The sequence below is a fragment of the Anoxybacillus mongoliensis genome (assembly GCF_014201515.1).
In the GTDB taxonomy this organism is placed as follows: domain Bacteria; phylum Bacillota; class Bacilli; order Bacillales; family Anoxybacillaceae; genus Anoxybacillus; species Anoxybacillus mongoliensis.
In genome coordinates, this window is record NZ_JACHEQ010000003.1 from 173014 (window position 1) to 230684 (window position 57671).

Annotated in this window: 65 protein-coding genes and 1 other annotated feature (1 of these 66 running past the window's edge); of the genes, 6 read left to right on the forward strand and 59 right to left on the reverse strand. The window is 43.6% G+C overall.

The genetic code is table 11. The features are described 5' to 3' along the window. Positions 1–95 precede the first annotated feature (95 nt). The 38 genes from HNR43_RS04495 to HNR43_RS04680 form a co-directional block, all read right to left on the reverse strand. Positions 96–1388 (reverse strand): solute carrier family 23 protein, encoded by a 1293-nt coding sequence (locus HNR43_RS04495; RefSeq protein ID WP_183241667.1) that lies wholly within the window; start codon positions 1386–1388, stop codon positions 96–98. Positions 1389–1506: 118 nt separating this feature from the next. Beyond that, positions 1507–2043: a bifunctional pyr operon transcriptional regulator/uracil phosphoribosyltransferase PyrR gene (pyrR, locus tag HNR43_RS04500; RefSeq protein ID WP_183241669.1), complete on the reverse strand. Its 537-nt coding sequence runs from the start codon at positions 2041–2043 to the stop codon at positions 1507–1509. A 363-nt stretch (positions 2044–2406) separates the two neighbouring features. After that, on the reverse strand, positions 2407–3318 hold the full coding sequence (locus tag HNR43_RS04505) for an RluA family pseudouridine synthase (protein WP_183241671.1): 912 nt from the start codon (positions 3316–3318) through the stop codon (positions 2407–2409). Beyond that, positions 3293–3781 (reverse strand): signal peptidase II, encoded by a 489-nt coding sequence (gene lspA / locus HNR43_RS04510; RefSeq protein WP_183241672.1) that lies wholly within the window; start codon positions 3779–3781, stop codon positions 3293–3295. The genes HNR43_RS04505 and lspA overlap by 26 nt, the downstream gene beginning before the upstream one ends. 75 nt (positions 3782–3856) lie before the next feature. Next, on the reverse strand, positions 3857–6613 hold the full coding sequence (ileS, locus tag HNR43_RS04515; protein WP_183241673.1) for an isoleucine--tRNA ligase: 2757 nt from the start codon (positions 6611–6613) through the stop codon (positions 3857–3859). Positions 6614–6658: 45 nt separating this feature from the next. Then, positions 6659–6874 (reverse strand) — a binding site (T-box leader). Positions 6875–6918: 44 nt separating this feature from the next. Then, a complete protein-coding gene (locus tag HNR43_RS04520) occupies positions 6919–7422 on the reverse strand; it encodes a DivIVA domain-containing protein (protein WP_032101523.1) in 504 nt (167 codons plus the stop codon). Positions 7423–7485: 63 nt separating this feature from the next. After that, complete coding sequence (locus HNR43_RS04525; RefSeq protein WP_183241674.1) at positions 7486–8259, reverse strand: YlmH family RNA-binding protein; 774 nt, start codon at positions 8257–8259, stop codon at positions 7486–7488. Continuing rightward, entirely contained in the window at positions 8259–8531 is a 273-nt protein-coding gene (locus tag HNR43_RS04530; RefSeq protein WP_032101525.1) for a YggT family protein, read from the reverse strand. Before HNR43_RS04530 ends, HNR43_RS04525 begins: the two co-directional genes overlap by 1 nt. 2 nt (positions 8532–8533) lie before the next feature. Further along, entirely contained in the window at positions 8534–8956 is a 423-nt protein-coding gene (locus HNR43_RS04535) for a cell division protein SepF (protein WP_035046585.1), read from the reverse strand. Then, positions 8956–9639 (reverse strand): YggS family pyridoxal phosphate-dependent enzyme, encoded by a 684-nt coding sequence (locus HNR43_RS04540; RefSeq protein ID WP_183241676.1) that lies wholly within the window; start codon positions 9637–9639, stop codon positions 8956–8958. Before HNR43_RS04540 ends, HNR43_RS04535 begins: the two co-directional genes overlap by 1 nt. Positions 9640–9643: 4 nt before the next feature. Beyond that, positions 9644–10447: a peptidoglycan editing factor PgeF gene (gene pgeF, locus HNR43_RS04545; RefSeq protein WP_183241679.1), complete on the reverse strand. Its 804-nt coding sequence runs from the start codon at positions 10445–10447 to the stop codon at positions 9644–9646. 69 nt (positions 10448–10516) lie between these two features. After that, entirely contained in the window at positions 10517–10759 is a 243-nt protein-coding gene (locus HNR43_RS04550) for a YlmC/YmxH family sporulation protein (RefSeq protein WP_183241681.1), read from the reverse strand. Positions 10760–10874: 115 nt separating this feature from the next. Continuing rightward, positions 10875–11654, reverse strand: a complete 780-nt coding sequence (gene sigG / locus HNR43_RS04555) for an RNA polymerase sporulation sigma factor SigG (protein ID WP_006321470.1) — start codon at positions 11652–11654, stop codon at positions 10875–10877. A gap of 65 nt (positions 11655–11719) precedes the next feature. After that, positions 11720–12439 (reverse strand): RNA polymerase sporulation sigma factor SigE, encoded by a 720-nt coding sequence (sigE, locus tag HNR43_RS04560; RefSeq protein WP_129000088.1) that lies wholly within the window; start codon positions 12437–12439, stop codon positions 11720–11722. A gap of 47 nt (positions 12440–12486) precedes the next feature. Then, positions 12487–13380 (reverse strand): sigma-E processing peptidase SpoIIGA, encoded by an 894-nt coding sequence (gene spoIIGA / locus HNR43_RS04565; RefSeq protein WP_183241683.1) that lies wholly within the window; start codon positions 13378–13380, stop codon positions 12487–12489. A gap of 130 nt (positions 13381–13510) precedes the next feature. Continuing rightward, positions 13511–14629, reverse strand: coding sequence for a cell division protein FtsZ (ftsZ, locus tag HNR43_RS04570; RefSeq protein WP_183241685.1), 1119 nt, complete (start codon positions 14627–14629; stop codon positions 13511–13513). A gap of 26 nt (positions 14630–14655) precedes the next feature. Continuing rightward, a complete protein-coding gene (ftsA, locus tag HNR43_RS04575; RefSeq protein WP_183241687.1) occupies positions 14656–15936 on the reverse strand; it encodes a cell division protein FtsA in 1281 nt (426 codons plus the stop codon). An 80-nt stretch (positions 15937–16016) separates the two neighbouring features. Next, a complete protein-coding gene (locus tag HNR43_RS04580; RefSeq protein WP_006321460.1) occupies positions 16017–16376 on the reverse strand; it encodes a small basic family protein in 360 nt (119 codons plus the stop codon). A gap of 5 nt (positions 16377–16381) precedes the next feature. After that, positions 16382–17098, reverse strand: a complete 717-nt coding sequence (locus tag HNR43_RS04585) for a DUF881 domain-containing protein (protein ID WP_183241689.1) — start codon at positions 17096–17098, stop codon at positions 16382–16384. An 11-nt stretch (positions 17099–17109) separates the two neighbouring features. Beyond that, the gene (locus tag HNR43_RS04590; RefSeq protein WP_183241691.1) at positions 17110–17823 is read right to left on the reverse strand and encodes a DUF881 domain-containing protein; all 714 of its coding nucleotides are present in this window, start codon (positions 17821–17823) and stop codon (positions 17110–17112) included. Continuing rightward, positions 17786–18568, reverse strand: coding sequence for a cell division protein FtsQ/DivIB (locus tag HNR43_RS04595; RefSeq protein WP_183241693.1), 783 nt, complete (start codon positions 18566–18568; stop codon positions 17786–17788). Before HNR43_RS04595 ends, HNR43_RS04590 begins: the two co-directional genes overlap by 38 nt. 131 nt (positions 18569–18699) lie before the next feature. Beyond that, the gene (murB, locus tag HNR43_RS04600; protein WP_183241695.1) at positions 18700–19608 is read right to left on the reverse strand and encodes a UDP-N-acetylmuramate dehydrogenase; all 909 of its coding nucleotides are present in this window, start codon (positions 19606–19608) and stop codon (positions 18700–18702) included. A 40-nt stretch (positions 19609–19648) separates the two neighbouring features. Further along, positions 19649–20740, reverse strand: a complete 1092-nt coding sequence (murG, locus tag HNR43_RS04605) for an undecaprenyldiphospho-muramoylpentapeptide beta-N-acetylglucosaminyltransferase (RefSeq protein WP_183241697.1) — start codon at positions 20738–20740, stop codon at positions 19649–19651. 55 nt (positions 20741–20795) lie between these two features. Next, complete coding sequence (gene spoVE / locus HNR43_RS04610; RefSeq protein ID WP_183241699.1) at positions 20796–21896, reverse strand: stage V sporulation protein E; 1101 nt, start codon at positions 21894–21896, stop codon at positions 20796–20798. A 32-nt stretch (positions 21897–21928) separates the two neighbouring features. Then, positions 21929–23263: a UDP-N-acetylmuramoyl-L-alanine--D-glutamate ligase gene (murD, locus tag HNR43_RS04615; RefSeq protein ID WP_183241701.1), complete on the reverse strand. Its 1335-nt coding sequence runs from the start codon at positions 23261–23263 to the stop codon at positions 21929–21931. Then, a complete protein-coding gene (gene mraY / locus HNR43_RS04620) occupies positions 23263–24237 on the reverse strand; it encodes a phospho-N-acetylmuramoyl-pentapeptide-transferase (protein WP_183241703.1) in 975 nt (324 codons plus the stop codon). Before mraY ends, murD begins: the two co-directional genes overlap by 1 nt. Before the next feature lie 23 nt (positions 24238–24260). After that, positions 24261–25727 carry a UDP-N-acetylmuramoyl-L-alanyl-D-glutamate--2,6-diaminopimelate ligase gene (locus HNR43_RS04625; RefSeq protein ID WP_183241812.1) on the reverse strand — a complete coding sequence of 489 codons (1467 nt, stop codon included), beginning with the start codon at positions 25725–25727 and terminating at the stop codon, positions 24261–24263. Positions 25728–25792: 65 nt separating this feature from the next. After that, entirely contained in the window at positions 25793–27709 is a 1917-nt protein-coding gene (locus HNR43_RS04630) for a stage V sporulation protein D (protein WP_183241705.1), read from the reverse strand. Between the two features lie 64 nt (positions 27710–27773). Then, entirely contained in the window at positions 27774–29951 is a 2178-nt protein-coding gene (locus HNR43_RS04635; protein WP_183241707.1) for a penicillin-binding protein, read from the reverse strand. 6 nt (positions 29952–29957) lie between these two features. Beyond that, positions 29958–30320: a cell division protein FtsL gene (gene ftsL, locus HNR43_RS04640; protein ID WP_183241709.1), complete on the reverse strand. Its 363-nt coding sequence runs from the start codon at positions 30318–30320 to the stop codon at positions 29958–29960. 17 nt (positions 30321–30337) lie between these two features. Beyond that, complete coding sequence (gene rsmH, locus HNR43_RS04645; RefSeq protein ID WP_183241711.1) at positions 30338–31270, reverse strand: 16S rRNA (cytosine(1402)-N(4))-methyltransferase RsmH; 933 nt, start codon at positions 31268–31270, stop codon at positions 30338–30340. Between the two features lie 148 nt (positions 31271–31418). After that, positions 31419–33029, reverse strand: coding sequence for a bacillithiol biosynthesis cysteine-adding enzyme BshC (gene bshC / locus HNR43_RS04650; RefSeq protein WP_183241713.1), 1611 nt, complete (start codon positions 33027–33029; stop codon positions 31419–31421). A gap of 19 nt (positions 33030–33048) precedes the next feature. Next, positions 33049–33444 (reverse strand): DUF3397 domain-containing protein, encoded by a 396-nt coding sequence (locus tag HNR43_RS04655; protein ID WP_183241715.1) that lies wholly within the window; start codon positions 33442–33444, stop codon positions 33049–33051. Then, complete coding sequence (locus tag HNR43_RS04660; RefSeq protein WP_183241717.1) at positions 33441–34334, reverse strand: 2-dehydropantoate 2-reductase; 894 nt, start codon at positions 34332–34334, stop codon at positions 33441–33443. The genes HNR43_RS04655 and HNR43_RS04660 overlap by 4 nt, the downstream gene beginning before the upstream one ends. A 68-nt stretch (positions 34335–34402) precedes the next feature. Further along, positions 34403–34849 carry an RsfA family transcriptional regulator gene (locus tag HNR43_RS04665; protein ID WP_221248173.1) on the reverse strand — a complete coding sequence of 149 codons (447 nt, stop codon included), beginning with the start codon at positions 34847–34849 and terminating at the stop codon, positions 34403–34405. A gap of 60 nt (positions 34850–34909) precedes the next feature. Further along, the gene (locus HNR43_RS04670) at positions 34910–35662 is read right to left on the reverse strand and encodes an enoyl-CoA hydratase/isomerase family protein (RefSeq protein WP_246346242.1); all 753 of its coding nucleotides are present in this window, start codon (positions 35660–35662) and stop codon (positions 34910–34912) included. Positions 35663–35764: 102 nt separating this feature from the next. After that, the gene (gene rpmF / locus HNR43_RS04675) at positions 35765–35938 is read right to left on the reverse strand and encodes a 50S ribosomal protein L32 (RefSeq protein WP_003395111.1); all 174 of its coding nucleotides are present in this window, start codon (positions 35936–35938) and stop codon (positions 35765–35767) included. Positions 35939–36001: 63 nt separating this feature from the next. Continuing rightward, a complete protein-coding gene (locus HNR43_RS04680) occupies positions 36002–36517 on the reverse strand; it encodes a YceD family protein (RefSeq protein WP_183241719.1) in 516 nt (171 codons plus the stop codon). Positions 36518–36658: 141 nt separating this feature from the next. Between HNR43_RS04680 and HNR43_RS04685 the strand changes: the two genes are divergently transcribed. Next, a complete protein-coding gene (locus HNR43_RS04685) occupies positions 36659–37864 on the forward strand; it encodes a nucleotidyltransferase (protein WP_183241722.1) in 1206 nt (401 codons plus the stop codon). Here the strand turns inward: HNR43_RS04685 and HNR43_RS04690 are convergent. Both HNR43_RS04690 and HNR43_RS04695 read right to left on the reverse strand, forming a co-directional pair. After that, positions 37856–38869, reverse strand: a complete 1014-nt coding sequence (locus HNR43_RS04690; protein ID WP_183241724.1) for a SepM family pheromone-processing serine protease — start codon at positions 38867–38869, stop codon at positions 37856–37858. The two genes, HNR43_RS04685 and HNR43_RS04690, sit on opposite strands and share 9 nt — an antisense overlap. Beyond that, the gene (locus tag HNR43_RS04695; protein ID WP_183241726.1) at positions 38866–39642 is read right to left on the reverse strand and encodes a patatin-like phospholipase family protein; all 777 of its coding nucleotides are present in this window, start codon (positions 39640–39642) and stop codon (positions 38866–38868) included. Before HNR43_RS04695 ends, HNR43_RS04690 begins: the two co-directional genes overlap by 4 nt. 99 nt (positions 39643–39741) lie before the next feature. Between HNR43_RS04695 and ylbJ the strand changes: the two genes are divergently transcribed. Next, on the forward strand, positions 39742–40947 hold the full coding sequence (ylbJ, locus tag HNR43_RS04700) for a sporulation integral membrane protein YlbJ (protein ID WP_183241728.1): 1206 nt from the start codon (positions 39742–39744) through the stop codon (positions 40945–40947). On the opposite strand, the gene coaD is transcribed toward ylbJ, so the two are convergent. From coaD to HNR43_RS04715, 3 genes are all read right to left on the reverse strand, one after another. Beyond that, a complete protein-coding gene (gene coaD, locus HNR43_RS04705) occupies positions 40944–41441 on the reverse strand; it encodes a pantetheine-phosphate adenylyltransferase (protein WP_183241730.1) in 498 nt (165 codons plus the stop codon). The two genes, ylbJ and coaD, sit on opposite strands and share 4 nt — an antisense overlap. Positions 41442–41443: 2 nt before the next feature. After that, positions 41444–42010: a 16S rRNA (guanine(966)-N(2))-methyltransferase RsmD gene (gene rsmD, locus HNR43_RS04710; RefSeq protein ID WP_183241732.1), complete on the reverse strand. Its 567-nt coding sequence runs from the start codon at positions 42008–42010 to the stop codon at positions 41444–41446. A gap of 265 nt (positions 42011–42275) precedes the next feature. After that, positions 42276–43604, reverse strand: coding sequence for a hypothetical protein (locus HNR43_RS04715; RefSeq protein ID WP_183241734.1), 1329 nt, complete (start codon positions 43602–43604; stop codon positions 42276–42278). Positions 43605–43748: 144 nt separating this feature from the next. Between HNR43_RS04715 and HNR43_RS04720 the strand changes: the two genes are divergently transcribed. After that, entirely contained in the window at positions 43749–44138 is a 390-nt protein-coding gene (locus HNR43_RS04720; protein WP_035046511.1) for a DUF7147 family protein, read from the forward strand. Positions 44139–44208: 70 nt separating this feature from the next. Here the strand turns inward: HNR43_RS04720 and HNR43_RS04725 are convergent, their stop codons facing one another. From HNR43_RS04725 to HNR43_RS04755, 7 genes are all read right to left on the reverse strand, one after another. After that, positions 44209–44475, reverse strand: coding sequence for a YlbG family protein (locus HNR43_RS04725; protein ID WP_183241818.1), 267 nt, complete (start codon positions 44473–44475; stop codon positions 44209–44211). A 22-nt stretch (positions 44476–44497) separates the two neighbouring features. Further along, the gene (locus tag HNR43_RS04730; RefSeq protein ID WP_183241736.1) at positions 44498–44947 is read right to left on the reverse strand and encodes a YlbF family regulator; all 450 of its coding nucleotides are present in this window, start codon (positions 44945–44947) and stop codon (positions 44498–44500) included. 71 nt (positions 44948–45018) lie between these two features. Further along, entirely contained in the window at positions 45019–45390 is a 372-nt protein-coding gene (locus HNR43_RS04735) for a hypothetical protein (protein WP_221248175.1), read from the reverse strand. Between the two features lie 32 nt (positions 45391–45422). After that, the gene (locus HNR43_RS04740) at positions 45423–45665 is read right to left on the reverse strand and encodes a YlbE-like family protein (RefSeq protein WP_032101556.1); all 243 of its coding nucleotides are present in this window, start codon (positions 45663–45665) and stop codon (positions 45423–45425) included. Positions 45666–45676: 11 nt separating this feature from the next. Then, entirely contained in the window at positions 45677–46006 is a 330-nt protein-coding gene (locus HNR43_RS04745) for a YlbD family protein (protein ID WP_183241740.1), read from the reverse strand. A 65-nt stretch (positions 46007–46071) separates the two neighbouring features. Further along, positions 46072–47082, reverse strand: coding sequence for a CAP domain-containing protein (locus HNR43_RS04750; protein ID WP_183241742.1), 1011 nt, complete (start codon positions 47080–47082; stop codon positions 46072–46074). A gap of 102 nt (positions 47083–47184) precedes the next feature. Further along, positions 47185–47601, reverse strand: a complete 417-nt coding sequence (locus HNR43_RS04755; RefSeq protein ID WP_183241743.1) for a CBS domain-containing protein — start codon at positions 47599–47601, stop codon at positions 47185–47187. Between the two features lie 131 nt (positions 47602–47732). Between HNR43_RS04755 and HNR43_RS04760 the strand changes: the two genes are divergently transcribed. Next, the gene (locus tag HNR43_RS04760; protein WP_183241745.1) at positions 47733–48092 is read left to right on the forward strand and encodes a YugN family protein; all 360 of its coding nucleotides are present in this window, start codon (positions 47733–47735) and stop codon (positions 48090–48092) included. A 6-nt stretch (positions 48093–48098) separates the two neighbouring features. Here the strand turns inward: HNR43_RS04760 and HNR43_RS04765 are convergent, their stop codons facing one another. Continuing rightward, entirely contained in the window at positions 48099–48359 is a 261-nt protein-coding gene (locus HNR43_RS04765) for a hypothetical protein (RefSeq protein ID WP_183241747.1), read from the reverse strand. On the opposite strand from HNR43_RS04765, the gene ytvI reads away from it, so the two are divergent. Continuing rightward, positions 48346–49464 carry a sporulation integral membrane protein YtvI gene (gene ytvI / locus HNR43_RS04770; protein WP_183241749.1) on the forward strand — a complete coding sequence of 373 codons (1119 nt, stop codon included), beginning with the start codon at positions 48346–48348 and terminating at the stop codon, positions 49462–49464. The genes HNR43_RS04765 and ytvI overlap by 14 nt on opposite strands. A 24-nt stretch (positions 49465–49488) precedes the next feature. On the opposite strand, the gene HNR43_RS04775 is transcribed toward ytvI, so the two are convergent. The 7 genes from HNR43_RS04775 to cyoE form a co-directional block, all read right to left on the reverse strand. Then, positions 49489–49953, reverse strand: coding sequence for a DUF420 domain-containing protein (locus tag HNR43_RS04775; RefSeq protein WP_183241751.1), 465 nt, complete (start codon positions 49951–49953; stop codon positions 49489–49491). 21 nt (positions 49954–49974) lie between these two features. After that, on the reverse strand, positions 49975–50844 hold the full coding sequence (gene ctaG, locus HNR43_RS04780) for a cytochrome c oxidase assembly factor CtaG (RefSeq protein WP_183241753.1): 870 nt from the start codon (positions 50842–50844) through the stop codon (positions 49975–49977). 83 nt (positions 50845–50927) lie between these two features. Continuing rightward, positions 50928–51260, reverse strand: coding sequence for a cytochrome c oxidase subunit IVB (gene ctaF, locus HNR43_RS04785; protein WP_183241755.1), 333 nt, complete (start codon positions 51258–51260; stop codon positions 50928–50930). Positions 51261–51264: 4 nt separating this feature from the next. Continuing rightward, complete coding sequence (gene ctaE / locus HNR43_RS04790; protein WP_055440205.1) at positions 51265–51885, reverse strand: cytochrome c oxidase subunit III; 621 nt, start codon at positions 51883–51885, stop codon at positions 51265–51267. Next, positions 51885–53753: a cytochrome c oxidase subunit I gene (ctaD, locus tag HNR43_RS04795; RefSeq protein ID WP_183241757.1), complete on the reverse strand. Its 1869-nt coding sequence runs from the start codon at positions 53751–53753 to the stop codon at positions 51885–51887. Before ctaD ends, ctaE begins: the two co-directional genes overlap by 1 nt. Before the next feature lie 29 nt (positions 53754–53782). Continuing rightward, the gene (gene coxB, locus HNR43_RS04800; RefSeq protein WP_183241759.1) at positions 53783–54847 is read right to left on the reverse strand and encodes a cytochrome c oxidase subunit II; all 1065 of its coding nucleotides are present in this window, start codon (positions 54845–54847) and stop codon (positions 53783–53785) included. Between the two features lie 87 nt (positions 54848–54934). Then, positions 54935–55840, reverse strand: coding sequence for a heme o synthase (gene cyoE, locus HNR43_RS04805; RefSeq protein WP_183241761.1), 906 nt, complete (start codon positions 55838–55840; stop codon positions 54935–54937). Between the two features lie 379 nt (positions 55841–56219). Between cyoE and HNR43_RS04810 the strand changes: the two genes are divergently transcribed. After that, entirely contained in the window at positions 56220–57167 is a 948-nt protein-coding gene (locus HNR43_RS04810; RefSeq protein WP_183241763.1) for a COX15/CtaA family protein, read from the forward strand. Positions 57168–57191: 24 nt separating this feature from the next. On the opposite strand, the gene pyc is transcribed toward HNR43_RS04810, so the two are convergent. Next, positions 57192–57671: the 3' end of a pyruvate carboxylase gene (gene pyc / locus HNR43_RS04815; RefSeq protein ID WP_183241765.1), read on the reverse strand. Its footprint extends 2961 nt past the window's final position; 480 of the gene's 3441 nt are visible here — the last part of the coding sequence; its start codon lies beyond the right edge, outside the window; it ends in the stop codon at positions 57192–57194.

Consider the following 57671-nt stretch of genomic DNA (forward strand, 5'->3'; position numbering starts at 1 on the left):
GTGTTTCAAAAGCATGAGGAAAGAGACCGTTTCAATGAACGGATTTCCTCTAGCACACCTTTGTAAGCCTCGCTGGACTTCTTTTAAAAGGTGTGTTATGCGACATCATGTTTTTGTTCAAATACGCTATCCGACACTTTCGGACGACCTGGCAAAATGAGGTTTAACACAATACCTGTGATGGCCGCAAGCGCCATACCGTGCACTTCAAATTGTTCTGACACTTTCACAACGGCATCCCCGATGCCAATGACGAGAATAACAGATGAAATGACTAAGTTTCGTTTGTCTCCAAAGTCGATTTTACTATCGACAAGCATGCGCAAACCAGAAGAGGCGATAATTCCAAATAATAAGATGGATACACCGCCCATGACCGGCGTCGGAATCGAGCTAATGAGCGCTGTCACTTTACCTAAAAATCCGAACGCGATCGCAAGGACCGCTGCACCAGCTAACACGTACACGCTATATACGCGCGTAATCGCTAATACGCCGATATTTTCGCCGTATGTCGTCTTTGGCGGGCCACCGATGAGCGCCGAAATCATCGTCGCTAATCCGTCACCAAAAATCGAGCGATGTAACCCCGGCTCTTTAATGTAGTCGCGCCCAACGACTTTGCTTAATACGAGCTGATGACCGATATGTTCAGATAATGTCACGATGGCGACAGGCACCATCAAAAGCACAATATCGAGCGTCACGCGCACATCGTAATGAACGAACGGCAATAAGAAATCTGGCATTTCAATCCATTTTGCTTTTGCCACCCCTGATAAATCGACGACACCGACAGCTAACGCGTACACGTAGCCAACGATAATGCCCATCAGAACAGGTACGAGACTAAACATTCCTCTTGATAAAATCGAAAACATAATCGTTGCAGCAAGCGTCACAACTGCAACAGAAAAGTGCGTCAAGCTATATTTTCCGTCTGGACCGTTCATCGCCATGCTGACAGCGACGTTCGCTAATCCTAAGCCGATGACAATAATGACCGGACCGACGACGATTGGTGGAAGTAAATTCATAATCCAACGATACCCTGCTTTTTTAATCGCTAAAGCGACGATGCCATATACGAGTCCCGCTAAAAAGCTTCCGATCATTGCTGCACCCGGACCACCTGCTGCTTTTGCTGCAATAATTGGCGTAATAAACGCGAACGATGAGCCGAGGTAAGCAGGCACTTGCCATTTTGTGACGATTAAAAAGGCGAGTGTGCCGAGCCCGCTTGAAATAAGCGCCATCGCTGGGCTTAATCCGACTAAATACGGCACTAAAATCGTTGCACCAAACATTGCAAATAAATGTTGTAAACTAAGTGTAACAAGCTGCCCAAAAGAAGGGACATCCTTCACGTCTAATACTGGTTTGTTCATCTTCTCTCTCCCTTTCTTTTATATAAAAAACCCTCTTTGTCCGTACGAAAGCACAAAGAGGGTGTAGGAAACGAATCCCCTTTGTCAGCCTCGCTGGACTGCCTTTAAAAAGGGTGCTTTATTCATGTATGCTGACTTGATCGATGTCGTCTACTTCTTTTAACTCGACGACGATCATTTCCGAGCTTGACGTCGGAATGTTTTTGCCGACGAAATCGGCGCGAATCGGTAGTTCACGATGACCGCGATCAACGAGCACCGCTAATTGAATTTGTGCCGGACGCCCAAGATCCATCACAGCATCCATTGCTGCGCGCACCGTTCGACCTGTAAACAACACGTCATCAACTAAAATGACTTTTTGATTTGTAACGGAAAACGGGACGTCCGTTCCTTTTACAAGCGGTTCATGATCGTCTGTTTTTACCGTTAAATCATCGCGATATAACGTAATGTCTAGCTCACCAACAGGAATGGATGTTCCTTCAATTTGTTCAATGCGTTCGGCTAATCGTTTTGCTAAGTAAATGCCGCGCGTTTTAATGCCGATGAGCACACATCCGTCAATCCCTTTATTGCGCTCAATAATTTCGTGGGCGATGCGCGTCAATGCGCGTCGAATCGCTTGTTCATCTAATACGATCGCTTTTTGCATCGTTTCACCTCCATAAGAAAAGCGCAAAGCGCCCTAATTTCGCCTAAAGGCAGCCCGCATCCTGCGGGCAACGGCGAAATGTCGCCATCCTTGGCTCCGCGAAGAGCGCACAAGCCCCACCGAGGAGGCTGTCGCCGCAGTGTGGGGCGGAGCGACTCGAGCCGATGGCGCTTGGAGCTAGACAGCTCCCTAAATCTGAAATTTTATACTTTCTTGTCTTTTACAAAAAACCCCTCTCACCGTTTGGCGAGAGGGTACATGTAGGCATACGTCACCTAGATCCGACACCTTCTCAGCCTCACGGGACTGAACTTAAAGGTCTTTGCTCACTTGAATTCATTTTACGTTTCCTTGTTTCATTTGTCAACGATTATTTCGCAACATGTCGAGCAATCGTTCAAATTCATGAGGAATCGGAGCTTCAAACTGCAAATATTCGCCTGTGCGCGGGTGATGAAACCCTAATACACCGGCATGAAGCGCTTGCCCGTCAATCGGTAACGTTTTGCGCGGACCGTATTTCGGATCACCCGCCAGCGGATAGCCGATATATTTCATATGGACGCGAATTTGATGCGTTCGCCCAGTTTCGAGTTGACACTCCACAAACGTATAATGTTCAAATCGTTCGAGGACGCGAAAATGCGTCACCGCTTCTTTTCCATTTTCAACAACGGCCATGCTTTGACGATCGCGTGGGTCGCGCCCGATCGGTGCGTCAATTGTCCCGTAATCGTGCGGAATGACGCCGTGAACAATCGCGACGTATTTGCGCGTCACCGTTTTGTTTACAAGTTGATTGACGAGCGATTCGTGCGCCAAATCGTTTTTTGCGACCATTAATAAACCAGACGTATCTTTATCGATGCGATGAACAATGCCCGGTCGCAATACACCGTTAATGCCCGAAAGGTCTTGACAATGAGCAAGCAAGGCGTTGACAAGCGTCCCGTGCATATGTCCCGGCGCTGGATGAACGACCATGCCGCGCGGCTTATTGACAACGAGCACGTCCGCATCTTCGTAATAAATGTCGAGCGGAATTGGCTCTGGTTCCACATCTAACGGCTCCGGATCAGGAATGGAAATGATCACTTCATCATCGATATGGCATTTGTAGTTCGGTTTCACCGCTTTGCCATTGACAAGCACATGCCCTTCTTTTAACCATTGTTGTACTTGAGAACGCGACCATTGTTCATTTAATTCGGCAATGACTTTGTCAATGCGTTCCCCATCATGTTGTTCTTCAATCGTGAGTTGAATTTGCTCCATCGCTCATTCCCTTTCGTTGTTTTTCTTCGATCCATGTATAAATAAACATGAGCGCAACACCAATCGTTAATGCTGCATCGGCGACGTTAAAAATCGGAAAGCTATAATTGAAAATATACGTATGCACAAAGTCGACGACTTCTTTTCGAAACACGCGATCAATAAAGTTGCCGAGCGCGCCCCCAAGCATAAGTCCAAGGGCGATACCAAATAGTCGCTGCGTCGGCTGCAACCGTTGAATGTATATGACGATGCCGACAACAACGACGAGAGTAATGACATAAAACAGCCAAAACTGTCCTTGCAACATCCCCCATGCCGCTCCACGATTGCGGTGCGACGTCATGTATAAGACGTTTTCAATAATTGGAATGCTTTCCCCTAATTCCATATAGCGAACGACGAGCCATTTCGTCCATTGGTCGATGACAATGACGACAAAAGCAAGCAAATAATATAACATCATACCCCTCCAAAGCAAAATTCTTTTTCATTTTATCATAAACAATCCCCCCTTGAAAGCTAGGGGGGATATGTGTTATTGCTTGACAATTGTCGCACAACGCGGACATAGCTCTGGGTGGTCTGCATCTTCTCCTACTGTTGGTGTAACAACCCAGCAGCGCGCGCACGTTTTTCCTTCTGCTTGTTTAACGACAATCGCTGTTTTAGTGAATGTTTGCGCCTCGCTCGGTGCTTCTGTAAATGCGCCGCCAATTGAAAACGCTGAAACGATTAATAGCTGTTTCATATCTTCTTCAATCGAATCGATGAGCGCCTTCGTTTCATCGGTCGGATATAAAATGACATGTGCTGTAAGCGACTTACCGATCAGTTTTTCATTGCGCGCCACTTCTAGCGCTTTTAATACTTCATCGCGCAATTCCATAAACGCATCCCATTTTTTAACGATGCGATCTGCATCATCAATATGCACTGCTTCCGGCATATCGACAAGCTGCACGCTTTCTTCTTGGACGTGCGGAATGTACGCCCATACTTCATCTGCTGTATGCGGTAAAATCGGCGCAACAAGTTTTGTTAACGCAACAAGCGTTTCATACAACACCGTTTGAATCGAGCGACGTTCATGATTGTTTGCCGCTTCGATGTACAATACGTCTTTGGAGAAGTCGAAATAAAATGCGCTTAAATCAACAGTACAGAAGTTATTTACTTCATGGTAAATCGTCGCAAATTCATACGTTTCATACGCTTGTTTTACTTTTTCAATTAAACGATTCAGTTTAATGAGCATATAGCGGTCGACTTCGCGCAATTGATCGATCGCGACCGTATGTTCCGCAGGATTGAAATCGAATAAGTTACCGAGCATAAAGCGGAACGTGTTGCGAATTTTGCGATACACTTCTGCGACTTGTTTTAAAATGTTGTCAGAAATGCGCACGTCTGCTTGATAGTCGACAGAAGCAACCCAAAGACGCAAAATGTCGGCGCCGAGTTGTTCCATTACTTTCGCAGGCACGACGACGTTACCGAGCGATTTGCTCATTTTTCGTCCTTCGCCATCTAACACGAATCCGTGGCTTAATACGCCTTTATACGGCGCTTTTCCAGTCACCGCAACCGCTGTGGAAAGCGATGAGTTAAACCAACCGCGATATTGGTCGGACCCTTCTAAATAAAGATCGGCTGGACGTTGTAAATCGTCACGTTCTTCCAATACCGCTTGATGAGAGGAACCAGAGTCGAACCATACGTCCATAATGTCCGTTTCTTTCGTAAACCGTCCGTTCGGGCTACCTGGATGTGTAAATCCTTCTGGAAGTAACTCTTTCGCCTCACGTTCAAACCAAACGTTTGAACCGTATTGGCGGAACAAGTTGGAAACATGTTCAATCGTTTCATCTGTAATAATTGGCTCGCCGTTTTCCGCATAAAAGACCGGGATTGGTACGCCCCATGCGCGTTGGCGCGAAATGCACCAGTCGCCGCGATCGCGAATCATGTTATGGATGCGAATTTCACCCCATGCTGGCACCCATTTTGTTTCTTCGACCGCTTGTAACAATTGATCGCGAATTTTATCAATGGACGCAAACCATTGAGCTGTCGCACGGAAAATCGTTGGTTGCTTCGTCCGCCAGTCGTGCGGATATGAGTGCGTAATAAACGATAGTTTTAATAAAGCACCTACTTCTTGTAGCTTTTCTGTAATCGCTTTGTTTGCGTCATCGTAAAACATGCCGGCAAACCCTGGCGCTTCTTCCGTCATATAGCCGCGCTCATCGACAGGGCAAAGAACGCCAAGGCCGTATTTTTGACCGACGATAAAGTCGTCTTCCCCGTGTCCTGGCGCCGTATGAACGCAACCGGTTCCGGCGTCTGTTGTGACGTGTTCGCCACAAATGACGAGCGAATCACGGTCGTAAAACGGATGTTTCGCCACGACGTATTCGAGTTCGCTTCCTTTGACTGTTTTTAATACCGTGACATGTTCCCAGCCAATTTCTTTTTGTACAGACTGTAACAACTCTGATGCAACGACATATTTGCCACCGTCTGCCTCAACAACGCTATATTGCAACTGTGGATGAACAGCGATGCCTAAGTTCGCTGGAATCGTCCATGGGGTTGTCGTCCAAATGACGATTTTTTCATCGCCTTCAAGCACCCCTTTTCCGTCTTTGACAGGGAATGCAACGTAAATCGATGGCGAGCGTTTATCTTTATATTCAATTTCAGCTTCAGCAAGCGCCGATTCGCTCGATGGAGACCAGTAGACAGGTTTTAATCCTTTATAAATTAATCCTTTTTTCGCCATTTCGCCAAATACTTTAATTTGTTGTGCCTCGTATTCTGGCGTTAACGTAATGTAAGGATTGTCCCAATCGCCGCGCACGCCGAGCCGTTTAAATTGCTCGCGCTGGCGGTCAATTTGCTCGTACGCATATTGTTCACATAGCTTACGAAATTCGGCAACGCTCATTTCTTTTCGATTGACGCCTTTATTTTTCGTGAGCGCCGTTTCAATTGGTAAACCGTGCGTATCCCATCCCGGCACGTATGGTGCACAATAACCGCTCATTGATTTATAGCGCACGATAAAGTCTTTTAAAATTTTATTAAGCGCATGACCCATATGAATGTCGCCATTCGCATACGGAGGTCCGTCATGTAACACAAACAGCGGACGATCTTTCGTGCGCTCTTGCACTTTACGATAAATGTCCATCTCTTCCCATTTCGCTTGCATTTGTGGTTCCCGTTGCGGAAGATTGCCACGCATCGGAAAATCGGTCTTTGGCATAAGTAACGTATCTTTGTAGTCCATTTGTTTACCTCCTTTTTATGTAAATAAAAAAACCTTCTCATGCCCAAAAGGGACGAGAAGGTCTCGCGGTACCACCCTTATTGACTATGTAAACATAGTCCACTCAACATTCGTAACGGGAATGACGCGCCGTGTCCTACTACTCGTTCAGCACGGAACTCTGGGGTGATGTTCATTCTTTCGCTTATGCCGAGCTTCCACCGCCCTCGGCTCGCTGTAATAAGCTGATGAAAGAACTACTGTCCCCTTCATCGTTTTTGCGATATAACTGTAATCGATATTATAGGCAATAACAATGTCATCCGTCAAGACTCGGTTATTTCTTGCACCGCTTCATCATCAAGTTTGTAATCTAATAAATGATCCCAATCGCCGTTGTTTAACATATCGAGCTGTGCTTCAATTAACATTTTAAAACGATTGCGAAACACTTTCGCTTGACGTTTTAATTCTTCCACTTCCATCGCGATTTTCCGCGTTTTAGCGAGCGCTTCACTAATGATGCGATCTGCGTTTTTCTCCGCCTCTTTAATGATGAGCTTCGCTTCTTTTTGCGCGTTTCGCTTCACTTCTTCTGCTGTTTCCTGGGCGATTAAAATCGATTTATTTAACGTTTCTTCAATATTTGTAAAGTAGTTGAGTCGTTCTGTCAGCTCTTTCACTTTTTCTTCAAGCTGTTTTTTTTCACGCAAGATCATTTCGTAATCTTTAATGACTTGGTCTAAAAACTCATTTACTTCATCTTCATCATATCCGCGAAAGCCTCGGCTAAATTCCTTATTATGAATATCTAACGGCGTTAACGGCATGCAGCCCACCTCCATCTTATGTACGTACCGTATGTTTCGACATGTTTTGCGAAAATCCTGCTTTTATTTTGCTTTTTCGACAACGATGCGCCATTTTTCTTTTTTTGTTTGCCCAACAATCGCTTGCAGTCGGCAGCGTCCATACCCGCGCAACGAAAGCAAATCCCCTTCTTGACACTCCATATGAGCTTGGTCGACCGTTTTCCAATTTACTTTTGCATAGTTTTGGGTAATGAGCGCTTGCGCTTTTTGTCGTGATATTCGGAAACATTGCGCTAAAATGGCATCAAGTCTCAAAGAAGAAACAGTAAACGTCTCTTCCTCCCATTCCTCTTTCACAACAAGAAGTTGCGAAAGCGGTTGTTCTTCTAACGATACTTTTGCTTTTCCAATCGAAGTTACGTTCATTTTTACAAACGGTGCAATTTCTTTGGCGACGACAAATTGAATGACATCGTCAACGATGACGATGTCGCCAAACTTTTCACGCTTCACACCGAGTGACAAAAGGGCACCGAGCACGTCACGATGCCCGAGCGTCACAAACTTTTTCGGGTAGCGAACGGAAAACAACGATAGTTGAAAATCATCTTCATTCGGTTGCATGTACGGCGGATATAATAGCGCACGCTTTCGCTCAACAGATGATGAACCGCCAAAAAAAGCAACGTGCACCTCGTCGTTGTTGCCGACAATCGAGCGGGCGATTTGTTGTTCGCGCGGAGTTAAAAAGTCCGTGAGTTTCGGAGCATATTGTTCCGTCACAAGCCGTTTCCATTCGCACACGAGATCGATAAAATGATGCTCTTCTTTTCGAAAATGTTGATAAATATCCATTACAATCCTCGACTTACCATATCGACTAATCCGTAAACGCCTGCCGTCGCAAAGCGTAACACAAGCAAGGCGACGATCGGAGAAATGTCGATCATGCCAATCGGTGGAATGAAGCGACGAAACGGCTCTAAATACGGCTCACAAATGTTAGCGAAAAATTGCCCCACTTTCGTTTCGCGCGCATTTGGAAACCAAGACATTAAAATGTAAATAATAATCGCATATGAATATACTTCAATGACTGTTGCGACAAAGTTTGCTATTTGATACACATTTACCACCTCTTTATTGTCGGTTCATCATCAGAGACAATCGAAATTGAGCCGCTCACATCAACGTTATCCGGCGTGCATAAAAAAATAGTAGAGCCGACTTGTTGAATGTCTCCGCCAATCGCATATACCGTTCCGCTTAAAAAGTCAACGATGCGTCGCGCTTGATCGCGGTCGACACGATGGACATTAACAACGACGGCACGCCGATTTTTTAAATGGTCGGCAATTTCTTGTACTTCCGCGTAAGCGCGCGGCTCAAATAAAACGAGCTTGGACGATTTTTGTACGCTTTGTAAACTGACGACATTTTGCTTTTGTTCGGCTTTTGGTTGTTGGGCAACTTCTTCTTGCTCGTATTCATCCTCTTCCCATTTTTCTTCATCTAAATCAAAAAAATCGCGAATTTTTTTCACAAATCCCATCATTCCACCTCCTCTTCACCGACAAGACATGTGCCGAGTCGAAGAAACGTAGCTCCTTCTTCAACGGCAATGATATAATCGTTTGACATTCCCATCGACAGTTGTGTACATGGAGCGTGCGGAAATTGTTTTTCTTCCACGCGCTCTTTTAACTCACGTAGCGTTCGAAAACAACGACGAATCGTCTCCTCATCATCCGTATATGGTGCCATCGTCATCAATCCAACAACTTGAATACGCGAAAAAGCGGATAATGTTTCAATAAACGGCAATACGTCTTCTGGCGCTAATCCGTGTTTAGACGTCTCTCCTGATACGTTCACTTGCACAAAACATTTCATTGTTCGATTCGCTCGTTTGTCGATTTCTTCCGCTAACGAAAGACGATCAAGCGAATGAATGTAGTCGACGTAATCGATGATTTGTTTTACTTTTCTTGATTGCAACGTACCGATAAAATGCCACGTCGCTTCTTTTCCGATTGCTTCATATTTCTGTAAAAAACCGTCGGCACGACTTTCACCTAAATGAACGATGCCTGCTTCCACCGCTTCGTTTGCGCGTGCGATGCTTACGTATTTTGTCACTGCCACGATTTGAACGTCTGCGGCGTTGCGTCCTGTCTTTTCACACGCTTCAGCAATATGTTGTTGAATCGTTTGTAACCGTTGTTTCACAGACATGTCATCACCTCCAGCCAATAAGCGCCATCATTCTTCCTGTTTTGCCACCGTCGCGGCGGTGAGAGAAAAATAATGACTGCTCACAGCTTGTGCAATACGATGAAATAGCGATGTGTTCGCTCGGAACACCTGCTTGCTGCAAAAGCTGTTTATTCATTTCTTTTAAATCGAGCGCATACTGTCCCTTACTTGTTTCATTATAAAGAGATTGAGACGAGTTGACTAGCGCCTTTTGAACGAATGTGATGACGCGATCATCGACGATATAACAACAGCGACCAATCGACGGTCCAATGACGACATACATATCACGCACATTTACTCCTTCTTCACTCCACCGCTTCACCATTTCACCAGCGATGTTATGCACCGTTCCTTTCCATCCGGCATGTGCAAGTCCAATGAGCTTTTTACTTGGGGCAAAAAAGTAAAGTGGAACACAATCGGCAAAACAAAGCGCTAACATGAGCTGTTGCTCGCTCGTGTACAGCCCGTCTGTATGCGGCACAGCGGTATCATACGTGCGCACCCCTTTGCCCGCATGTTCGCTCGTCACTTTTTCGATGTGTACACCATGCACTTGATCGGCACATACCCAGCGATCAAGCGAAACGTTCAACTGCTCGGCTACTTTTTTCCGATTTTCACACACCGCATGTCGATGATCGTTGACGTGCATGCCAACGTTTAACGTTGCAAACGGTCCGGTGCTTACTCCACCTCGTTTTGTTGTAAACGCAACAATGACGTTTTCCCAGTCATCAAACATAAGCAATGACTCATGCGCTTGGCGAAATATATCATTCATCATTCGACATCCTTTGTACAATTTTATCACTTTTTTTCCTATTTTATCACAGCTTGCCGAAAACCTGAACTATTCATCGCCATCTAATCGAACGAGAATGACATCAGCACCGACTTTGACAATATCGCGCCACGGAATGATGATTTCATCCGTCCGTCCGAATAAGCCGAGCACTTTTCCCGTACCGATAATAATGATAGCTTCAATTTGACCGGTCGTTAAATTAATATCAATATCTCCAATATTTCCGAGACGTTTGCCGTTGGCAACATTGACGACGTCTTTTTGTTGTAGTTCAGAAATTTTCACCATGTTCCCCCGCTCCTTTTCTTCGTTCTATCTCCTATATGTATGCATAAGCTGTTCGTTGTAGTCATATGAAGCACATAGAAAAGCCCCCACCTGTTTACGTCGGTGGAGGCGTAAATTACCACTGAATATTTTTATTCATTTGTTTAATGGCGGCTTTTTCTAAACGAGATACTTGTGCTTGTGAGATGCCGATTTCTTCGGCAACTTCCATTTGTGTTTTTCCTTGAAAAAATCGTTTGCGAATAATCATTTTTTCACGTTCATTTAATCGGCGAAGCCCTTCTTTGAGCGCGATTTCTTCAATCCAATTTGTATCGCGGTTTTTCTCATCGCTCAGCTGATCCATCACATAAATCGGATCGCCGCCATCGTTGTAAATCGGTTCAAATAGCGAAACAGGATCTTGGATGGCATCTAATGCAAATACAATTTCTTCGTGCGGGACATCTAAAATTTTCGCAATTTCTTCCGCTGTCGGTTCTTTTGCTGTTTCACTCATCATTTTTTCGCGCACTTGTAACGCTTTGTATGCAATGTCGCGCAGCGAACGGGACACGCGAATCGGGTTATTGTCACGTAAATATCGGCGAATTTCACCAATAATCATCGGTACGGCATACGTGGAAAATTTCACGTTTTGACTTAAATCAAAGTTATCAATCGATTTCATAAGTCCAATACAGCCGACTTGAAACAAATCGTCGACATATTCACCACGATTGTTAAATCGTTGGATGACGCTTAATACGAGCCGTAAATTCCCGTTGATTAATTTTTCGCGTGCGGATATGTCACCGGCTTGCATTTGCCGAAATAATTCACGCATTTCTTCGTTTTTTAGTACGGGAAGTTTCGATGTATCAACGCCGCAAATTTCAACTTTGTTTCTTGCCATGTCTTTCCCTCCTTACAGGAGATGCTGTCAGCTTTCAGTATCTCCTTCGAAGGGAAAAATATGCATTACATCATTTTGTTAAATTCTTTTCGCAATCGTTTAATAATTCGCTTTTCTAGACGGGAAATGTACGATTGGGAAATGCCTAATAAATCCGCAACATCTTTTTGTGTTTTTTCTTCTCCACCACTTAGTCCGAAGCGAAGTTCCATAATTTGTTTCTCTCTGTCACTCAATTGGTCAAGGGCACGAAATAGTAAGTTCCGGTCAATGTTTGCCTCTAAATCTTTCGTAATGACGTCATCTTCTGTGCCTAATACGTCCGACAACAACAGTTCGTTACCGTCCCAGTCAATGTTTAACGGTTCATCAAACGATACTTCCGAGCGCACTTTATTGTTGCGCCGTAAATACATTAAAATTTCATTTTCAATACAGCGCGACGCATATGTAGCGAGCTTAATTTTTTTTTCCGGATTGAACGTATTGACCGCTTTAATTAATCCGATCGTACCAATGCTAATTAAATCTTCAATGTTAATGCCGGTATTTTCAAATTTTCGAGCAATGTAAACGACGAGGCGAAGATTTCGTTCGATAAGTAGTGAACGCGCCGTTTCATCTCCGGAAGGAAGTTTTTTTAAGAGCATTTCTTCTTCCTCTTTGGTGAGCGGAGGTGGCAACGCTTCGCTTCCACCGATGTAATAAATTTCGTCCGCTTTGAGCCCTAATTTTTTTAGTAGTTTGTACCATAAATACGTGAGGCGCAATTTGAATAACTTCATAAAATCCCCCTTCTATTTCGGCACGATCGGCCGTATGATAATAATAATTACGACGCTTGCGACATGACCATATGCGGATGGACGATGCAATTGTACTCTCCGTCAGCGGAAAGCGACGACGGGTGAAAACCAACAAGCACTTTTGTAACAGATGTCCATTGTTTTCCGTCCGACCATTGCACGTCGTCTAGTTTCATTGCAATTAATAGCTGTTGCTCGACACCAACGGCTCGATATGGAACGAAACGTATACGACTAACCCATTCGCTCGGGATGTCATCTGTGTACGTCCGGTTGTGAATCATTTGTAGAACGGTTGGAGGAAATATATGTGCGAACGGTTGCAATTCCACAATCATGACCGGTGTGTTTGTTAACGGGTCGCGCAACTGGTTTCCGCTATCAACTAATCCTTTTAAACATACCGTTTGTCCAAAACATGTCACACGTACGTCAATGACATGTTCAAAGCGTAATTTTTTCTCCCGAATCGCTCCCATTTGCATCTTAGATAATAACCATAAAATCGGAAACATCATAACGACAAACAACCAGCTAATCGAAGTGGAATGCAAAAGCCATTGTGATGAATAAGCTGTTATTTCACTTTGTAGTAAAAAGTGAAATGCAATGAGCCCTCCGCCCATCATAAACGTTGCAAAATAAAAAGCGAGCACATTTTCGATAAAAAAACGAAAACGATGAAAGCCAAAACAAATCCAAACGATGAAAAAAGAGACGATGAGTTTTGTTGCGATATGAGACATCATATAGGCAAAAGGCGTGAAAAGAAGCAAGACGAGCAATGAGCCGAATAATGCCGCAAGCATAAGCCGCCATAACCGAACGCGGCGCTTTAACATAATCGCCACGAGCCATAGTAACATCGCATCAAAACAAAAATTTAATAACCATACGAGATCGGCATAAATCAGCGGCATCCCCTCCTTATCTTGAAACTAGTATATAGCACTTTCGATAGAAAAGTATGTCAAACGATGACGTCATTTCTTTAGAGATTTTGTCAGATGATGAAAATAAGAAAAACGCCCACACGTAGTGAGCGTTTTTTTAACGGCGACGATTGCGGTTGCGCAGGAAAGCTGGAATGTCAAGCGGGTCTTCTGCTTGTTGTCCGCGCGTTGGCGAGTAGTCAATCGGCTCTTCTTTTTTCTCGCGTTTGACGCCAACGTTCGGTTTGACAACCGCTTGTCGTGTTGCTTTCGCTTGGTTCACTTCTTCGTTAAATCCAGTCGCGATGACAGTCACGATAATTTCGTCTTTTAAGTTTTCGTTAATGACCGAACCAAAAATCATATTGACATCTTGGTCGGCAGCTGATGCGACGATATCTGCTGCTTCTTGCACTTCGTACAAGCTTAAGTTCGTTCCACCTGTAATGTTCATTAGTACGCCTTGTGCACCGTCGATGGACGTTTCTAATAGCGGGCTAGAGATCGCTTTTTTCGCTGCTTCTGCGGCGCGGTTTTCTCCTGTTGCTACACCGATTCCCATAAGAGCTGAACCTTTATTCGACATAATCGTTTTCACATCAGCAAAATCTAAGTTAATTAATCCCGGTACAGCAATTAAGTCGGAGATGCCTTGTACCCCTTGACGAAGCACGTTGTCTGCTTCGCGGAATGCTTCTAACATCGGCGTATTTTTGTCAACAATTTCTAACAGACGATCGTTCGGAATGACGATGAGTGTATCGACTGCTTCTTTCATCGCCGCAATACCGCTTGCCGCTTGCATCGCACGCTTTCTTCCTTCAAATGTAAACGGGCGTGTGACGACGCCAACAGTAAGGGCACCTAAATCACGCGCGATTTGAGCGATGACTGGAGCCGCCCCCGTTCCTGTTCCTCCGCCCATGCCGGCTGTAACGAATACCATATCGGCACCTTTGAGCGCCTCTTCAATTTGCTCTTTACTTTCTTCCGCTGCTTTTTTTCCTACCTCTGGATTTGCTCCTGCACCTAATCCACGCGTCAATTTCGCACCAATTTGTAGCTTAATTGGTGCCTTTGATAAGTTTAACGCTTGGGCGTCTGTATTGACTGCAATAAATTCAACACCTTGTACTCCGTGTTCAATCATGCGATTGACAGCGTTATTTCCGCCGCCGCCGACACCAATTACTTTAATTGTCGCTAACTGATCAACAGTCGTGTCAAACTCCAACATGATAATCCTCCTAGCCATTCAAATTGTCATTCAAAAAAGTATCCGAAAAATTTCTTGACTTTATGTGCTAAATGTTCTTCTTTCTGTTTTGGTTTTGCTGGCGCTTTATGCACCTTTTTCTCCGCTTGGAAATCGTTTGACGCGCTAGAAGAAAGAACGGGAACGTGTCTTCCTTGTAACTTCGCATTTTTATAAGCGAATTGAATTAAACCGACACCGTTTGTGTATTGTGGATCGCGAACACCAATATAATCCGGCATCGCGACGCGAACAGTGTGTCCAAAAATCGCTTCGGCAAGTTCTAATACGCCCGGCATATTGACTGTTCCACCGGTTAACACATATCCGCCAGCCAAATCGCGAAATCCGCGTCGACGAATTTCTGCTTGTGCCATTTGTAAAATTTCTTCTACACGCGCTTCAATCATATCCGCAATTTCCAATTGGCTAAATTGTTGATGTTGGTCAGTTCCGATAATAGGAACGCTAAATACTTCTTCTTCAGAAGCAAGATCGTAAAATGCATGTCCATGTTTTAGTTTAATGCGTTCTGCATCTTCTGTCGACGTACGCATGCCGATCGATAAATCTTTTGTAATATGTTCCCCACCGATTGGAAGCACGGTCGTTGCTTGTAAAAATCCTTGTTCAAACACAGCGACCGTCGTTGAACCGCCACCGATATCAATAAGTGCCACACCTAAGTTTTTTTCATCTTTCGATAGGGCAATTGAGGCTGCCGCTAGCGGTTGAAGACATACATCAAGCACTTCTAACCCCGCTCGTTCAACACAGCGAAGCACGTTATGTAAAGCCGTTTTTGATGCGGTAATCATCGTTCCTTCCATTTCTAATCGCACACCTAACATGCCGCGCGGATCGTTAATTCCATCAAGTCCGTCAACGATAAACTGTTTTGGAATAACATCAATAATTTCGCGCTCTGGTGGGACGGAAACGACTTGGGCTGCTTCGATGACGCGCGTGACGTCTTCATTCGTAATTTCTTTATTTTCGCTTGATACAGCGACAATCCCATGACACGGTTGAAGTTGAATATGATTGCCGTTTACTCCGACAATGGCGCCTTTAATCGTTACGCCGACCATCCGTTCCGCTTGTTCAATCGCTCGTTTAATCGATTGTACCGTTTCATCTATATCAATAATGGAGCCTTTTTTCAGCCCTTGCGATTTCACATTGCCGACACCGATAATGTTTAACTGATCGTTAATCATTTCGCCAATGATGACTTTTACACTGGACGTACCGATGTCAAGACTAACATAAAAATCGTTGCTGTTCATTCTGGTGGCACCTCCTTTACAAAATGAACGTTGTTATGTATATCAACACTATATTCCACATCCGAACAGCATTCCCTTTTTTATAAACGATTTTTTTGGCGGCTTTCTAACCATTTCGTCAGCAAAATTCGGCGGATGACAGCGATGTTTTGAAACAGGCGCACGCCGAACGCAAATACAGCTGCTAAATACAAGTCTACACCAAGATGCACACCGAGAAAAGCTAAACTTGTTGCTAAAATAATATTAAAAAAAAATCCAGATACAAATACGTGCTCGTCATAAATATTTTGCAAATGTGCACGAATGCCACCTATGAGCGTATCAAACGCTGCGAGCACCGCGATTGATAAATAGTTCGCATATTCGCTCGGAATGCGCCAATCCGTCAACAATCCGAGCAATATGCCAATGACGAGGCCGAGCAACGGAAGCCACATCATGTTCACCTCCTAGCATCTTCGACTGCTTCCATTTGTTTGACGCGCACCGTCCCATCGTATGGAGGGATAACGACACGTTGTTGTGGCTCTGAAATCGTGAGAAGTAGATTTTCAAGGGCAAAGTCATCGGCAATCGTCGAAGCTTTGAGCCGGTTGTACATTTTTTCTGCGTCCGCCGCAATGACTTTGATTTCAAACGGGAAAGAGCGTAGCGGGTACGAATCCACTTTCGTCACACCGTTAATGTCGCGAATGACCGTCGTGTTGACGATGCGTTGGTCAGCAATCGATACATATTGAGCGCCATACATATTTAATTCGTTCATGAGCCGGCGAAGCAACTCCGCAGACACTGTATCGCTAACCGGACCGACGTACGATTCATCATACATTTGTTCGACATAAAGCACGACACCTTCCCCGACCACTTCCGTTAGCCCCGCTTCTTTTTTTAATTCCTCTACCGTTTGGCGAAGAATCGCTCCTTTGTTTTCCGACCGTTGTTGTTCATATTTTTCTAACGTTTCTTCATACTTTCGTATTTCCTGCAACAGTTGTTTATGTAACTCTTGCTCTTTTTTTAAATCTTGTCGTATTTCCCATATGTCACGTGTGTCCCGCACATCTGGTTCATGGCTCGTTTGAAATTGGATCGCCAACATGAAACCGATAATAAGCGACACAAACGTAAAATGCCATGTCGTTTTTCGCGTCAACATCGCTCCTCCTCTTATTTTTGCATCAGCGGTTCCATTGTAATTTCTGATTTTTCTACAATATCAACAACAATATGGTCGCTCGTTAGTTGGTCTTTGACGCCACCAGCGATCGTTAATGCAGGGATCAGTACGTTCGGATCGCCAATCGCTTGAATAACGAACGGGGCTGGGTGTTGCATCCCATCAATTTCAATGACTGGACCATTACAAACGATATACGATTGGTGCGATAATCGTTGTCCGTTAATCGACACCGCAGACGCCCCCGCAATCAATAGTTCATTGACGACTTGAAACACATGTTGTTCGTGAACAATGTAGTTCGTGGCGTTCGCTTCGGAAGGAATGTATGAAGCATCAGATAGCGTCACTTCTACCCCTTTCCCTTTTACTTTCACTTTGCCAAGATACATGCGCAACCGTTCCGCATCTTCGACAAGGTTAAAATAAACTTGCTCCTCGCTTGCTAATTGTTTTTCCATTTCACGAACGCGTTGCTGTTTTTTAAACAATTCGGCTTGTAGCTTTTGGTTTTGCTCTTGCTGTTCAATGAGCTGTTGACGATACTCATATTCTTTATTCCATTGACGTTCAAGTTGGCGATTAGCCGTCTCTTTTTTCGTCAGTTGATAAGAGAAGGCCAACATAAAGCCTAAAACTAAACAAACGAACGACAAAATGACATGGCTACCGTTCATTTTCATCGTTTTTGTCATTCCCTTCATCTGCTTCGTACGGTTTGAAATATGTGCTCATCTCTAAATGAAGGACGCCTTTTGCCCCCGGCTGTAATTGGCTGACGATCGAAGGATAATGAACAATTTTTTCCGAAAAACGATCGACGGTAGCACTCACTTCTATGCCATCATTCATATAGACAGTAATATGCCTTTGGTCCGATGAGTTTGGGGTATAATGAATTTCTGAGATGAGGTTTAAAATCGAACTTGGCGTGTTTGCCAATTGGGTGGCCATCTCTTGAATAGCCTCTCCTTCTTTCCATCCGACTAAAATCGGGGCATCGCTTGGAATCGCTCGTTTTGCATGCGTCAACACCTTTCCGTTATCTAAAATCGGCAAAAAGGAATGCTTGTCCAAAATGTAAGCGATCCGCTTTCGTTCAACGACAACGATGTCAATGCGATTCGGAATTCGTTTTTTGACATGTACTTCTTCCACTTCGGGATGTTGTTTAATTCGCTGTTCCACTTCCGCTTTTTTTACTTTCCAAAAGCTCGTCTTTTTCGTCACGCCACTTAATTGAATAATATCTTTGGAAGCGATATGATGATTTCCTTCGACGTGGATGACGGCAACGTTGCTTAGTGGCGACTGCGCGTACACGACGCCTAACAAAAGCATAAAAAATAAAGCGATATATGCAATGAGTAAGCGATTCGCGCGTTGTCTTCGCTGCTCTTTTAATTTTGGCACACGTTCTTCAAGAACAACAACTTTTCCTTTTCCCATTCACTCCACCTCGGTCGATGGACCAAATCAAAATAACAAGAAAACTAACGGCGCATATGAGCAACCGTTAGTTCATTGTCTCTATTTTTATTATAGCATAATATAGAAAAAATTAGGATGGGGAAAATGTATTACTTCCGCCCAACAATTTCAACTTCTGTTTGCAATGATACGCCGTATAAGTCATAAATCGTCTTTTTCACATAATCGATGAGCTCGAGCACATCTTTTGCCGTTGCTCCGCCGGCGTTGACGATAAAATTCGCATGTTGTTCAGAAATTTTTGCTCCGCCGATCGTATATCCTTTTAGCCCCGCTCGTTCGATCAACTGACCGGCGTATTTTGGAAGGGGGTTGCGAAAAATGCTTCCCGCACATGGGTAGTTCCACGGTTGTGTTTCGCGGCGATAATCTTTATTTTTTTGCATCGCTGCCACAATTTCATCACGGTTTCCTTTTTTCATTTCAAGCGTGGCTGCGACGCAAATGCCTTTTCGCTTCGTTTGTAGGACGGACGTCCGATACGAAAATTCCATCTCTTCATTTGTTAACCATTCAATCGTTCCGTCTTCAAACAAAATTTGTGCTTTCTTCACGATGCGCGACATATCTGAACCGTGAGCGCCAGCGTTCATATATACCGCTCCACCCACCGTTCCCGGAATGCCTCCCGCAAACTCCAGCCCGGACAGTCCTTGTTTACTAATGACTGTCGCCAGTTTAATGAGCGAATATCCTCCGCCAACTGTCACTTCTGTATCATGAATGTATAAATCATCTAATCCTTCACCAAGTTTAATGACAACACCTGCAATGCCTTCATCTAACACAAGTAAGTTCGAACCGCGACCGATCGCACGCCAAGGTACATCATATTTTCGGACGATTTCCATCGTCTTTTTTAAGCTATCTATATTTTTCGGCTCAACAAAAAGGTCAGCAGGTCCGCCAATTTTGATCGTCGTATGACTTGCCATACGTTCGTTTTCTTTCACTGTTCCGACGTTCGCTTGCAAGAGCTCTTCACGTAGTTTTTCCAATGTTCTACCTCCTCTACCTCTTTCCTATATCGTATGCAATTTATGAAATCATCTCCACCATGACGCGATATAAACGTTCTGCCGCATCGCGAATGCCTAATTGAAACGCCGCTTCCTTCATGTTAGTCAACGTTTGTTCGTCTAACAAAATGCGGTCGATATCGTCAAGCAAACGCGCACCTGTCAATTCGCTTTCTAAACGAACGATCGCTGCCCCTTTTTTCTCAAGCGCTCGGGCATTTTTTTCTTGGTGATTATTTGTCACATATGGGCTCGGAATTAAAATGCTCGGAATGCCAAGCGCTGTAATTTCTGCAAGCGTCGTTGCACCTGCACGCGCAACGATGACATCGACCCCACCTAACACTTCCGGCATATTGTGAATAAACGGACGAATGATGACGTTTGGCGGATTGCCGACATCGTTCACCGCCTTTATTACTTTATCATAATGAACGTCGCCTGTAACATACAAAAATTGATACGGTTTTTGTTCGACTTCATGAAGCACTTGTAAAAACGCCTCATTAATCGGACGGGCACCGCGACTGCCACCGACAATGAGTACCGTCTTTTTCTGCTCATCTAATCCGAGCGACCGTCTCGCTTCTCGTCCGTCTTTTCCTACGACTTCTGACGCGCGCGGGTTTCCTGTTAATACAACTTTTTTGTTTGGAAAATAGTTCTTTGTTTCTTCGAAGCAAATGGCAACTTTATCGGCATAGCGGCTTAAAAATGTATTCGTCAATCCCGGAATGCTGTTTTGTTCATGAATGATCGTCGGGATGCCTAATTTCGCTGCTGCATACACGACAGGTCCGCACACGTATCCCCCTGTGCCGAGCACAACGTCCGGTTTGTATTGTTTCAATAGTTTTTTGCATGCGCGCACACTTTTTATAAAACGAACGAGCGTTTTGACGTTTTCCAATGAAAGACTACGTTTTAATCCGCTAATGTCAATCGCATGAAATGGGATGTTTTCTCTTGGAACGATCTTGCTTTCTAACCCTTTTTTCGTTCCAATGTACAATACATCGACGTTTGGATGTTGTTTTTTCACTTCATGAATAAACGCAAGCGCAGGATAAATATGACCTCCTGTTCCGCCACCACTCACTACAATTTTCATCGTTTTTCCCCCTCATCGAAAGTAACAGAAGAAGCTGACTTCCGTGAAGTCAGCCTTAATATCGCGCATAACGGCTAATGTTTAACAAGACGCCAATCGCCATGAGCATAAGCGTCAATGACGAACCGCCATAGCTTAAAAACGGCAATGTAATGCCCGTCACCGGCATTAATCCGGTCACGACTCCAATATTAATCATGACTTGAATGGCAACCATCGCAATGATGCCGACAGCTAAAAAACTGCCGTACAAATCCGGCGCCCCTAAGGCGATGCGAATGCCACGCCAAAGCAATAAACTGAACAGAAGCAACACGAGCGAACCGCCGATAAATCCGAGTTCTTCTGCTAAAATGGCAAAAATAAAATCGGTTTGCGGCTCAGGCAAGTAAAAAAACTTTTGGCGGCTTTGCCCGAGTCCAAGCCCAAACAGCCCGCCCGGCCCGATCGCATAAAGCGATTGAATAATTTGAAAACCGCTACCTAGCGGATCTTCCCATGGGTTTAAAAATGACGTAATGCGCTTGATGCGATACGGAGCGGATAACACAAGCCCAGCAAATCCTGCCAATCCGAGCAAACCGAGGACGAGGAAATGGCTCATGCGCGCGCCAGCGACAAAAATCATGACGACGCACGTGCCGACCATGACCGTTCCCGTCCCTAAATCCGGTTGTAACATAATCATCCCGAATGCGATAAACACGAGCGTTAATGATGGAAGTAACCCTTGTTTAAACGAGGCGATTTTTTTTTGGTTTTCAGATAAATATTTTGCTAAAAATGCGATCATCGCCATTTTCATAAATTCAGATGGCTGAATAGAAAATGCACCAATGCCAATCCAGCTGCGCGAACCGTTGCGCACCATGCCGATACCTGGAATTAAGACGAGAACGAGAAGTATAAAACAAACAATGAGCAACACTTTCGCCCACGTGCGCCACGTCCAATAGTCGATGTTCATGAAAAAAAACATCGCTACAATGCCAATCCCTGCAAACAATAGTTGGCGTTTCGCAAAGAAAAACGAATCATGAAACTTGTAATCCGCCCAAATGGCGCTAGCGCTATACACCATAATAAGCCCGATCGCCAACAACGAAAACGTGATGATCATTAACAAAAAATCAGGTGCAGACTTTTTTCCATGCAATGCGGAACACCTCAATTTACTTAAAATTCGTCTTATTTAAGCTTATGCACCGCATGTACAAACATGTCCCCACGTTGTTCGAAAGTTTTATATTGATCCCAACTTGCACACGCTGGGGAAAGTAAAATGACATCGCCCGGCGACGACCATTCATATGCGGCAAAAGCTGCTTGTTCCACATTATCGACACGTTTCACTTGCTGTATTCCTGCTTCGCGTGCAATGCGTTCAATTTTTGGCGCCGTCTGTCCGAACGTGATGACGGCTTTCACATGCTTAAAGTACGGCAGTAACTCATCGAACTCGTTGCCGCGATCTAACCCACCGGCAAGTAAAATAACCGGCTCATGAAAAGCGCTTAACGCTTTTTGCGTCGCTAATATGTTTGTCGCTTTTGAATCGTTGTAAAATTTTCGTCCATTGATTTCAGCAACAAACTGCAAGCGATGCGCAACGCCTGTAAACGTCGTTAATACGCGACGAATCGAGTCATTGTCTGCACCTGCGAGTTTCGCTGCGGCAACAGCGGCTAATATATTTTCAAGATTGTGCGTCCCGCGTAACGCCACGTCGGTGATGTCGATAATTCGCTCGTTATGAAAATAAATCGCTCCCTCTTTTACCGTTGCCCCGTACGATAATGGCGTAGTTGCTGAAAACGGCACTTTTTGTGCGCGGCTTTTTCCCGCTAATTGCATGACAATCGGATCATCCGCATTGACGACAGCGTAGTCCGTTTCCGTTTGATTTTTAAAAATGTTTCCTTTCGCTTCTGCGTATGCTTCTTTCGTCCCGTGATAATCTAAATGCGCATCGAAAATGTTTAACAATACAGCGATGTGCGGACGAAAACGGATCGTTCCGAGCAGTTGAAACGAAGATAATTCCATCACGATGACATCATCTTTTGTCGCATGTTTGGCAACTTCACACGCCACTGTTCCAATATTTCCAGCAATGAGCGGTCGACGTTTCGCTTCTTGCAACATGTGATAAATCAAGGTCGTCGTCGTCGTTTTTCCGTTTGAACCTGTAATGCCGATAATAGGGGCTTTTGACGTTTCATACGCAATTTCAACTTCTGTAATAATAGGAATGTGTTTGTCGAGCGCTTTTTGGACGAGCACATTTGAGTACGGAATGCCGGGATTTTTTACGACGAAATCAAACGGCTCATCGAGCAACTCAAGCGGATGACCGCCACATACGAGACGGACGCCAAGCGCTTCTAACTCTTGTTTTTCCTGCTCACTCGGTTCATTGCGATCGTTGACAACAACATCGGCACCGAGCTCACGAAGCCGTTTTGCTGCTGCCCATCCACTTTTGGCTAAACCTAATACGAACACTTTTTTTCCGTTGTACATTATACCCACACCTCAATATAAATTCCTAAAATGGCAAACAATAAACCGACCGCCCAAAACGTCACGACAACACGCCACTCTGACCAGCCGATTAACTCGTAATGATGGTGCAACGGACTCATACGAAACACGCGTTTCCCTGTCGTTTTAAACGAAATGACTTGAATGATGACCGATAACGTTTCAATGACGAATACGCCACCGATAATCACCAATAATATTTCAAGTTTCGTTAAAATCGCAATGGCGACAATCGCCCCGCCAAGCGCAAGCGAACCAGTATCACCCATAAACACTTTCGCAGGGTGCGCGTTAAAGACGAGAAATCCAAGCACCGAACCAACGACAGCAACGCTAAAAATGGCGATGTCATATTGCCCTTGATTCCATGCTAATACAGCATATGCACCAAACGCAATCGCCGCCGTTCCTGCTAGCAACCCGTCTAAACCGTCCGTTAAATTGACCGCATTGGAGCCGCCAACAAGCATAAAAATAATAAGCAAAATATAAGCGGCACCTAAGTCTATGGACATGTTCGTCCCAGGAATCGAGACGACCGTTGAAATGCTGTAATGTTGAAAGAAAAAGTAAAAGATGAGCGCAATCAATAATTGTCCCGCTAGTTTTTGCTTGCTCGTTAAACCAAGGTTACGTTTCATGACCACTTTAATGAAGTCATCAATAAAACCGAGCAATCCGTAGCCAAGCGTCACAAACAACAATAAATACGTTTGTGGCGTCCGTTCAAAAAATATATCGCTCATGATCCATGTGGTGATAGAAAGCGACAATAAAATCATTAATCCGCCCATCGTCGGCGTACCTGATTTTTTTTGATGAGATTTTGGTCCTTCTTCGCGAATACTTTGCCCGAATTTTAATCGCCTTAAAAACGGAATGAAAATCGGCGATAACACAACCGTAATCATAAAGGCAACTCCTGCCGTGAACAAAATCACTTTTTCGTTCATGATCGTTGCACCTTCCTCATCTTCTATTGATCTGTTCTTCGTTGAATAGCTTCGCGTGCGACGACACGATCATCAAAATATAACACGTCTTTTCCGATGATTTGATACGTCTCATGACCTTTTCCCGCAATTAAAACGACATCGTCTTTTTCGGCTTGTTCAATCGCATATGTAATTGCCTCTTTTCGATCGACAATGCATACGACGTCTTCAGCTACTCCTTGTTTCATATCGTTTAAAATGGCCATCGGGTCTTCTGAACGCGGATTATCCGATGTGAAAATTGGAACATCGCTATATTTGACAGCGATTTGCGCCATCAATGGACGCTTCGTCCGATCGCGGTCCCCACCGCAACCGACAACGACAAATATACGCTTTTTGGCAAACTGTCGAATCGTCTGCAATACGTTTTCTAAACTATCTGGCGTGTGTGCATAATCGACGATGACAGTAAACGGTTGTCCGGCATCAACGACTTCAAAGCGACCGGGAACACCTTCGATATCGGCAATCGCTTCGACAATCGTAGAGAGCGGAATGTTTGAAACGAGACAAGCGCCGACTGCAGCTAACAAATTATAAACATTAAACATGCCAATAAGCTTCGTTTTCACTTGTACCGTTTCGATTGGGGTAACAAGTTGGAATGTCGTACCACTTGTAGTTATTTCAATTTGTTTCGCCATAATGTCGCTTTGATGATGAATGCCGTACGTCACGACTGTTGCTGCTGTGCTTTTTTTATATTCTTCTGAGGCAGCATCGTCTGCATTCAGTATCGCAAACTTCGGACGTTGATGATCGAAGCGATTGCCAAGTTGCGCAAACAACAGCCCTTTCGACCAACGATAATGTTCCATCGTTTGATGGTAGTCTAAATGGTCTTGCGTTAAGTTGGTAAACACCGCGACATCAAAATCACATCCGTGTACTCTCCCCATATGTAACGCGTGAGATGATACTTCCATCGCAGCGACGTCCACATGCGCGTCAACCATTTTACGAAACATTTTTTGTAAAACGAGCGATTCAGGTGTTGTATTTTTTACATCATACGTTTCATCACCGATTTTCATGTTAATCGTGCCGATGAGTCCGGTTTTTTTTCCAGCGTGGCGGCATATGCGCTCAATCAAATGTGTCGTCGTCGTTTTTCCGTTTGTCCCTGTTACCCCAATTAAATGAAGGTGGTGCGTCGGCTGACTGTAAAATGCATCGGCTAATACAGCAAGTGCGCGGCGGCTATCATTCACGTAAATGACCGGCACAGGCAATGTGAGCGGTTTTTCGGCCACAACTGCAACTGCTCCGCGGGCGACGGCTTGTTCAGCAAAATCGTGTCCATCTACTGTAAATCCTTTGATGCAAACAAATAGCGAACCTTGCTGTACGTCTCTCGAATCCATGTCGATCGATGTAATCGTCGGATTTTCTGTTGTAAGTGGTGTAAAGCTATGTAAATGTTGAAGCAACGTTTGTAACTTCATACCGATCGTTCCTTTCTTCTTTATATAAACAGAAAAAGAAGCCATGAGGATACTTCCTCTAGGCTTTACCGTTTCGTTCCAAAATAAACTCGGATCGTCGCTCCTTCTTTCACTTTGGCTCCAGGCTTCGGTGCCTGTTCAACGACTGTATCGCCTTCGCCACTACCATCTAATTTTAAGTGAAAAAGCTGTTGTTGCAAATCTTTTTTTGTTAAACCGATTAAATTTGGCACTTCTACATAGCGTGGGTCGAGCCATGTCGTTTCTTTTTCAATTTGCTGTTTGCGCGGTTTGACACCGAGTGCACGTAAACTATCTTCCATAATATTTCCAACAATCGGGGCGGCGACGACACCACCAAATTGCACCGTCCCTCTCGGATTATCGACTGCCACGTATACAACAATTTGTGGATCGTCTGCTGGCGCAAAACCGATAAATGAAACGATATGGTTGTCTTTTAAATATTGACCGTCTTTCGCTTTTTGAGCTGTTCCGGTTTTACCGCCAACGCGGTAACCGTCGACAAACGCTCCCTTCCCTGTTCCTTGGGCTACCACGCTTTCGAGCGCATAACGAATTTGTTTAGACGTTTCCTCGGAAATAACCCTTCTTTTTGCTTTTGGCGTTTGTCGTTGTATAACTTCTCCTGTGACTGGATCAAGCCACTCTTTTGCAATATAAGGTTGGTATAAAATGCCTCCATTTACCGCAGCGGCGACCGCCGCCACTTGTTGAATCGGCGTGACAGCTACCCCTTGACCGAAAGCGGTCGTGGCTTGCTCGACCGGTCCAACACGATGAAGTGGAAACAAAATACCTTTTCCTTCTCCTTGTAAATCAATGCCCGTTTTTTCACCGAAGCCAAATGCGCGAATATATTCAAATAGTTTTTCTTTGCCGAGCCGGTCACCAAGCTCTACGAATCCGGGGTTGCAAGAGTTTTGAACAACTTCAAGAAATGTTTGATCGCCATGTCCACCACGTTTCCAGCAGTGAAGCGTCGCTCCAGCAACTTTCACATATCCCGGATCGTAAAAATGTTCTTTTAATAAATCTACTTTTTTTTCTTCTAACGCTGCCGCGAGCGTAATAATTTTAAACGTTGATCCCGGTTCGTACGTGCTCCAAATAGGCAAATTGCGGTTAAAAATTTCAGGTGGCACGTTTTGAAAGTCTGCAGGATCAAATGTCGGACGGCTTGCCATCCCTAAAATTTCACCGTTGTTTGGATTCATCGCAATCGCAATAATTCCGTCCGGACGATACGTTGCTTCTGCAATCGTCAGTTCTCGTTCTAAAATCGTTTGGACGCGTGTATCGATCGTCAATTTTAAATCAAGTCCATCCACAGGTGGCGTATACGCATCGGCCATCCCTGGCATGCGCTTCCCTTTCGCATCGGAATAAAATTGAACGGAACCAGGCTTGCCGCTCAATTGTTTATCGTAATAAAGCTCGAGCCCCATCAATCCTTGATTGTCAATGCCCGCAAAGCCAAGCACATGCGATAAATAACTTCCGAACGGATAATACCGTTTCGAATCTTCAGCAATGTATACACCTTTCATTCCTAAGTCGCGAATTTGTTTCGCTTGCTCGTTCGAAATTTTTCGCCCTTCTGGATGGATGCGTTCAATTGATGTTTTTTTCGTCACGTGTTTATATGCTTTTTCTACCGGCATGTGTAATATGCGCGCGAGCTCTTTTGCTACTTCCGATGGATTTTCAATTTGTCTTGGGACGACGAGCACAGATGGAGCACTCATATTTGTTGCTAAAGGCACCCCGTTACGATCGACGATTTCTCCACGCTCTGGCTCAAACGGGATATTTCGACTCCATAAATCTTTCGCCCGCTCTGTTAACATATCTCCTAAAACAAATTGCACATAACCGAGACGAATGTCAATAATTGCAAAAATGAAAAATCCGATCAACAAAACGGCCGTCAATCGTTTTCGAACAGTTACTGCACGCATACAGCGGAACCTCCTTATATGTTTCGGCTCGTTCCACTATATGCTTGTACCGTTTCATATAGAACTAATCGACCGGACCGTCTGTTTCTTGTTGTTCGGTGTTTGTTTGCTGTTTTTTATCAATTTCCGATGGTTTCGCCAGCTCGACAATCAGATAGTCGTCTGGTTTGACTACTGCTCCCGGCGTAATATTTTGCCTAAATACGTAGCCGCTACCGATAAAGCTTGGCTTTAACTGCAACAGTTCCGCAAGCTTCATGACATCGCGCAGCGACCAGCCGGTTACATCAGGCATCATTGCGTTTCCGTCCGTTTGCAATAAGACGCGATCTGGGGCGACGATGTGTTCCCCTGCCTTCGGAAATTGTGCACGCACTTTCGTTCCTTTTCCGATGATTGTTACATGTAATCCTTGATTTTTCAATGACTGCGTGGCTTGCTCAACCGATTGACCGACATAAGAAGGAAGCGAAATGCTTTTTTCTTTTTTCACTCGTTTTTTCTCTACAGTCGGTTGAATGTTTAAATATTGTAAACTACTTTTCATGACAGAATTAAAAATCATGGATACGGGTGCTGCCCCTGTTTCCGTATATGAAATGTTTGGTTGTTGCACAGCAACATACATAATTAAGCGCGGATTTTCACGCGGTGCCATTCCTAAAAACGAAAAGATATAGTTTTGATGACCGGTTAAATATCCGCCTTTTGGATCTGGAATTTGCGCCGTTCCGGTTTTCCCTGCCACCCGGTAACCTTCAATTTGATACGGGCGTCCTGTTCCTTTCTCGGATGTGACGACCGTTTCTAAAATGTCTAGTACTTTTTCCGCTGTTTGTTTTGAAATCGGCGTATCGACAACGGTCGGTTCATGTTTCATGACCGTTTTTCCGCTTTCCGGATCGACAATACGATCGACAACGTACGGCTTCATCATTTTCCCACCGTTTGCGATGGCGGTAGCTGCTTGGATTTGTTGAATCGGTGTAACCGATGTTCCTTGTCCAAAGCCTGTCGTCACTTTTTCGATCGGATAACGATATAAAATGTTTCCGGTTTTTTCACCCGGCAACTCAATGCCGGTTGGTTCGTTAAAATGAAAGCGATGTAAATATTGCAAAAAGCGATCTTCCCCTAATTTTTCGCGCACAATTTTTGCAAATGCGACGTTGGATGAACGTTGCACCCCTTCAAGAAACGTAATTTGCCCCCAACCGACTTTGTTATGGTCACGGATACGATGAGGACCGACTTGATATGAACCGGACTGGTACGTTTCATTCGGCTGAAATACTCCTTCGTTCACCGCCGCAGCGAGTGTGAAAATTTTCATCGTTGACCCTGGCTCGTACGGATACGAAATCGCATCGTTAAAGTAGTTTTCAATGTTTCGTTTGTTCGGATCAAAACTCGGGCGTGTGCTCATCGCTAAAATCGCCCCTGTTTTCGGATCGGCAACAATGGCAATAATTTTTTTCGGCTCATATTGTTTTTCAACGGCGTTCATCGCATCTTCTAAAAACGTTTGAATATGTTTATCGATCGTCAAATAAACGTTCTTTCCGTTTTGTGGTGGCACGATTTGCTCGTCTGCATACGGGAGTTTAAATCCTTTTGGGTCGCTTTCATACTTGATCTCTCCGTCTTTTTCTTTCAGCTGCTCATCAAACTGTTTTTCAATGCCCATTTTTCCTTCCACACGGTTCGTTGCTTCATCTTTTTGTGCATAGCCGACAACGTACGAAGCAAATGTACCGTTCGGGTAAAATCGTTTTGAGTCACGTACGAAAGTAATCCCTGGAAGCTTTAGCTCCTCAATTTTTTGCTTCAACGTTTGGCTAATGCCGCGACCGTTCGGCCCGAACTCAACTTGATTCGCCTTCTTTTTTAAAATGCGCTCGACATCCGCTACATTCATGTTTAATAGCGGTGCAAGTTTACGTGCGGTTTCTTCCGGATCGGTCACATGTTGTGGCATGTTCGGATCGAGAATGGCGGCGATTGTATATGAAGGAATGTCTTCAGCGATGATTTCACCGTCTCGATCAAAAATCGTTCCGCGCTTCGCTTCAAGCGTTTGTTTTTTTAAATAACGTTTTTGCGCCTCGACCGCTAACACTTGTCCGTCCGCAACACCTGTTGCTTGTAAATAAACGAAACGTCCAAACAATAGAAAAAAGAGCAAGCTAAAAAAAACGAAAGATATAGCTGCTCCTCTATGCGTATGTTTATGCTTTCTCATCTGGCATCAGTCCTGCACAACTTTTACGTTATTTTCGTTTAATGTAAGGCCGAGCTCTTTCGCTTTCGCTAAAATACGTTCATATGTGCTTAACTCTTGTACTTGCACGTATAAATCACGGTTTCGTTTTTCTTGCTCTTCAATGTTCATTTGCAACTGTTGCACTTCTTTATTGACATGATAAATTGTAAATTGATTCGAAATGATCGTGACGCTACTATATAGCGCAAAGGCAAGAAACGAAACAAATACGATTTTTTCTCCTAAGGTCCAACGTATGTTCCGTTTCGTTTTTTTTCTCGGTACACGTTGAACGTGTTGCTCTTGTTGTACTTTTTGTACTTTTTGCTGCATGCGAACAGCAGCCATACATCATTCCCCCTTTTTTACAGTTTTTCAGCAATGCGCAATTTCGCAGATCGTGCACGGTGATTATGTTGTAATTCTTCTTCAGACGGAACGATCGGTTTTTTTGTAATGATTTTTAATTTCGGCTTATACTCATCTGGAATGATCGGCAATCCAGGCGGCAAGTGCGGTGTTTCACTTGCTTGTTTAAACGCTAGCTTACAAATGCGATCTTCAAGCGAATGGAACGTAATGACGCTAATTCTTCCCCCGGGCTTTAATAGATCGATCGCTTGTTCAATCGCTTCTTCAAACGCGCGCAATTCATCGTTGACTGCGATGCGAATGGCTTGGAACACGCGTTTTGCTGGATGACCTCCTGTGCGACGCGCTGGTGCGGGAATCGCTTCTTTAATGATTTCTGAAAGCTCCGTCGTCGTTTCGATTGGCTTTTGCTTGCGCGCTTGCTCAATTTTACGAGCGATCGCCTTTGAAAATTTTTCTTCGCCATATTGGAAAAAAATTTTCACAAGTTGCTCATACGGCCATGTGTTGACAACGTCGTATGCGGTTAATGTTTGATCCCGATCCATGCGCATATCGAGCGGCGCCTCATGTTGATAACTAAAACCACGCTCGGGCATATCGAGCTGCGGAGATGATACGCCAAGATCGAATAAAATGCCGTCGACTTCGTGCACACCGTAAAGCGCTAGCTGTTGTTTTAAATAGCGGAAGTTGCTTTTAATGATTGTAAACTGTCCGCTATATCGTTCGAGTTTTTGCTGTGCATGACGAATCGCCACATCATCTTGATCAAAAGCAAACAATCGTCCTTCTGGTGATAGTTGCGATAATAAATATTCGCTATGTCCAGCTCCACCGAGCGTGCAATCTACATATGTACCATCTTTTTTAACATTTAATCCGTCAACAGTTTCTTTTAATAATACAGTTACGTGATGAAACAACGATGTCACCTACCTAAAAAATACGTAAAAAATGAGTGCAATTGTATTGTACCATCATTTCACAAAATTCACTACTTACTTCCGAACTATTCTATTGTATACAAAAAAAATCCTGTACGCGACAGGATTTTTTTATCGACGAAAACAGTTAAATATATACAATTTTATGCATACCATTCCAACGATAATCGACATGAAGCAGCCGATCAACAAAATCTAGACCGTAACGATTCATATAGTAAAGCACGTTCCAAACACGTTCTTGTGGCATATTGTTCGGACGTAGCGACAGCTCAATACGCTCATATTTACGCACATGTACGTCATGTTTTTGTAACATGCGACGTGTAATCAATTGTTGAAGATAATCGATTTGTGTCTCCATTCGTTCGGCATTTTTCAACATCACTCCCTCAAGATGCGGATCGACTTGCATACCGAGTTGGCGAAGTTGTTCGTGAATAAGCGCCATTTGTTTTTTTGCTTCACGAAACGTCTCATCAAATGCCGCTGGTTGATTGTTGCGTATCCATTCCTCTAGCGCTCGCTTCGTGCCAGTCGTTAACACTTCTTCTACCGTCATATGTACATCTGCTAAATCTGTAGCAATGTGGCGTTCAACAAGCGTAGCCGAAAGGCGCGGTACAATCGGCGGCATATGCCATTGGAAATGTTCAAATACTTGTTTTAGTTCAGCCCAATAAGCGATTTCACCTGGGCCGGCAATAAAAGCGAGCGTCGGAAATAACCACTCTTGCATGAGCGGACGTGTAACGACGTTGTTGCTAAACGATTGCGGTTCGCTTTCAATTCGTTGTCTTAATTCATCATGTGTGAAACGGTACATTCCATCTTTTGTGTAAAAACAATGTTGAGCATCGTCGTAATACAACAAACGACGTTGACCGTCGTCGTAAAACAAATGCGCGCACATCGGCGTCACATCAATCGCTTTTTTATAGCCTAGTCGTTCGAGATGTTGCTGTTGGTTTTGAAGGGCGTGTGTAATTGCCTCATGTTCATGAGCGAGCGTCATAAACCATTCGCGCTCTATCGCCCGCAATTGTGGATGCGCCGCATCGACAACGACGATTCCTTCTTTGGCAAACAACGCGAAAACAACGTTTGCAAAAAAGTCCGCCACCGTTCTCGATTTTGCAATACATTCATGTATGTATGTCCGCAGCTCATTCGTTACATTTGTTTCACCATATGTTTTGAATACATCATCAACCCATCCCATTAACTCATCTGCATCCATTTCAATGTGGGCAGCCATTCGCTTTTCTTTCGCTAGTGGCGAATATACATATTTTTTTACTTTGCCGGCTTCAGCAACATGCACATAATTAATTTCTGCGATGTCATGGTCTTCAGACGCCATCCAAAACACCGGAACGACAGGCACACCGAGCTTTTGCTCTTGTTGCTTCGCTAATGTAATGATAGAAATGATTTTATATATTGTATACAGCGGTCCCGTTAAAAGACCGGCTTGTTGTCCGCCGATGACAACGACGCTTTCTCGCTGACGTAGTTTTTCAATGTTCGCGATCGTTTCTCGACTTGCTTGAAACTTTTGATGATACGCTAATAAATGATCCGCAAGCGCTTCGCGGGCATATGTTCGTTTTTGCAATTCTCGCAAACGTTGTTCAAACGAACAAGGATGAAACGCCTCGTGAACAGGAAACGTCCCTTCCACGTATTCCGTTGCTAAACGGTTCGTTGCTGGCAATGACAGCTCGATGACTTCCATGGTAAACTTCCTTTCTCATTCATGATGAAAATGCGATCATGGCACGATGAATGATCCCATATATAAACAATCCGATATAAGCGGTTGTAAATAATAAAAATTGCATTCTCCAATATAGCTTAAACGTTCGTTGTAGCGATACATCCCCTGTTTTTTTCCAATATAAAATCATTCCAATCATAAATGTTACAATAAAAAAAATGAGCAATTCAACGATATACGATCGTTGAAAAATGGCTTGTAATAAAACATGAACAGCAAAAATAAAAAAAATCGTCGATCCGTTCACAGCGAAATGAAACGCACGTTTTCCTTTTCGCCGAAAAACAGTTTTGGCAAGCACAAACATGAAAAAAAACGAAAAAAACGGCATAACAATCATCACTGCAATGAAAGAGGCGAGTACACCCTTCATTTTTTCTTCTCTCCCTCTACTTCTTTCCCTTTCACAAGCGCATATAAAAACGTGCTAATTGGGGCCGGGACGCATCGCTCGTTCGCTCGCTCAATTACATAGCCTAAAATGGCATCTAATTCGGTTCTCCGTCCCGCCTCGATGTCACGCAACATCGATGAGCGATTAGCGGCTGTTTGTTGACAAACCGTTTGAATGTGCCGCCATATGCGTTCCTGTTGTTCAAGCTGAAAAATAGACGCCACTTCGTGAAACAGCTGTTCCATCGCTTGTCGATATGGCGCATGTGTCACTAACATGCCGTTTGGAACACCTAATAAAGCCGTCAGTGGATTCATACATACATTGACCATTAATTTTTCTATTAACATCGCTTCCCAATCGTCAACATATTGAAATGGAAAACGTGCATCTACCCCTGACAGAAATGAAAACGTTTCTTTCTCTCCTCGCCATACGCTCCATTTCGTTCGACCGACGCCGGTATGGGAAACGGTCGTATCATCGATTTTTAAGGCGCCATGTTCGACGACAGCAAGCGCGATATGCTTATGCGGCAAATGCGGTAAATGCGGTACATGACCCATGCCGTTTTGCAAAAACATCATGGCGTTTGCTTGAAGCTTATGTATGTGCTCGTTTAATATGTTTGTTACATCGTATTGTTTGACCGCAAGAAACAATACATCTTCTTCAATGGCTCGAACGAACGGTTCAGCATGAACACGATGTGTCGTCCGTTCATTGCCATACATGACCGTCAGTCCATGCATACATAATTGTTCTGCCTGCTCATGCCGACGTGTATAAATTGTCACATCATATTTCTCACTAAAGTAAGCCGCCGTCAACAATCCGACCGCTCCGCCCCCTATAATTCCGATGCGCACCCGACGATCCTCCTCTTTTTTTCCTACGTTTTATTGTATAAAAAAAAGTAGCTGGCGTCTATCAGCTACTATATAGACAATTGGCGTGCACGTTCTAAAATGTGCATCACCGCCTGATATTCTTGTTGTACCGCTTGTAGTTGCTTTTCGAGCTCTTCTTTTTCTTTTTGAAGCGTCCGTACTTGTTCGTGCAACTGTTCGATTTCTTGTTGTCCTTCCCCACGCTGTTGCAACGTTTGTAAGAAGGAGATGACATCTTGTAACGTCATGTCACGTTCAGGCGGTTGTGGCTCTTTTTTCTTTTTTCGTTGTTGTTTCGCAAGCTCTAGTGCATCTTCATATTTTTTGCGCACGTATGCGTTCCAACGAAAACCACAAGCGGCTGCCGTTCGCGATAGTTTTTTTCCTACCTCTTCAAACGCTCGTAATTGTGTGCCACCTTCCCTCACGAAAGCTAACACCGTTTCAGCAAGCAATACATCTTCTTCTTCTGTCCATGCATCTTGGCGCATCATTTCTATCCCTCCTCGCTGCATTTACTATATGGGTATGCAGCTAATAGAGAAGATAGACGACTATTTGTTTCGTTTGGCTAAAAATGATTGTACCGCTTCATTGTGCTCCTCGCTTTCCCATAAATATGCACATCGCTCAATTTCAAGGAAAAAGCGCTGACGAAATGCTTCGGTTTTCCAACGTGCCACCGCGGCTTCTTTGTAAGCGCGCAAGACGGCCGTCGATTTATTCGTATAATCCGTTAACTCTTTTTCACATCGTTCGCGCAACGAGTCCGGAAAAATACGATGAACGAAGCCAATATGCGCTGCTTCTTCCGCTGTCATTGTTTGCGCGCGTAACAATATATCGAGCGCTTGATCATACGGCATTTTTTCAAACAACATCGCGGCCCCACCCCAGCCGGTTGTGATCGCTAAATTCGCTTGCACAAATCCAAGGCGCGCCCCGGCACGTGCGAAACGAAAATCGCATGCGGTCGCTAATTCACAACCTCCGCCGATCGCCGTTCCATTGATTAAAGCAACCGTTGGTTTTGGTAACGTCAATAAACGATATAAAATATTCCCCATTTTTGCTAACATCCCATGCGCTTCTTCTTTTGTTTGAAGTTGATGAAACGCTTGTAAGTCGCCACCCGCACAAAACGCATCTTCTCCTTCTCCTGTAATGACAAGCACTTTCGCATCATCGTCGTGTTCAACGAGCGTAAGCGCTTGCTCGAGTTCGTCCATGACTGCATAATCAATCGCATTTCGTCTTGCCGGACGACAAATCGTGAACCAGACGATACTATGTTGTTTTTCAATCATTCTCCCTCTCCCCTTCACTGCATGTACGCTCTTTTTATTCGCTTCCTCGCGCATTTTTCCTTCAAAATAAGAAAAGCGCAAGGACAATTCCCCGCGCTTTTCTTATTTGTTTACAACGTCTTTTCCTTTGTATGTTCCACAAACTTTACATACGCGATGAGCAAGTTTCATTTCACCGCAGTTTGGGCATTCTACCATACCAGGTACGCGCAATTTGAAGTGCGTACGACGTAGTCTCTTTTTCATTTTCGATGTTCTTCTAAAAGGTACTGCCATCATTTCCACCTCCTTAAAGAGATTTAGGCGAATATGGAGGCCGGTGTAGTTCCGGATCTTCCCTTAAGATTCATTTTTGTTTTCGAAAAACTTCGCTAGCTTCGCAAGACGCGGATCAATTTTATTTTCATATTCTTCTTCCGAAATGACCGTCCATCCTTTTCCGGATTGCGGAACGGCATCGGGATGATCCGGTTGCTCGCTAAATACTTGCATCGGCACTTCAAGAAGAATAAGTTCTTTGACGATCGGCATTAAGTCGATCGCATCTCCTTGAACAACATGCGACTCTTCATCTGTTGCATCATAATCGTTCAAAAAAAACGTTTCTGTGCTTTCGATTGCGAATGGGTACGACACGTCTACAAGCGTACGAGAACAAGGGAGTTGCATCGTCCCTTCGATCGTTAAGTGGAACGTAAACTTTTTCGCACTCACGTCTGCCCGTCCGTGAATACGAACAGGTGAAATGTCGCGAATGGAAGCGTCCACCTCTTTTAGCTCGGACACATCGGCCATTTCGTCAATCGTCAACCCTTTATGTTGCAACTGATGAAGTTGATGAATAGACCATCTCAATGATAATCACCTCAAGACAACAAAGAAAATTATACGTTTGAACAACGGTTTTGTCAATATTTTTTCTTTACACTACTTCCATTATAATCGACTTATACTCACTGTATCACGTTTTACATAAAAAAGAAAGGTGGACAACAAATGAAAGCGGTCGGCATCGTTGTCGAATACAATCCGTTTCATAACGGGCATTTATATCATGTGCAACAAACGAGAAAAAAAACGAACGCAGACTGCGTCATTGCCGTCATGAGTAGTTCATTTACGCAACGAGGGGAACCGGCGATCGTGCCAAAATGGGAGCGCGCCCGCATGGCGCTTGCAGGCGGCGTCGATCTCGTCGTTGAACTCCCTTATTCATTTGCCGTTCAAACGGCGGAACGATTCGCCCACGGCGCTGTTTCGATTCTCGATGCGCTTTTTTGCGAGCAATTATGTTTCGGAAGCGAGCACGGAAGCATCGAACCGTTTATAAAAACAGCTCAGCTGCTCATTTATAAAAAAGAACAACATAACGAAAAAGTAAAACAATATGTACGCCAAGGCATCAACTATGCAAAAGCGTATGCGCTTGCCCTTCATGACATTGGACACGACACGCTTGACGTTTCACAACCGAATAACATTTTAGGGTTGCATTACGTCAAAGCGATGATCGAACAACGAAGCAATATAAAACCAGAGACGATTCAGCGAATCGTTGCTCATTATCACGATCAGACGCTTCCTGCTAATCAAAGCATTGCGAGCGCAACAAGCATTCGCCGTTTTTTACAGTCCGATCACGACGATGTCGCACGCTATGTTCCGCATACAACATATGACACGTTACAAACGTATCGCCATACATATACAACGTGGCACGATTGGGAGAAATATTTTCCGCTTTTAAAATACCGATTATTGACGATGAATGTAGACGACATTCAGCAAATTGCTGAAGTGGAAGAAGGAATTGAATATCGACTAAAAAAAGCGATCATTCACGCCACATCGTTTCACGATTTTCTTTTGGCTGTCAAAACGAAACGATATACGTGGACGCGGTTGCAACGCATATGCACACATATATTAACGAACGTCACAAAAAAAGAAATGGAAAAAGCACATGAAAACAAAGATGCAACATACGTTCGCCCATTGGCGATGAACGAAACAGGGAGAGCGTATTTACAAGCGGTTAAAAAACAAATGGCGTTGCCTCTTGTGACAAGCGTCAAACAAATGCGACACGATGCTATATATCATATCGAAAAAAAAGCGACGCAAGCCTATGTTTCGATTTTGCCTGAGCCGCTTTGGACGGAAGCGTTGCAACGTGAATACAAAACCCCTCCGTTACGATAATTTTTGTAAAAATCGAATCGCATCATCGAACGTGTCGACAGGTACAATTTTCATCTTTGTGCCGATATCTTTTGCTGTTTTGACCGCTTCTTTGTAATTGGAATGTTTCGCTCCACGTTCGTTCGGTGCGAAGAAAATGTCCGCTCCTGCTTTATGGGCTGCGATCACCTTTTGTGAAATGCCGCCAATTGGTCCGACTTCGCCGTCGATATTGATCGTTCCTGTACCGGCAATACGATAGCCTTTCGTTAAATCTTGCGGAACGAGTTGATTGTACACTTCAAGCGTAAACATAAGTCCAGCAGAAGGTCCGCCAATTTGATCAGATTCAATGCGGACAGGTGGGTCAGTAACGATATCGCGATCGGTCATGACGGAAAGCCCGAGACCGACGCGATTTTTTTCTTTCGGAAACGGCGCAAGTGTCAACGTCGCTGTTTTTTCCTTTCCTGACCGTCTATATGTGACACGAACACGATCTCCTTTTTTCTTTCCGCTAATGTATTGAATAAATTCGTCCGCTTCATCAAGATGTTGTCCGTCCACCGCTACAATTTGATCACCACTTTTTAACACGTTTGCTGCCGGCATGCCGTCAACAACATACAACACATATACCCCTTTATTTCGATACGAAAACGATTTGTTTGCTTTTTTGTAGGCGACGGCAATGGCGGTCTCTTTTGAATTTTCCATCATTTTCAATTGACGGTGTGTATATTCTTCGTCGCTTTCCCCTTCTTGTCTTACTTCATCCATGCGATATAGCTCGTTATATTTACTCACATGCGCAAGCGCAAACGAAAAAAGATTGGCTTGCCCCATGCGAACGGTCGTTAACATAAATTGTCCTTTTTCCTTATAACCGCCTTGTACTTCCACGAGCGGCCGTAGCGGCTCCGCCGTTCCAGGCATCGTCACGTAATACGGTAAGTGAAAAAAAGTCGCAAAAGCGAGTAGTAGTGCAATAATGATCGTTACTCGAATATACAGTCTTTTAGTCATTGTTTAAACCCCTTCTCTGCAAGCAATTGACGAATGATAGGAAGCTGTTGACGCGCTGCTTCCTCCCCCATTTGAATCATCTCTTTCGCATGGGTAAACGCATATGAACTGTAACGCTCAAGCGATGGCCGAATGACGACATCGGCTTGGGCGATGCGGTGGGAAGCGAGTTCCGCTTGAATAATGTCTAAACTTTGTAAAATGACATCGAATATGGATGTGACCGTATCGTTTTTTTTCACGGAAGCGACATCGACAGCGATGACGACGTCAGCACCCATCTCGCGCACAACGGTCGCTGGTACGCGATCGATCACCCCACCATCAACGAGCAGGCGGTCATTCAAACGTTCTGGCACAAAAATGCCGGGAATGGAAATGCTCGCGCGCACCGCATCCGCTATACTTCCTTGCCGAAACACGACTTTCTCGCCTTTTTGTAAATCGGTCGCGACGATCGCCAATGGAATGCGCGTATCTTCAATACGTTTTTGTTTTGTTATGACTGAGATGAAATGTTTAATTTGGCGCCCAGCAATGAGCCCCATTTTTGGTACGGTCCAATCGATGTAATCGTTGCGCCGAAACGCTGTCGCAAGCCGATATAATCGTTCCGTTGACATGCCTGACGCGTACAACGCTCCGACGAGTGCCCCCATGCTACTGCCGGCAATCATATGAATTGGAATGTTTTCTTCTTCTAACACTTTGATGACCCCGGCATGTGCAAAACCGCGCGCACCGCCAGAGCCTAACGCCAACCCGATTTTCATTCCCGCTCCCCCTTCCTGTTCAATACTATGGTCTAAAATGTCCACATATACTCGTATATTAAAACGAGTACGATCGGCGAATGAGGAGGCCAACGAACGATGAAAGAAAAATGGAAAACATTGCTGTTATCATCGATCATTATTTGTTTATGTATCGCATTGCTTCGCTATCCGCAACATTCATTTGAAGCAGCGGTACGCGGATTACATATGTGGTGGAATGTCGTTTTTCCTTCCCTTCTTCCTTTTTTTATTGTATCAGAAATTTTAATCGGTTTTGGTGTCGTTCATTTTCTCGGCGTATTGCTTGAGCCGCTCATGCGTCCGGTGTTTAAAGTCCCAGGCATCGGTGGGTTCGTTTGGGCGATGGGCATGGCTTCGGGATACCCTGCCGGCGCAAAACTGACCGCTCGCTTAAGACAGCAACAACAACTTTCCGCCATTGAGGCAGAACGGCTCGTTTCGTTTACAAATTCGTCTAATCCGCTTTTTATTTTCGGTGCGATTTCCGTCGGATTTTTTCATAATCCAAACATCGGTATGATTCTTGCTTTATCTCATTATCTCGGCAACATTTGCGTCGGGTTCATGATGCGCTTTCACGGAAAAGATGAAAACGACGCGACGCCAAAACAAAAAAAGAGCCTTTTGCGTCAAGCGTTTCGCGCGATGCATGAAACGCGTTTAAAACATAGCCAAGCGATCGGAAAGCTGCTTGGAGATGCGGTTCGTTCCTCCATTCAAACTCTTTTAATGATCGGTGGATTTATTATTTTATTTTCCGTTTTAAATAAGTTGCTTTATATTACAAACATAACGAAATGGCTCGCCGACATCGTACAATACGCCTTAGCCCTTTTTCATTTACCGAGCGAATTAAGCGTTCCATTCATCGCAGGGTTATTTGAAATTACACTCGGCAGCCAAATGACGAGCGAAGTAACAAGTGCAACGCTATTACAAAAAGTCATGATCACAAGCTTTATTCTCGCTTTCGGCGGCTTTTCTGTACAAGCACAAGTCGCAAGCATTTTAGCGGAAGCTCATATTCGCTTTCAGCCGTTTTTTGTCGCTCGTATTTTCCATGGATTTTTTGCTTCTTTTTTCGCATTCTTACTTTGGGAGCCGCTTTATGTTCAGCCGCTCGAATCAGCAGAAACGTTGCCCGTTTGGCTTCCAGAAGCGACGATCCGTTGGCCGATGTTATACATACATTGGATCGAACAATACGGCTTTTTTGTGACCGCTACCGTATGCCTTTTATATGTCATTATCGCTTTCCGACGTGAAAAACCACCTGTTTAAAGGTGGTTTTCTGCATGTGCAAACTTTTTTCGAAGCGCTTCTTCCACAACTTTTGGCACAAGTTCAGAAATGTTGCCGTTATATTTCGCGACTTCTTTGACGATGCTTGAGCTTAAAAAGGCGTATTGGTTGTTCGTCATCATAAAAAACGTTTCAATTTGCTCGTTTAATACGCGGTTCATTGATGTAATTTGCATTTCGTATTCAAAGTCGGAAACAGCACGCAAGCCGCGCAAAATGGCGCTTGCGTGTTTGCTACGAGCGTAATCGACTAGCAAGCCTTGATAAGAGTCAACGACGACGTTATGTAAATCTTTTGTTACTTCTTCAAGTAGCTGTACTCGCTCTTCTGTTGAAAATAGCGGTTTTTTGGATGAATTGTTTAATACGACAACATATACTTTATCAAACACTTTCGCCCCACGGCGAATAATGTCTAAATGCCCATATGTGACAGGATCAAAACTTCCCGGGCATACCGCAATGCTTGCCATCTTTATTCTCCTTCCTCGTCTACGTAAGCGTAAATCGATACAGCCGTAATGCCATACGTTTCATATTTCACTTTAGTTAAACGTCCGATGTGAATAGGAAGCTCGACTTCCGCATCGTGCTCCGCAACAAGAAAACCATCCCGTTCTAAAAGCTGATGCGCATCGATGATTGCGATAAGCGCTTCCAACTGCTTATTTTTGTAAGGCGGATCAAGAAAAATTAAACGAAATGTCAATCCTCTTTTCACGATCGCTTTCAACGCGCGCTCGGCATCGTTGCGATAAATTTCAGCTTGGTCGGTCAAACGACAGGCAGCCACGTTTTTTTTCATCGTTTGAACTGCCTTCGCATCATGATCGACGAAAATGACGCGCTCTAATCCGCGACTTAACGCTTCGATCCCAAGCCCACCGCTTCCGCCAAATAAATCGAGACCAAGCCCGCCAGAAAAATACGGACCAATCATATTAAACATCGCTTCTTTCACTTTATCTGTCGTTGGACGTGTCGTCATTCCAGGAACGGCCTGAAGCGTTTTTCCTTTACACTTCCCTGATATGACTCTCATCATATTTCACCTCGCTTTTATGATCATATCATAACCAAATGGTTGTAAGGAAAAAAATGATGAAGATGTATACAATTCAAAACAATGGTCATACTGATAGTAACAACATCGTTGATGATGTTGTTGCCAACCACGGAGAAGACTTACGTTCCCCATAAGTTCTTCCTCCGGTTTCTCCTCTCCCTTTTTTCCTTCTCTTTTTCGGCTTAGCTGAAAAAGAATGGAAGGGACCCTGCGGCATATGCCACAGGGCATTTTTTTTATCTTATTGGCCGACTACGTATATTTCTTCGTTCGTTTCGCTAATGTAAACTGAAAACCATTTCGGGAACTCTGTCCGTTCAATGTATAACGCTCCATCCCATTCTCGAATGACCGCATTCGTGCTGTTTGTAAAAAAGCGCCAACGGGCACTACCTTTTTCAATAAATACCGCTTCGCCTGAACGTTGAACCGTATAGCCAAGCGTGCGCATAATTGGAACGAACGGGAATAGTTGTTGACCGTCTTTTAATAAAACGTGCGCATTCGGCAATTTTACGTCGTTAACGACGAGCATTTTCCGTTCTGTAAATGTCATGTACGATTGTTCATCTTGAAAAAATGTCGTATTTCCTCCATACGCTTCTCCAAGCCATCCGTCTAGCTTTTTCATCGTCAGCGGTTGACCAGCGTTTGCGTTGATGAGCGTCCAAAACGTTTGTTGTTCTTCTTTCGTTAATGTTTGTTGCAATTGTTGAAAAACAAGTTTTGCTTTTTTGGTCAGCGGCTCAGTTTTTGTCATATATGAAACGAGCAAATCCCATATCCAATCAGGAACAACGCTATTTGGAAAACGTTGCTGTAACTGCACACGAACGTAGGTACGCTGCACGTTCGCCAAAGAAGACGTATTCGGTATAATGACAAACGTCGGCGTCATATATTGCAGACGCGATGAAGTAACAATTAACGTTTGTACATCGCTTTCCTTCCAAAACGATAACGCTGTTTGATGAAGTGGTTTTGTCGCATATACGACTAAATTATCGTTGAACATTGGACGTAACGGTTGAGATTGAAAATAAAGCGGAACGGTTTGTCCGCCTGTTTTCTCCCACATGAAAAATGAAAAAGATGGTTTATATACATAGCCAACGAGCTTTCCATCTGCTGCCCATACTCCTTTCGGATGAACAACATCAGTCAGCGATATGTTTGTTCGTTGTGGTTGTGTCGTATGAAAACGAACGAGCCATGCTTGAATGAAAAGCGGCTCTTTTGGCTCAATCGACACGCGATACGTCATGGAAAGCTTTCCGGTCTTCGGTACGTCTACAACCATTTTCTCGTTTTGTCGTTTCACGCATCCCTTTTCATTTGAACACGAAACGTCTTTTACTTCTTCTGGCACTGTCACTTCATATGTGTCAGCCACAGCCCCGCGTATATGATGAACGACTTCAATCGTTTTTCCCGTAAATGTCGCTTCAATATCATGTTGCAACACCGATTGTTTCGTCGCTTCCGTATGATATTCGTCCCATTGATAATATAAAGCTCCTGCGCTAACGCCTAGGAAAAGGAGCGTTGAAATAAAAGCTACTTTCCACATACGAAGGCTCCTCATTTAGCAGTTTATATTATAACAATAGCAAAATTTCAACGCGTTGTCATACACCGTTTTCACTAATTGTCGAAAAAAGTTGAACGTGTTAAAGTAAAATGAGGAAAGAAAACATAAAGTGAGGGAATGGTGATGATTCAACGTTTTATTGAATTAGGGGAAGGGTATTCTGACATTTATGAGCTCATCGAAATTGCGAAATCAAACCGTCATCGCTTGTCCGGTTTGTTTGCTTTTCATACGATGAAAGACGGCAAAGCGGTCACGTCGTTCGTCGTTGTGCTTCATCCGACGGATCCTGGCGATTTTCAACCGCTATACATTTGCCGTGAAGGCATTCCACATCCGTCTGTGAAAGTGACAAAACGATATGAACTGTTTATCGAGTTAGCGAAACAATTAAATCAAGAAATTGTTCATTTGGACGTCAAACCATCCAACTTTTTTGCCGACTTACAACTATACTACCAGCATTTAATTGGCATTATGCGCATGAATCGGTTTATTCCGCCATTACAATAAGAAAAGCACAAAGCGCTCGCCTAATCTTTCTTACCTTTTAAAAAAAGGATGTCTAACCGCGACATCCTTTTTATATTCCATATTCGTATTCTTTTTCTTTATCGACTTTCGATTCAAATTCGACCTTTACGTACGGGCGATATGAAGGTTCGACGCGTTTTACGAACGGGAGTGAAGCGATTTTTTTCATCACATCTTCTGCTTCGTCCATGTTGCAATATAAAACAGCATATTTTAATCGTTTCGACACGTAATGAACGTTTCCATATCTCCTCAACTGCTTACTATGTTTTAACGAATACAACCAAACGATAATTCCTTGACGCATCGGAAACATAAAAAACCCCATCCCCCTTTTCTCACTTCGTCCGACAGCCGCACGCACCGCCAGATCCGCATCCTCCTCCGCAAGATAAAGCGTCAAAATACGGATTTCCTGTCGGTACTTTAATGTTTTCGGATACGGCACGACCGATCATCGTGCTAATTTCATCTAACAGCGACTGCATTTCTTTTTCTGCTTGTTTAAATGCGGCAATCGGCTCGTATAAATCAAGTTCGCGTTTTGCCTCGCGCACTTGTTTCGTCACTTCTTTGTAGTCTGGATGATATTTACCAAAGCGTTGCACATCTTCGTATCGTTCTTTCACCTGAATGAACTGGCGAATAAGTTGCTGCGCTTTCTCATCTTGTTGCATATGATAAAAACAGCGACGGTATTTCTCCGCCACGTCTGATTCGACAATCATTTTGCCAAGCTCTTCAGCAAAATCTAGTAACTGCAATCGTTCGACCGTTGCTACAAGCACGAGCAACACCTCCACAACGTTATCATATCATGATTTCGTCCACAAAACAAATAAGTCTGGTTGCTCCAGACTTATGGGATCGTTACCGTAAATTCGTGTGAAACGTTGTATTTACTTGCATCGTTATGGACAAGCTCCAATCGAATCGTATGCTTTCCAACAGGCAAACCGCGAATGACGAAAGCGGCCGTTGTCGTTTCGCTCACTCTTTTGCCATTGACGTAAATATGAATACGTCCTTGTCCATCTTTTTTTGGATGCGTGCCTTTCGTAAAAGTAAACTGGTCGACAATGCATTCGACAAAGACGTTATTTCCTTTGACATGATGTTTCACAAATAACGCCTGTTTCTGTTCAGCAAAAGCAACTAGGTGATGATTAGACATAAACGTTGAAAACAATAGCGCAACACATAAAAAAAAGAAGCGCAACACTTTCACCATCCTTTCGTAGTGATAGTGTTTGCGTTTCTCGTCTAATTATGAGTGTCCTTCATCACTTTCATCATCGCCATCATCATTTTTGCCATTTCGATCGTTTGAACAACTCGTTCCACTTTATGCGGTAGCGTCTGTTTATAATAGTGACGCATTTGTTTTTCCATTTCTTTTATATCCATCGGGCGTCTTGCAAGTCGCCGATACCATGTCGGCTGTTCACGTAAAAATTGATGAAGCTTTGGCTTCGCTATGATGTATTCGTATACGTCTTTTCTCATCGCATATCTCCTTAATCTTTTCGAAACGAAAATGGATCTTTCTTCGTCTGCTGCATTTGGCGGACGACTTCTTGAATAGACGTAATCGCTTGCTGAACGTTTGTAATGTACGTTTGAAGTTCGTTGACGTCGAGATGTTTGACGTAACTTGCTAACTTTTGCATCAAGTCTCCTTGCTCTTGTTTGACCTCGGTTGTTCGATATTCATCCCACATATTGTCGTCTTCGCCAAACACGTACCAATCGTTATATAACTCTTTCCACGTTTTTTTCCCTTGGCGCACTTCTTCAATTAGTTTCGGATGTTTTTTCACAAACTGTTTAAATTGTTCGATTGACATATCGGCCGCTCCTTTCTTGTTTGTTTGCCTATCATATATTACGACCGAACAGCCAATGCGTGCGCCTATTTTGGCTCGGAAAAAGGACGAATAAAGTTTTGCGTATAATAACGTTTATATACACCAACGCCTAAATGGGTGAACTCGGCATTTAACAACGTTTGTCGATGGCTACGGCTGTTGAGCCACGCTTCGACAACCGCTGGTCCATCGACATATTCCGAGGCAATATTTTCTCCTGCTAGCTCAAAACGAACGTTTGCTTTTGTTAGTCGTTGCTTTAAATCGCCATTTGTTGGGGACTCGTGTGCAAAAAAGTGATTTTCAGCCATATCTTCACTATGTTCGTATGCCACTTTCGCTACACGTTCATCCCATTCGAGTGGAGGAACACCGTGACGTATGCGCATCACGTTTGTTATATCAAAAATTTGTTGTGCGTTTGCTTGCTCGAGTTTTTTTTCGAACGTTTCATCCATTTCCACGCTCGGTAACGGACCACGATATTCGAGTTCATATGGACGAAGCTTCACTAACGTCTCCCCGTCCACCCAGCGAATACTTGATAATTTGCCGGTAAACCGATCAATATACAGCTGCACGTACACATCACCAAACGAAAGAAGCGGTTGAATGAGTAAATCTTCCTCAGTCAATTGGAAGCGATATACCCCATCGTCTAGTTGCACATGGATTTCATCGTGAAGTGGCATCGTTTGTAGCAGCTCGTTAATTGAGCGATTGAACTGAAACGGGGCAACGTTCACTTCCGGTCCACACGCATAAATTGTGACGACTCGTCCATCAAGAATACCGATTTGCATATACGTTTTCGGGTTATTATATATCCACCATACGTAGCCGTAAGCGGACGGATCGATGCGGGCTGGCTGTCCAAATGTTTGTTTTACTTCTTCTTCCGTCTTTCCGATCCATGACCCTAACCCTTCAGCAACAGTTTTCTCGCTCGTTTGTTCACTCATCATGGATGTATCGTTTAACGGAGCTTGTTCATCTGTTGGGAAAAAATAAAAAATGAAAATAAAAATAACGATAAGTGCCACTATCCAACGCATGCACCATTCTCCCTTAGCTGTTGTATATACTTCCATTATATACAGCTTGCCTACATTACAACACTAAAAAATAAGGCTATGCGCAAACATAGCCTTTACTCGTTAATGATATTGCGAGATTTCCGTTAATGCTTCTCCTGCTTGTTCATCGCTTGCTTCATGAATCGCTAAGTCACCAAGCGACATCATTCCCACTAACGTATCGCCTTCTACAACAGGCAAGCGGCGAATTTGATGTTTTGCCATCAGCTGAGCCGCTTCAGCAACAGAAGCGTCCGGTGAAATGGTCACAAGCTGTTCGCTCATCACTTCTGTGACCGCTGTCGAACCTGGTTTTTTCTCGGCAATGCCACGTATGACTAAATCGCGATCTGTCACAATGCCAACGAGTCGATTTCCGTCTACAATAGGAATGGAGCCAACGTTATAATCACGCATTTTTACCGCTGCTTCGTATATATTATCAAGCGGTGTACAACATTCAACGTCTGTCGTCATCATTTCTTTTACTGTTGTCATATTCATCTCTCCTTTCGCACATTAGTTTCACCAAAATCGGAACAATTATGAAGCTCGTCATTGAAAGTTATGCGCTTTCGTACTATTATTAATGGAGGAATGTTTTATTTTACATAAGGGGGACATGAACGATGCGCTTTGAAAATACAGGTATTGAAAATCAAACAGCGCCATTAGCACGTTTAGACGAATTGATGGAAAGCCTCGGCTTTGTGCGTGCAGGTCAATGGGATTACGACCGTGTCACGTATGACCGCAAATTTGAGATTAAAAATGACGTCTTTTATTTGCGTGTGCAAGGCTATGCCATTGAAGGAGACGTTGGTGGTCGCCATGCGATCATTAAACTGATGAAACCGTTGCTTGGCAAACATTATTATCCACATGGTGTCGAATATGGTGAGGGCGAAAACTTTCCTTCGTCATTAGTGAACCAATGCGAAGCTCTCTTAGCAAAAGTGAAAGAAGGTCTTGCAAACATAAACGCATGAGCGCGCTCATGCGTTTTTTCCGTCAACGAGACGACGGACATACAGATGAACAGCAAACACCTCTCTTTCTGTCATCTCGTATATGTCGTCAATGACTTGTTTTTGAATACGTTCACATAAAGCGAGCATATTGTCATGCATCGTCAAAGAAACGGTCATATGAATCGTCAATCGTTTTTGTTGCTCGTGTAATCTCACTTCTTCTAATATGACATCATCAAACGGTTGTACACTCATCGCAACAATCGTTATAATGGGTTTATGCATATACATCCTCCATACGATTTATGAAATGAAAGCAGGTGTCGTTTCATTGTTTGAAAAAATTCCAAAGCGGTCCGTATCCATCATTCTTATTTTACTTGCGATCGTCTTATTGACGTACTGGGTCGCTCCGATTGCCGTTCCCATTTTATTTGCGTTTATTACTGCTATTTTTTTAGAACCTGCCGTCAAAGTGGCTCAACAACGGATCGGGTTTAAACGGCAGTCCGCCACACTCCTTGTATTTAGCTTATTTACGTTGTTTATGTTTTTAAGTGGCTACTTTATTATTACAAAAATTGTGACGGAAGCGTTTCATTTTTTTAGACATTCACCACTATATTTAAACGAGATGATCGCGGGCTGGAACGAACTCGTCGCTCGTTGGTACAAGCAGACGGAAAAATTACCACCGTTCGTTGTGGCAGAGCTCAGCCATCAAGTTGATTTATTTTTAACAAAATTAAAGACGCAACTGACGGATTCGCTAAGCTTTCATAAAGTAAGCGTACTCGTTGCGAACGTTCCAACATTTTTAATCAACTTTCTCGTTTATTTAATTACTTTATTTTTATTTATGCACGACTTACCAAAAATACGCGAAGCGATTTTTTCACATTTAACAGAGGAAACGAAAGAAAAAGTACATTTTATGCTGTCGCGTCTATCGTATGTCGTATTCGGTTTTTGGAAAGCGCAATTTCTCGTTAGTTTAATTATTTTTGCCGTATCGCTAGTTGGATTGTTGCTCATTACACCAAAAGTGGCGTTGTTTACTGCGTTTATTATTTGGGTGATCGACTTTATCCCGATTATCGGTTCGATCGTTATTATGGCACCGTGGGCCATTTTCCACTTTGTCACGGGGGACACCGTATTAGCCACAAAACTATCGATTCTCGGCGTCATTTTACTTATTTTGCGTCGAACAATTGAGCCTAAAGTCATGGGCGCACATATCGGTTTATCGCCGCTCGCGACACTTATTTCCATGTATTTAGGTGTAAAAATCATGGGCGCACTCGGGCTCATCTTATTCCCGCTTTTACTCATCGCTCTAAAATCAGCGAAAGAAGCAGGTATTATTAAATTCAACTTTAAATTGTAAAAGAGGGTGAATCGTCACCCTCTTTTAAAATCCTAAAATCGCTTTAATGACCGATGTCGTTTCACCGCCATGGTAAAACACGTACAACAGCAAATAAACAGCAACGCCTGTTGTTGCAGTGAAAAACCATACAACGCTTGTAATTGGGCCAATTTTTTTATGGCGTACCCAATTTTTTTTCACCGCGGAAAGCAACGTCACAATGCCAAAAACGGCACCCGTGGTCGCTAAGAAAATGTGGAAAAACAAAAAGATTGTATAATATATTTTTACATCGTCTGGACCGCCGAAGCTTGTATTGCCGATAAAAATCGTACGTGACAAATAAATAATGAAAAAGGCAAGCGCAAAAGCAGCAGCAAGCCACATCGTCCTTTCATGTTTCTTTACTTGCTTTTGGCGAATAAAATACCAGCCAACCGCTACAAGAATCGCACTAATGACAATAAAGCTTGTACTAATCGTAGGTAAAATCGGTAACGAACCCATCGTATCCTCTCTCCTTGCTCGTCATTTTGTCGTTTGAACACCGATCGTTTCTTCATCTCTTTCTTTTCGATACCATTCGATGAAAATGAAAAACAACATGACTCCATACACAATTTCTTGAATGATTTTCATTAAGACGCCACCGAGCTGCTGATCGTGTAACAGTGATATCGAACTAAACATTTCCGGCCCGCTCAATTCAAGCGATGATAACGTACTTTGTGGCACACAAAGCGCTAACGCATTCATCCATGCGGCAGGATCATAATATGTGGCGTATAACGGCGTATCGGCAAAAATAATGAGCGCACATGCTGGTGTAAGAAGAACCCCATCAGCGAAAATGTAGCCGATTTTTTTTAAGCCAGATAAAGTCGGAAACCCTCGCACGTCATTAACAAGCGGCCACCACATCATCATGGCAGCGATAAAAATGGCTGTCGTCATGAGCGCATGTAACCACATATTCGTTTTCACCACATCGAAAATAAGTGGCACGTGATATAACGAGAAAATCCCATTAAACAAAAACAACGCAATTAAAGGCTTCGTGAAAAATGTAAACGCCGAACGAATGATTTGAATACGAAAAATTGCTTCAAACATCCACGATGGAATGCCTTTAATGAGAAGCGGCGGTACCATCAAATAAAGAACAGCCATTTGCGTCATATGCGCACTAAACATTAAATGACCTAACAAATCAACCGGAGAACCTTTACAAATGTAAAGCAAAACAATCGCCGTAACAAACAACGTTTTTTGTTTTGTCGTCGTCGGCTTGTTTGAACGGTTTACGAGCCAAAAATAGGCGATCGTCACAGCGACTAAAAAAATGAAAAAGTACGGACTCCACATCGCTTCAAAACCAAATATACTTAACGGCATCATATTCACCTCGCTTTTTTTCCGATTTTATTATACTACAAACGTAACAAACGTGAAAAGAAAAGAAGCTAGCACGTGCTAGCTTCTTAAATCCAAACGATCGTTAAAAACGCCCAAACGGTAACGAACGCTACAACGACACCACCGTATAAGAAAAGCGCTGGAAGTTCATGCCCTTTATGGCTCATATGCATAAAGTAATACAGTTGGAAAATGACTTGCACAACCGCTAACAACAAAATGAACGGTACAGCAAACCAAGCTGAAAATCCTTCATATCCAACCGCAAAAAAGGCGATCAGCGTTAAGAAAATCATTAACGTAAATGAAATGATTTGATGTTTCATTTCTTCCGCATTTTTTTTACGGCGATATTGCACATCTACTTTTGGGTTTTGTACATGTGTATGATTTGCCATACAATCACCCCACCATTCCCATTAAGTATACGACCGTGAAAATGAACACCCAAACGACGTCGATAAAGTGCCAATATAAGCTTGCGACGTAAAACTTCGGTGCATTATATAAGTTTAACCCACGTTTTGCGTTACGAACCATTAATGTAATAATCCAAAGTAAACCGAACGCGACGTGACCACCGTGCGTACCAACTAACGTATAAAACGCTGAAGAAAACGCACTTGTTGAAAATTTAAATCCTTCATGTACGTACTCTGTAAACTCGTAAATTTCGAGCGCTAAGAAGCCTGCGCCAAGCAATACGGTAATGCCGAGCCAAAGTTGCATTTTTTTGAAGTCAAAGTTGCGCATATGATGCATCGCATATACGCTCGTTAAGCTGCTTGTTAGTAGTAACATCGTCGCTAAAAAGACGATTGGCATTTGGAACAATTCTTTTGCGGATGGACCGCCTGCTACAGAATCTTTCAGCGCTAAATATGTGGCGAAGAGAGAGGCGAATAATACCGTCTCTCCGCCGAGGAAAAACCAGAAACCTAAAAACTTATTTTTCCCTTCAAGGGTCGCTTTTTCAGGCTCTGCCGGAAACGTCTCTGCCGTTAATTTTTCTTCCACATGCATTATGCCCCAGCCCCCTTCTTCTCTGCTTCCATTATTTCCTCTTTATGAATATGGAAGCCGTGATCGTCGATAATTGAACGGAAGAACATCGCACCGAGCGTAATGAGCAACCCAACGATGCCAACTGGTGTTCCCCACGCATGATCTTGATGGAACAAGAAACCGAATGCCGCTACAAATAAGCCGAGCGAAATGACAAACGGTAAAATTGATGGATTCGGCATATGAATGTCACCAAGCGGCTCTGCTGGCGTTAATCCTTTTTTGCCTTCCATTTTTTCAATCCAATATGCATCTAAGCCACGCACAAGTGGTGTTTGCGCAAAGTTGTATTCTGGCGCTGGCGAAGATACTGCCCATTCCAATGTGCGTCCATCTTCCCAAGGATCGTTGCCAACGCGTTTTCCTTTTACTGTTGTAATAACAACGTTAGCTAATAATACGATTGTACCTGCTGCCATGAAAAATGCACCGATTGTACTAATCATGTTTCCTGTTTCAAATCCTTGGCCAGGCAAGAATGTAAATACGCGGCGTGGCATACCCATTAAACCAAGGAAATGTTGAATAAAGAACGTTAAATGGAATCCGATAAAGAACAACCAGAATGTTACTTTTCCTAATTTTTCATCTAACATTTTACCGAACATTTTTGGCCACCAATAGTGAGCCCCTGCAAGTAGTGCGAATACAACCCCACCGACGATAACGTAGTGGAAGTGCGCAACGACGAAATAGCTATCATGGTATTGATAGTCTGCCGCAGCTGTCGCGTTCATAACCCCTGTAACCCCACCGATAACGAACGATGGAATAAACGCAACGGCATACATCATTGGCGTCGTAAAGCGAATGCTTCCGCCCCACATCGTAAACAGCCAGTTGAAAATTTTAATTCCTGTTGGAACCGCAATCGCCATGGTCGCAACTGCGAAGATAGCGTTTGCGATTGGACCCATACCAACGGTGAACATATGGTGCGCCCACACCATGAAGCCTAAAAATCCGATTAACACCGTCGCAAATACCATTGATGAATAACCGAATAAACGTTTACGCGAGAACGTTGCGAAAATTTCTGAGAAAATACCGAACGCTGGCAATACGAGAATGTATACTTCTGGGTGACCGAAAATCCAGAATAAGTGCTCCCAAATGATCGTATTTCCACCAAGCGCTGGGTCAAAGAAGTTTCCACCGAACAAACGGTCCATCATCATGAAAATTAAACCGACTGTTAATGGTGGGAACGCGAATAAAATAAGCGCAGATGTAACAAACGTTGCCCATGTAAACATCGGCATGCGCATATATGTCATTCCTGGTGCACGCATATTAATGATTGTAACAAGGAAGTTAATCCCACCAATTAACGTTCCGAGACCAGAAATTTGTAAGCCTAACACGTAAAAGTCAATGCCGTGGGTTGGTGATGCAAGTGATAACGACGCATACGATGTCCAACCTGCATCAGGTGCTCCCCCTAAAAACCACGATAAGTTTAAAAATACACCACCGAAGAAAAATAACCAAAATCCAAGCGAGTTTAAAAATGGGAACGCTACGTCGCGTGCACCGATTTGAATCGGTACAACGGCGTTCATCATCGCAAACACGAGCGGCATCGCCGCAAGGAAAATCATCGTCGTTCCGTGCATCGTTAACACTTCATTGTAAAAACCTGCACTAATGAAGTCATTGTTTGGCACGGCGAGCTGAATGCGAATGATCATCGCTTCTAAACCACCGAGCAGGAAGAAAATTCCGCCGGCGATTAAGTACAAAATCGCAATCTTTTTATGGTCTACTGTTGTTAAGTAGTCCCAAATGACTGCGCCGACACCTTTTTTCCGAGCTAACGTACTCACAGTTTAACCTCCCTTTATCGATAATCCCCTTACTGAACAGATAATGTCATTAAGTATTTTGTTAATGCTTCAAGCTCTTCATCAGACAATGCTGGGTAAGTACCTGTCATTTTGTTGCCTGGTTTAATTTTCTCTGGATCTTTTAACCAAGCTTTTAAGTTTTCTTCGTTATGTTCTAAAATGCCAGCAATGCGCGAACGATCTGCAAAGCCCGCTAAGTTAGGCGCAAGGCGTGCTTGCTCTGGACGACCATCAACCGGTGTCACCGCGTGACAGCCAATACAGCTTTTGTTAAAAATTTCTTCCCCTTGCTTCACAACAGGATCTGTTGAAGCAACAGGTTTTGCATTTTTCATTTTTTCTACCCATTGATCAAACTCAGCGCGAGGAAGCGCCTTCACTTTAAAGTCCATTAAAGCGTGTGACGGACCGCAAAGCTCCGCACATTTTCCGTAAAATAGACGTCCTGCCTCTTCGGCACGTTTGTCATCAAATGTGAGGAAAAATTGGTTTGTGTTATCTGTATTTGTATCCATTTTTCCTCCAACCGCTGGAATCCAGAACGAGTGTTTTACATCAGATGCTTTTAAGTTGAAATATACACGCTCACCTGTTGGGACAACTAAATCTTGGCTTGTAATAATGCCGTAGTCTGGGTACTCAAACTCCCACCAGTATAGGTTTGCGCGAACATTCACGACAACGACGTCGCGTTCTTTTTTGTTCATCGGTTTTACATCCGCTAGTTTAAACGTGTATAAAACCGTTGGAACAGCTAAGATGATAAGTAAAATAATCGGAATAACTGTCCAAATAATTTCAAGCGTATGGCTTCCTTCCACTTGTTTTGGAATTTTGTTTTCTTCCCCTTTACGACGGCGGAAGCGAGTCACAACGTAAAGGAAAATGATTGTTACAACCGCAATGACGATGACCATGATGGCCGTGCTGAGCAGCATAAGCTTGTACTGCATATCAGCTACTTCTCCCGCTGGTTGAAGCGTCGACAAAAACGGCTTACCGCAACCAGCTAGCAAAAGCGCCATGGCGGATACGAGAGAAACCAAGCGCCAATTTCGTAGCCACTTCTTCATAGCCTAATCAAACCCCTCTTTCGATTATGAAATAAAGTGAAATATATACATTCTTTCTTTACAAAAAGAAAGAATTGTAAACCTTTTTTAATCAATTGTAACGATAACCATGGTGACGAATAAAATGGTCAAATAGTTTAATGAATAAATGAACATCCATTTCGCCCATTTCATATCGTCTTTCATTTTAAAGCCCGCTAATCCAAGCGCTAGCCAACCGACGTTTAACAACGTCGCAATGACTAAAAACGGAACACCTAACGAAAATAAGTAAAACGGAAGTGGTAAAAGCGCCACAATCCAAATGACGATTTGTCGTTTTGTCACCGCAAATCCGTGAACGACAGGGAGCATCGGAATGCCCGCTGCGCGATATTCTTCACATCGCTTCATCGCTAGCGCCAAAAAGTGTGGCGGCTGCCATAAAAACATAAGCAAAAACAAAATAATCGGAACGATGTGGAAGGTGTCATCGACTGCCGTCCAACCAATAACTGGCGGAACTGCACCAGAAACGCTTCCGATGACGGTATTAAACGTATTGCTTCGCTTAGACCACATCGTGTATAAAAAGACGTACGTCACAACGCCAATCAGTCCAACGACTGCAGCCGTGACGGTTGTCATCAATAGACTTAGCGTACCGACGGCGACAAGAAGAATGCCAAACCAAAGCACGCGCTTCGGTTCCATACTCCCGCTCACCGTTGGGCGACTTTTCGTCCGCTCCATTAAATGATCAATATCGCGGTCAATAAAGTTATTTAACGCGCATGAACCTGCAATGACAAGCGCAGATCCAACGAGCGCGAAAAACACGATATGCAAATTGCTCAAAAATCCTTCTCCTGTAAAATAAAGAGCTAACCAAAGCCCCGTAAACGTCGTAATTAAATTAGAATTGACAATGCCAATTTTTACGACCGAGAGCACATCTTTTAAAACACCTGATTGTATTTTTGCTGTTTTCACATCTTCGACTACATCCGCCATGTGCCGCCACTCCTCTCTTATGCCTTTGAAGGCGTTTCCATTATATACACGATAACGATATGTCGTCTCTGTATATTAAAGCATATTTCGTTGTCAAATTGTGAACTTTTTTTGTCTTAATTGTGTCGAATTTGTGTCAAAATGATGTTTTTATGATACAAATGTTGAAAAATAACTGCACTTATATTTCTAGCAAACTCCATACAAATATTCAACTACATTTGTCACGTTTGCTATATTGTAAAATAATAAAACTTTGCGCTTTTCGACATTTTCCGCTAATATGAGAATAGAATTTCTTCACACGCATTTCACATTTATTATACAGTTTTTACTAGACATTGGCTATATAAAATTTTGTGTTAAGGAAGTGGATACATTGCAACGGCTTTTAAAATGGTTTGCGGTAGCGACAACAATCGGCATGCTATTCGTTTTGATTGGCGGGGCGCTTGTGACAAAAACGGGCTCTGGGATGGGCTGTGGACGTTCGTGGCCACTTTGTCACGGACAACTGCTCCCATCTAATATTACAGCAGAGTTGCTGATTGAATTAAGCCACCGTGTCGTCTCTGGTGTCGTTGGATTGATGGTGCTCATTTTGTCCATTTGGACTTGGAAAGCGATCGGTCATATTCGCGAAACGAAATTTTTAGCGATCATTTCGTTTGTGTTTCTCGTCTTACAAGGGCTGATCGGTGCTGCCGCGGTCGTGTGGGGACAATCGGACGTTGTGCTGGCGCTTCACTTTGGTATTTCGTTAATTTCATTTGCGGCCGTCTTTTTATTGACGTTGTTTATTTTTGAAGTCGATAAAAAATTTGATGCTGCATCTGTTGTGCTTGATCGCAAGATGAAATTTCATATTTATGGCATTATTTCTTATTGCTATATCGTCGTATATACAGGGGCGCTCGTTCGTCATAAACAAGCGAGTTTAGCATGCCCAAGCTGGCCGTTTTGCGCGCAAACGCGCATATTCCCGACGCAACTGCATGAATGGGTACAAATGGGGCACCGTTTCGCAGCTGGGTTATTGTTTGTGTGGATTTTAATAGCAACGATTGATGCAATGAAACGATATAAACGACAACCGATTATATATTGGGGTTGGCTGATTGCGCTTATTCTCGTTAGCTGCCAAGTCGCCACAGGAGCGCTCATCGTCTTTACGGAATTAAACTTATACGTCGCTTTGGCTCATGCGTTTTTTATTTCATGCTTGTTCGGCGTGTTAAGTTACTTTGTGCTACTGGCAACGCGCAGTAAAAAAGAAAAGGAAACGCGGCATGAATCGAACGTTATTCCATCTGCCGTATTAAAATAAAAGAACGAGGGACCCCTCGTTCTTTTATTTTTCGGCTAATTCAATTAATAAATCACCCGTTTGAATCGCGTCGCCGCCTTTGACGTAAATATCTTTGACAACGCCAGAAAACGGTGCTTGAACGGTCGTTTCCATTTTCATCGCTTCCGTAATCATTAAATGATCGCCTTTTTTCACTTTTTCTCCTTTTTCTACAAGCACTTTTACTACTGTTCCCGGCATCGTCGCGGCAATATGGTTCGGATTGTTACGGTCTGCTTTCACCCGCGCCACAATCGTCGTTTTAATGCTTTCGTCTTTCACGACAATTTCACGTGGCTGACCGTTTAACTCAAAGTACACAACTCTCGTTCCGTCCGCTTGTGGCTGACCGATTGCCACGAGCTTGACGATTAACGTTTTTCCTTTTTCAATTTCGATTTCAATTTCTTCACCAAGACGCATACCGTATAAGAATGTTGGCGTATCTAAAACGGATACGTCACCGAACTGTTCAACGGTGCG

Excerpts from the sequence above, each read along its gene's own strand:
- HNR43_RS04495 (WP_183241667.1), bottom strand. The coding sequence starts at position 1,388 with ATGAACAAACCAGTATTAGACGTGAAGGATGTCCCTTCTTTTGGGCAG.
- pyrR (WP_183241669.1), bottom strand. The coding sequence starts at position 2,043 with ATGCAAAAAGCGATCGTATTAGATGAACAAGCGATTCGACGCGCATTG.
- HNR43_RS04505 (WP_183241671.1), bottom strand. The coding sequence starts at position 3,318 with ATGGAGCAAATTCAACTCACGATTGAAGAACAACATGATGGGGAACGC.
- lspA (WP_183241672.1), bottom strand. The coding sequence starts at position 3,781 with ATGTTATATTATTTGCTTGCTTTTGTCGTCATTGTCATCGACCAATGG.
- ileS (WP_183241673.1), bottom strand. The coding sequence starts at position 6,613 with ATGGACTACAAAGATACGTTACTTATGCCAAAGACCGATTTTCCGATG.
- HNR43_RS04520 (WP_032101523.1), bottom strand. The coding sequence starts at position 7,422 with ATGCCGTTAACGCCGTTAGATATTCATAATAAGGAATTTAGCCGAGGC.
- HNR43_RS04525 (WP_183241674.1), bottom strand. The coding sequence starts at position 8,259 with ATGGATATTTATCAACATTTTCGAAAAGAAGAGCATCATTTTATCGAT.
- HNR43_RS04535 (WP_035046585.1), bottom strand. The coding sequence starts at position 8,956 with ATGGGATTTGTGAAAAAAATTCGCGATTTTTTTGATTTAGATGAAGAA.
- HNR43_RS04540 (WP_183241676.1), bottom strand. The coding sequence starts at position 9,639 with ATGTCTGTGAAACAACGGTTACAAACGATTCAACAACATATTGCTGAA.
- pgeF (WP_183241679.1), bottom strand. The coding sequence starts at position 10,447 with ATGAATGATATATTTCGCCAAGCGCATGAGTCATTGCTTATGTTTGAT.
- HNR43_RS04550 (WP_183241681.1), bottom strand. The coding sequence starts at position 10,759 with ATGGTGAAAATTTCTGAACTACAACAAAAAGACGTCGTCAATGTTGCC.
- sigG (WP_006321470.1), bottom strand. The coding sequence starts at position 11,654 with ATGGCAAGAAACAAAGTTGAAATTTGCGGCGTTGATACATCGAAACTT.
- sigE (WP_129000088.1), bottom strand. The coding sequence starts at position 12,439 with ATGAAGTTATTCAAATTGCGCCTCACGTATTTATGGTACAAACTACTA.
- spoIIGA (WP_183241683.1), bottom strand. The coding sequence starts at position 13,380 with ATGCCGCTGATTTATGCCGATCTCGTATGGTTATTAAATTTTTGTTTT.
- ftsZ (WP_183241685.1), bottom strand. The coding sequence starts at position 14,629 with ATGTTGGAGTTTGACACGACTGTTGATCAGTTAGCGACAATTAAAGTA.
- ftsA (WP_183241687.1), bottom strand. The coding sequence starts at position 15,936 with ATGAACAGCAACGATTTTTATGTTAGTCTTGACATCGGTACGTCCAGT.
- HNR43_RS04580 (WP_006321460.1), bottom strand. The coding sequence starts at position 16,376 with ATGTGGCTTCCGTTGCTCGGCCTCGTCATTGGCATATTGCTCGGATTG.
- HNR43_RS04585 (WP_183241689.1), bottom strand. The coding sequence starts at position 17,098 with ATGTTGACGCGAAAAACGACATGGCATTTTACGTTTGTGTCGCTTATT.
- HNR43_RS04590 (WP_183241691.1), bottom strand. The coding sequence starts at position 17,823 with ATGAAGGGAATGACAAAAACGATGAAAATGAACGGTAGCCATGTCATT.
- HNR43_RS04595 (WP_183241693.1), bottom strand. The coding sequence starts at position 18,568 with ATGGGAAAAGGAAAAGTTGTTGTTCTTGAAGAACGTGTGCCAAAATTA.
- murG (WP_183241697.1), bottom strand. The coding sequence starts at position 20,740 with ATGAAAATTGTAGTGAGTGGTGGCGGAACAGGAGGTCATATTTATCCT.
- murD (WP_183241701.1), bottom strand. The coding sequence starts at position 23,263 with ATGTACAACGGAAAAAAAGTGTTCGTATTAGGTTTAGCCAAAAGTGGA.
- mraY (WP_183241703.1), bottom strand. The coding sequence starts at position 24,237 with ATGAACGAAAAAGTGATTTTGTTCACGGCAGGAGTTGCCTTTATGATT.
- HNR43_RS04625 (WP_183241812.1), bottom strand. The coding sequence starts at position 25,727 with ATGAAGTTACAAACGTTGCTTCAACATTTACATAGCTTTACACCACTT.
- HNR43_RS04630 (WP_183241705.1), bottom strand. The coding sequence starts at position 27,709 with ATGCGTGCAGTAACTGTTCGAAAACGATTGACGGCCGTTTTGTTGATC.
- HNR43_RS04635 (WP_183241707.1), bottom strand. The coding sequence starts at position 29,951 with ATGAGAAAGCATAAACATACGCATAGAGGAGCAGCTATATCTTTCGTT.
- ftsL (WP_183241709.1), bottom strand. The coding sequence starts at position 30,320 with ATGGCTGCTGTTCGCATGCAGCAAAAAGTACAAAAAGTACAACAAGAG.
- bshC (WP_183241713.1), bottom strand. The coding sequence starts at position 33,029 with ATGGAAGTCATCGAGCTGTCATTGCCAGCAACGAACCGTTTAGCAACG.
- HNR43_RS04655 (WP_183241715.1), bottom strand. The coding sequence starts at position 33,444 with ATGAAGGGTGTACTCGCCTCTTTCATTGCAGTGATGATTGTTATGCCG.
- HNR43_RS04665 (WP_221248173.1), bottom strand. The coding sequence starts at position 34,849 with ATGATGCGCCAAGATGCATGGACAGAAGAAGAAGATGTATTGCTTGCT.
- HNR43_RS04670 (WP_246346242.1), bottom strand. The coding sequence starts at position 35,662 with ATGATTGAAAAACAACATAGTATCGTCTGGTTCACGATTTGTCGTCCG.
- rpmF (WP_003395111.1), bottom strand. The coding sequence starts at position 35,938 with ATGGCAGTACCTTTTAGAAGAACATCGAAAATGAAAAAGAGACTACGT.
- HNR43_RS04685 (WP_183241722.1), top strand. The coding sequence starts at position 36,659 with ATGAAAGCGGTCGGCATCGTTGTCGAATACAATCCGTTTCATAACGGG.
- HNR43_RS04690 (WP_183241724.1), bottom strand. The coding sequence starts at position 38,869 with ATGACTAAAAGACTGTATATTCGAGTAACGATCATTATTGCACTACTA.
- HNR43_RS04695 (WP_183241726.1), bottom strand. The coding sequence starts at position 39,642 with ATGAAAATCGGGTTGGCGTTAGGCTCTGGCGGTGCGCGCGGTTTTGCA.
- ylbJ (WP_183241728.1), top strand. The coding sequence starts at position 39,742 with ATGAAAGAAAAATGGAAAACATTGCTGTTATCATCGATCATTATTTGT.
- coaD (WP_183241730.1), bottom strand. The coding sequence starts at position 41,441 with ATGGCAAGCATTGCGGTATGCCCGGGAAGTTTTGATCCTGTCACATAT.
- rsmD (WP_183241732.1), bottom strand. The coding sequence starts at position 42,010 with ATGAGAGTCATATCAGGGAAGTGTAAAGGAAAAACGCTTCAGGCCGTT.
- HNR43_RS04715 (WP_183241734.1), bottom strand. The coding sequence starts at position 43,604 with ATGTGGAAAGTAGCTTTTATTTCAACGCTCCTTTTCCTAGGCGTTAGC.
- HNR43_RS04720 (WP_035046511.1), top strand. The coding sequence starts at position 43,749 with ATGATTCAACGTTTTATTGAATTAGGGGAAGGGTATTCTGACATTTAT.
- HNR43_RS04725 (WP_183241818.1), bottom strand. The coding sequence starts at position 44,475 with ATGTTTCCGATGCGTCAAGGAATTATCGTTTGGTTGTATTCGTTAAAA.
- HNR43_RS04735 (WP_221248175.1), bottom strand. The coding sequence starts at position 45,390 with ATGGTGAAAGTGTTGCGCTTCTTTTTTTTATGTGTTGCGCTATTGTTT.
- HNR43_RS04740 (WP_032101556.1), bottom strand. The coding sequence starts at position 45,665 with ATGAGAAAAGACGTATACGAATACATCATAGCGAAGCCAAAGCTTCAT.
- HNR43_RS04745 (WP_183241740.1), bottom strand. The coding sequence starts at position 46,006 with ATGTCAATCGAACAATTTAAACAGTTTGTGAAAAAACATCCGAAACTA.
- HNR43_RS04750 (WP_183241742.1), bottom strand. The coding sequence starts at position 47,082 with ATGCGTTGGATAGTGGCACTTATCGTTATTTTTATTTTCATTTTTTAT.
- HNR43_RS04755 (WP_183241743.1), bottom strand. The coding sequence starts at position 47,601 with ATGACAACAGTAAAAGAAATGATGACGACAGACGTTGAATGTTGTACA.
- HNR43_RS04760 (WP_183241745.1), top strand. The coding sequence starts at position 47,733 with ATGCGCTTTGAAAATACAGGTATTGAAAATCAAACAGCGCCATTAGCA.
- ytvI (WP_183241749.1), top strand. The coding sequence starts at position 48,346 with ATGGGTTTATGCATATACATCCTCCATACGATTTATGAAATGAAAGCA.
- HNR43_RS04765 (WP_183241747.1), bottom strand. The coding sequence starts at position 48,359 with ATGCATAAACCCATTATAACGATTGTTGCGATGAGTGTACAACCGTTT.
- HNR43_RS04775 (WP_183241751.1), bottom strand. The coding sequence starts at position 49,953 with ATGGGTTCGTTACCGATTTTACCTACGATTAGTACAAGCTTTATTGTC.
- ctaG (WP_183241753.1), bottom strand. The coding sequence starts at position 50,844 with ATGATGCCGTTAAGTATATTTGGTTTTGAAGCGATGTGGAGTCCGTAC.
- ctaF (WP_183241755.1), bottom strand. The coding sequence starts at position 51,260 with ATGGCAAATCATACACATGTACAAAACCCAAAAGTAGATGTGCAATAT.
- ctaE (WP_055440205.1), bottom strand. The coding sequence starts at position 51,885 with ATGCATGTGGAAGAAAAATTAACGGCAGAGACGTTTCCGGCAGAGCCT.
- coxB (WP_183241759.1), bottom strand. The coding sequence starts at position 54,847 with ATGAAGAAGTGGCTACGAAATTGGCGCTTGGTTTCTCTCGTATCCGCC.
- cyoE (WP_183241761.1), bottom strand. The coding sequence starts at position 55,840 with ATGGCGGATGTAGTCGAAGATGTGAAAACAGCAAAAATACAATCAGGT.